We start from the raw sequence: 57671 nt of genomic DNA, 5'->3' as shown, positions 1-57671 counted from the left end.
TTCTTATAAAGTAAATACGTTGAAGTTCACCACCAGATAAGTGATTCATCTTCTTATGAATAATTGATGTTTCTAAATTCATTTTCTCTAACCAAGAAATCATTAATGCCTTATCTTCTTTAGAGATCACTAGTTTTTGATTTTCAAAGCCAGTGTATAAGAATTCAGATACTGCTAGTGGGAAATGTCTTTTAATTTCTTGGCGTTGTGGTACATAGCCAAGTCTTAGACAATTCTTAGTAATTTTTCCACTATCAACTGATAGTTCACCAATTAAACTTTTAATTAAGGTTGTCTTACCTGCGCCATTTGGACCAACAATATTTAAGAAGTCACCTCTTCTTACATCAAATGATAAATGTTTAATGACTTCATGGGTTCCATAGAGTATAGAGACATCTTCATAGCTAATAATTATATCATTCATATTTATGTACCTCTTTAAGGTTTTCTATGTTTCTTAATAGTAAATCAATATATGTAATACCTTCATTAAATTCATCAAGCGATACTTTATGATAGCCATGAAGTTCTAAAAATTTAATCGATGGTATAGCTTCTTTAATGAAGTTTACATAACTTTCATTAACAAACTCTTCAGTAAAGACAATTTTTACATTCTTATCTTTTAATAGTTTAATGAATATATTGACATCTTCACTGGTTGGATCACTATGTGGATTAATTGAATTTTCAAGTGGTGTGATTCTAATATTGAAAAACTCACTAAATCCTTGTAAGGCATTGTGTCCTACAAAGTATATTTCATCAATTGGGTTATCTCTTAAGTACAATTGAAATGAAACATTTGTATCAGTAAGTAATGTTGTATAACTATCCCAGTTTAATTCAAATGAATCTGATAGTTCTGGAAACATTTCACTTAAATAAAAGTAAACCTCATCAATGATATGCAAGTAAGTCTTTGGATTCGTCCAGAAGTGTTCACCATGATGATGATCGTGATCTTCATCTTCATGTTCTTCATGCACTTCTTCTATAAATGATGATAGATTGATATATGCTGCATCTTGATTTATAAAGTTTTCTAAACCTTCTTCATTGTTTAACCAAGTCTCATATTCAAAACCTAAGATAACAAGTAATTTAGTTTGTTTAATTTTAAGTAAGTCTTTAGATGTTGGTTCATAATCATGGTAGTCTTGATTAACCGCGGTTAACACACCAACCTTTAATTCATCTCCAACAACTGACTTTACAACATCATAGGTAATAAAGTTTGTTGTTAAAATATCGTATGATTCTACCTCTTGACATGCTGTGAATATGAAGATTGATAGTAAAATAAATATAGATGTTACAATTTTTTTCATAGTGAAACCTCATTTGCGAATCATTTGCAAATAGATTATATCACTTCAAATTACTTTTGCAAATGATTTGCAGAAAATATGTTAGGGGAAATACATAATGATAAATAAACATATCAACTGGGATGAGGAGATTAATTGGCGTTATCTATTCTTCTTTGAATATAAAGAATGGAAGTTTACGATTGAGGCTAATGATCAAGGTATTACAAGCCTTTATGAAAGCTCATATATTATTGATTACCATGGAACCTTTAGAGAAGATAAAGCAGTAGAAAAACGTTATAAGGGTTACTTAAAACGTTTCTTTGAAGGTAAAGATGTCTCTAGTGTTCCACTTAGTTTAGTAGGTACACCTTTTGAAGTAAAGGTGTGGGAAGAACTAAGAAAGGTTAAACCAGGAGAAACTGCAAGTTATAAAGATATTGCAGAACGCATTGGAAACCCTAAAGCTTATCAAGCAGTTGGAAATGCAGTAGGTAAGAATCCCGTAATGTTATTTGTTCCATGTCATAGAATCATAAAATCAGATGGTTCTATTGGAGGATTCTCATCTGATCCAAAACTAAAAGCATATTTATTAGAAAATAAACTATAAAGGAAAACTTAAAACATGACGCACACACTAAATACACTCTATACGTTTTATAAAGAAAATATAAAAGAAACACGATATGTTTTACAGGATAAAAACAATTTTGAAAGAATGATTTCAAATCAACGCTATCAAACCACACATGATGGTAATTCAATTACTGGTTTAATCATTTATAGCGATGATTCTGAAAAAGGAATATATATTCAAATGGTTTTAGGACCAATTGAAAATAAAAAGATTTTATTAGAAAGATTAATCAAAGAAACAAATAAAACTATTTGGGTACACTTCTTCCATAAATTTGGTGTGCCTTGGTATGTAGATCATAAGCATATCCATCCAAATTACCAAGGTGAATTAATTGGTAGTGAACTACATAATCTCTATCAAGCATTAGGTTTTATTGAACACTCTATTGAAGATACTTACTTTATGGACCTAAGTGAGTTTAAATTAAAGGATTCAGTAGTTAGTAATTTAGAAGTTGTTAAGAACGAAGGATATGAAGTAACTCTATATAATAAAGATGTGCATTATGGATTAAAAGAATTTGCTGAAGGTTTAGGTTCGAGAAGTTTTAGTGAAGCGATTTTAAATAACCTAAACCGTGAAAACCCTTATCCAATTGTAACAGCTTTATACAACAAAAAAGAAATCGGTTTTGCCGGACCTATGCATATTGCAGAAGATAAACGTGGTATCTTTTATGGTATTGAATTAAATGAAGACCATAGAGGTAAAGGTCTTGGAAAAGCACTCTTTCAAATGTTAGTGTATAATTTACAACAAATGGGTGCAGAATATATGACACTATTTACCGGACGAACAAACCCAGCAAGAAATATTTATATGGATGCAGGATTTAAGATTATGCATTCATTTTCGACGCTAAAACTTGTGAGGTAATCTTATAGATGTTTGATAAAGTTGAAAATAAGAACTTACTCCATGTTATTATTTACTCGATATTTATCACACTAGCAATATTTAGTTTATTAATTTTAGAACTTAGAACTTTTTGGACACCACTTGTTCTACTTCTTTTGTATCTTGCAGCAAACTTTTATATCATAACAAAATATGATATAGATGCAAAAGAATATAGAAACAGATATCATCAATTACACTTTGGAATATTACTCTTTACTATATTCTTATCCTTGTTATTTACTTATTGGTATATCTTTTTAATTGGATTTAACTTAGTGAGTTTAATAACTAGTAACGATTTAGAATTTAAAACCGAGTTTAAAAACATCTTACTTAACATAACAGTATTTGTTATCTTAGGTTCGTTTTTAATCTCGGTTTATTTTTTAATTGGTGGTTTATTCATTATTGGATTAATTACTGAATATCATGAATCAAATATAGAAGATCATGATTATAAATTCTTTGATGTTTATATTCTAGGTATACTTCTATTTAGCCTAGTAGCATCTTTAGTAAATGGTAATTTCTTATTTCTTCTATTAATTCCATTAAGTTTCTTTAAATTTGATTATTACAGGAAGTTTAAGTTCATAAAGACAATTCTTTTTAATAAATCAAATATTTTATATACAGTGATTACTTATTCTATAGTCTTGCTTATGGTATTACTTCTATCTATTGAATTAAGAGTCGTAACAGCAAACGAAAAAGGGATACCTCATAATACTTATGAAGTATCCCAAGTAAGAGCTATTCATGGAACGTATGTATTATATGGATATTCTACTTCACTAATACCTAATACTGAACATGTTTATGCTAGAAGCTGGGCAATAGTTGATAATCAAGAATTACCATTTGTGAATGATCTTCATAATCTATATGCTGCAGATCCTGTTATTAATACTCAAAGAGGTAACATGATGTTTGGATATGAAGAAGGTATGTATGAACCTGAGGATAGATGGAAAGGCAATATAGCAAGAGTTCTTCTCTATATGTATGTTACTTATCCTGAGGTGAGAAATTCTGGTAAGATTGATGTTTCACTGATGAAAGAGTGGAGTAAATTAGATCCTGTTGATGAAGGTGAAAGAAATAGAAACAGAATTATTGAATCAATAGGTAATAACCCTAGCAATATATTTATTGATAGTCCTTGGTTAGTGAATTTTGTAGTGTAAAAGAAAAACACCTAGTGATAATCTAGGTGAAAAAACTTTTGTTTTTAATTATCCATTATCTTGATTTTGCATATGAAAACAATAGTAATCCAGCAACTAGTGTTGCATATGATAATGCATGATAATTTATAAAAGTCAAAAATGGCATTTTAAATAATACTAAATCTACAATATGTGGAATCGAGAATAAAACAGCTATAGATCCACATACAATGAGAATAATACCTATAATTGCTAATTTGTCATTTGAATTTTTCATACTTTCTCTCTTTCTTGATTCCAATAATGAATCAAAAATATTTCATGATTGAAACATCATACTTGCTTCTTACAGGTTTAAAGAAAATATGTGTTTCCTTTGAAAAGAGAAATTGATGTGGTATAATTGCTTACGAGTTAGGCCCACATCAATTTGGGCAGTTAGTAGATTTTATACAGCAATATAAAGTCTACTTTTTTTTATTTGATGACTTTGTTTGAGATAATGCACTACAAGCTATTGACTTAGCTTTTGAACTATATCTGTCGTCTCTTAGAACAGTTGAAGCTTTTGAAGCTACTACTTTAGAAGTTTGCTTTTTGTTCATTAGTCTTTTCTCCTTCTATTTAATGTAATGTTTGAATCATATTCCTGATTCAAATTCAAATCATAATGTTTTAGGAAAACATCATAACCGATATAATATTTAATCGATTATATTTTGAAAGTTGCAGCTTGATTTTATTTAAATAAACCAAGCTGCAACATCAATCAATAATTAATCGAATTTGATTGTTTCTTCAGCTTTTTCATAAATGTCAATGCGGCTTTCAACATTGATTCTATTAACTATCCAACCGTTTAAACTAAACATTTGAATAAAGTCTTCAACTCTATTGACACCATTTATTTCTTTTAAAGTTACTACTACTCCAAATCGAATACCGGTATCAGCTTTTGTACCTAATCGATCCTTCGTAACAACCTTCATACCCCACAATTTGGAATTATATACTTGTTTCCCTTTGGGATTCAGTGTATTTTTATCGCGCAAATGCTTAATGTTGTCCCACTTTCCAAATTCTTTTCTACTTGTTTCTTCGGTAACTGGACCCTCATCTAGACTTTGCTTATTCTTATTGATTGAAGCAATTTTTAATTTATCGTTTATTCTTCCAAAATAGATGTCTAATTCATTATTAGTGTAGTCAACACCTTGATTTCTAGAGCATTTTGGAAAATAACATAAAGTTGCTCTTGCTATAAAAGGGTATGTTTCTTTATGAAATGGTATTGGGAAACGATAACTGTATGTATCAAACATTTCAGCAACTTCTGATAATACAAATCTTATCTCATCATCTTTTGTTTTAACAATGTCTTCTATGTGTACCGGTATGATCCCATGACCAACAATGTGGTTAGGATTATTATGCCATCCAATTGCTGAGTCAACGAGTAAGGCTTTTGCAATTTCTCTATTAAAACCTAAAATCTCAATTAAATAGCATAATTTTCTTGCAATCCAAGGTGCAGAATATGACGTACCATAAACATTTACAATTCCACTGGAATCAACTGCTTTTAGTGGTTCAATATTTGTACCACCGTAATAACTAATGTCTGGCTTTGTAAAGTAATCAAGGACAGGACCTGTTCTTGAGTAATCAGTATAATTACCTCTAAAATCTATCGAATTTACAACAATAGAATTAATTGAATCTGCTGGTGATCCGATTTTTTTCATAGTTAAATCCGGGTCATTTGTTCCTGCAATAACAAATATCACATCATTTTCGTATTGAATACGATCTAATGTCTCAGCTTCTATCGATATAAAGTTTCTATGAATCTCTGTATTTGATCCAAGTGATAAATTCCATACTTTAATATTTGGGTTATTTGTAACAATTTTTTTTATGTTTCTCATAATCAAAGTAGAACTAAATCTCCCGGCAAGAGCTACACCAAAATGTTTAACTCTAAATCTACCACAACCATCATCTAAACTAGGATTTAGCGAGGGTCCATCAACAATAATTGAAGTCACTCTGGTACCGTGTTTTTTATCAATTTCTCGTACTTCTATGTCATCACTTATCATTTTTTCATATTCTACCCATTTACTAAAATAAACGCTGGTATCAAATTGTGTATCAATAACACCAATAATAGGTTCATTATTAGGATCTGGTATATACATTGTTTGATTAAATGGTTTTTCTTTGAAGTCACTTGGTGAATATTCAGATATATCTTCAACTGCCATTGAAATCAAATGAGGAATCGTGTCGATTAAAATTTGTATTTGGTCTTTAGATAATACAACAGTTGTCGAGTTTAATATTTTTGCTTGATCAATATTAAGATTAATTTTTTCTAATATTTCTTTTGATGTTAATTCTGTTCTATAAAATGTTATTACACTATCTCTATCTGTTGTAAATTCTGCATTTTCTATTCCAAATTTTTCAATGTATGATACATCGACAATTAAATTTTGAAATGTACTTTTAGATATCTTCTTATTATCAAAGATTATCCTATTAAATTTTTCTGGTTTGTTGAATTCCAAGTATGTTACAGGATCATTGAAATGTTTTCTCACTATCTCAACAGCATACTCAATTTGTTGAATCCCTTTATAGATTGATTCAATTGGAACATAATGAGTAATTATATGATTTCCATTTTCTCCATACTTTGCACCGACAATTGTATCATTAGATGATTGACCAGTTTTTTTAAAAAAAGCACTTGTTCTATTACTTTTTGCAGCAACCTTGTTGTAATATACACTCACCATTACATCTTTTACAATTTTGTTTTGCATGTAAGCAAAAGTACTTGCAATGTGAGATAAATCATTTTGCAATTTCAACAATCGTTCAATAGAAACTACGTTCTTTCTAGCAAGTGTTGGTGCACCAGGCTTACTTGGATTACTTCTATGTTCAAATGGTCCCTTTATATGCAATAAATCATTCATTTTGAGTCACCTTCAACTCTCTTGAAACTTGGCTTCTTGATATCCCTGTTAATGCTTCAACTTCTCTTACAGTAAAATCCATTTCATAGAGTTCTTTCAATGAGTAATTATTTATATCACCTTTTATATGACTAAATAATCTAATTAAATAATCATATTCGATTGTTGGATTACTAAATCCTAATGAAGTTTTAATTATATTTTTAAGATCACCAGGATACGGAATTGTTTCATAAAGATTAATGATTTTTCTAAATAATCTTACATCCTTTTTAACTTTATCAAATTTATTAATAAAACTATTTAATATAGTCTCTGCTATATCAATTAGATCTTTTCTCGAATATCTATTGAAATTAAGAACAGAGTCAAATCTTCTGAGTAATGCTTTATCAAATTGTTCATATAAATTAGTTGTTGCAATTAAAACTACACCTTCATTTAATTTATCTAACTCCTTTAAAATAGTCGATGTTGCTCGCCCCATTTCTCTCAAATCATTAGAATTTATTCGATCTAAAGCAATCGTATCAATCTCATCAAATAAAACTATAAAATTCGTTGGATATGGCACCCTATTAATTTCATTAAAAACTGTTACTATATTCTTAGCAGTTTGTCCTAATCGGCTATCAATAAGTTCTGAGGTATCAACTATTAATAATCTTCGATTTAATAATCTAGCAATTTGCTTAACAGATTCGGTTTTTCCTGTCCCTGGTGCACCTTCAAATAGAAACTTGTGCATTCCTATCTTATGATTGATAGCATTAATAATTCCTTTAATATCATCTAGTATTAATGACGGCAAAGGTAATTGATCATTGTTGCTTTCTATTTGTCTTAAAAATCTAGAATTAATTTCTAAATTTTGAGGTATAAACACATTAGCATCAGAAACTAATGACATGATATATTCAGCAATGTCATTATCTCCTACCGAATCAAAATAACGCGCTATTTCAAACGCTTCATTTTTGAATTGAATGTCGTTTTTTTCTGCATGGTATTTAATTAAGTTTATTACATTCTTTTTCTTCATATTTTTCACCTACTCAAATTATATATTATTTTTGGGACAAAGTAAATATGTTTTGAGACAAATATTTAAAATTAAAAAGACCTGTGAATACCTCACAAGTCTTATTTGAATCTAAACCGCGATTCAATCTTTAATTATGATTCTAGCTACTTTATAATAAACAACTTCTTTTACTTCAGTAAAGTCGAAGTCTACTTCAACTTCTTCGCCATCTTCATTGTATACTTCAAATTCTAATGTATCTTCTTCTAATTCGTTTTCAATTAATTCGGTTATTGTCATATAACTTTACTCCTAACATGCATATAAATTATCTATGTTTTATATATAAAAGTAAAGATTTAACTTAAACTATGATAATTATTGTTGATTTCCAAGAAATTGATTGATATGATCTATAATCAATTTACTTGGTATTGAAAATGAATAATAAGGTTCAGTATCTGTTGCTGCAAAATTAATACCAACAATTTGTAAATCAAAATCAATTAACATACCACCAGATGAACCTGGTCCTATTTTAGCTGTATGAATGATTGCTCTAAAGATACTTAGTTGATTTTCTCCTTTGTTATCTTCTACAAGTGTATAGTTATATTCATCAATGTATCCATTACTAATTACATTTCTTTTACCATTTGGATTACCAATAGCAATTACTTTGGTAATTACTGGAACATTTCCATCAACTAATTTTAATACACCTAACTCTGTGTTATCTTCTTTTTTTTCAAACACGATAACAGCAATATCTAGATCTTCATCAACAGAACCCGGATAGATTGCTGCATCATATGTTTGATTATAGTAATCAATAACTGTGATTTTTTGGTTAGGATATTCATCTTCAGTATCAATAACATGTTGATTAGTTAAGGCATAATAAAATTCAGTAGTTTCATAAAAGATTACACCACTACCAGTATATGAAGGTGCTATCAACATATCTCCTAATCCACCTACATTATATAATTCATTATCAATCTTAATATTGGCAGTTAAAGCATAATCTAAATCATCTTCACTGACATCTTCATACTTTGTAATCAATGATTTTTTATATTGATCAAATGATAGAGCATTAGGCAGTTTAAAATCTTCATAAAGTGGAGGATTTGAATTATAGTATCCAAAACTAAAATCAGCACAAGCTGTTAGTGTGAGTGATAATAAAAGTATAAAGATTATAGTAAATACTTTTTTCATGTATCCTCCAAGTAGACTATAAATAAAAAAGATGTCACCTTCATTATAACAGTGACATCTTTTAATTTCTAATAATGTTATTATTCGGTTTTAAACTGTTTAATAATAGTTGGTAATGCTACTGAACCAATAATAGTTAGTAATGCAGTTAGAACAACAGTTCCACCTACTGTTAATGCATTATAGAACGAATATAAAATTGGAATTAACATAAATAAAATGAACGCATATGATAATCCAAATAAAACTTGTTTAGCATATTTATTAGGAATGTAATCTACAAAGTATGCAACTAGTCCAAATAACGCAGTAAAGCCAAATAAGAATGATGCACCTTCTAAGGTAAAGGTTGTAAGTAATGTTAATAAGACATTAATCATTATACCAATATAAAGTGTTTCATTACTTGTATTCTTAAATCTTTTTACCATGAATAATGCTAATGCAATTAAGAGTAATAAGGTTGGTATTTCAGTTAATGAAACTCTAGTATATGTGATACTAAATGGAACTTTACCTAAGAACGCTACAACATATCCATAAAGAATACCAACGACTGACATTACGACAAACAGTAGTAAGCCTTTAGGAAGTGTTTTAGTAAATAATTCTTTAGTTAAAGTCTTATCTTTAACTTTCAAGAACGTAACTAATCCAAATAAAACAAGTATTAATACTGCAAGTATGACTGCAAATACATAACTATAGTTAATCATCACACCTGCAAAAATTGTAAAGAATACTTGGTTACTACTTGCATCAAAGTAACCATCTTCAATATACTTAGCATCACTGATAAATTCTCTTACAACTGGTTCTACTTGTGAACCCATATGTTGAACAGATGTAATATCAATATCTTCATATCGATCAAGTGGTGTATGGTAATGATCAAGTCCTGCAAGTACTGCAAAGTTTAAACCAGGTAATCCGGTTTCCATCAATGGTGTAAAGTCTGTATAGTTAGGCATTAGTTCATAAACTGCAGTTGCCATAGAATATGTAACTGGGAAATTTGCTTTTCTATAAAGATCAATAACTTTATGGTTATTAGCTGATGTTTCAAACATATATGCAGGACCTGTTGAACCACGAGATTCTAGATTAATGACAAATCTGATATTTGCCATTAATGAAGTATCAGCAGTTGCCATAATGGCACCATATAATCCAACTTCTTCTGCATCTGTGAATAAGAAGTATACACTATTAGTTGGATTTGTATCTTTTAATAAATAAGCAAGTTCTAACATGGTGGATACGCCGTATCCATCATCCATTGCACCATAACTTCTTCCTTGTTCACCAGTTCTTCCAACATGTCCTCTTGAGTCATAGTGAGAAACTAACATAATACCTTCAGGGTTAACACCAGGTAGGATACCAACTACGTTTTCAATTGGGTAGATGACACCATCTGCACCAGAACCTGCATAATTAGCGTTTAATTCTGCTTTAACTTCATTTATGGTGTAGTTGTACTCTAACACATTTGAAGCGCCTAAATAGTCTGTTAAAGTTGTTAGTAAATATTGTCTAACATCTTCATGTGCTTCTCTTTCATAATATGAATGTGGTTCTCTTGAAATCTCTTTAATATGTTCTTGAGCACGCACTGCAGAGAAATTATTTTGATTATTAGAAGGGGTAGCTCCTGGGGTATATAAAACAAATAAAGATAAAACTAAAACAACCAATAGAATTAAAATTGGTAGTTTCTTTGTTTGTAGAATTTGTAAGTTTTTCATAAAAACTCTCCTTTTGATGTTCAAACTAAATTTTACCCCAAGATAGTTTGAGAATCAAAGGAATTGAACTAAAACTTAATTAAACTTGAAAAATAATGATAATCAATGTTTAAAAAATCAAACTTATTAACATCAATGAAATTAAAGTTAGGTAATTTTCGAAAATTATTATAAAGATAAATAATATTTTTATTATTTGTTTTGTATAAATAAAAAATATGCTTTATATTTTTATCTTTTACTAAATTAATCATGAATTCTTCAATTAAAAAAGGTGTTAATATAAACCCACTGGTTCCTTTAGGAATAATATCACCACCGAAACCGGAGTTTTCGATAACATAGCCAAATTCTATTTTGTGATTATTAATATTTTTAGATTGAGATAAAAAATTCTGTATATATGTCTCATATTTTTTATGATGGTCATAAAATATATTCATTAGATTTAACTTAAAATTTTTAGACGATCTACCAGACTTTATCGGAACAGATTTGAATACATTATCTTTGACTTTAATTTCTCTTTCTATTTCAGATTCTATCATGGCTAGTTTTCTCTTTTGTGTACTTCCCTTAGTATTCGTTATGCTAGAATCAAACGAAAAATACTCAAGAAGAATAATTCTATTATCAAGTTTTATAATTATATCTGGACTATCAAATTGAATCATTTTATGTACAAACTTTTCATTATATAATTTAATTAATTCTTGATGCGATTTTTTATTTTGAGCACAAATATTATTATCGTTATATGCTGTATAGAAAAATTCTTGGAATTTCAACACTTCATCCAAACTAATCCCCCCCCATATATTGAAATTTTACCATACAAAAAAGAGACCTAACATAGGCCTCTCTATAATCTTAATAAGCATCCATCATTGGAGCTGGTGCTTGTTTCTCTTTAACTTCAATAACAGCTGCTTCACTTGTTATTAATAAGGATGCAATACTTGATGCATTTAATATTGCATTTCTTGTTACTCTTGTTGGGTCAATAATACCTGCTTCAATTAAGTTTACCCATTTACCTTCTTTAGCATCAAAGCCAAAGTTTTTTTCTTGTTTCTTTTGTAAATCAACTATTGATTGTCCATCGAATCCAGCATTTTCTGCAATTTGAAAAATTGGAACAACAAGTGAATCAATGACTGCTCTTATATCTTTATAGATATCTTGATTTTCATGTTTTAAGGTATCTTTTAAGTCTTCATAGACTTCAACTAGAATTGCACCTCCACCTACAACAATACCTTCTGCAATAGCAGCTTTTGTTGCATTTAGAGCATCTTCAATTCTTAGTTTCTTTTCTTTTAATTCTGATTCAGTAGCAGCCCCTACTTTAATGATTGCAACCCCACCTGTAAGTTTAGCTAAGCGTTCTTGAATTTGTTTCTTATCATATTCAGATGTAGCTGTTTCAACTTGATGCATTAATTCATCAATTCTTGCATCAATTGACGCTTTAGAACCTTTTCCACCAACAAGTGTTGTTGTATCCTTCTTAATAATAGCTTTAGAGACTGAACCTAGGTTTTCTAGTTTAGCATCCTTAACTTTCATTGATAAGTCTTTAGTAAAGAAGGTTGCATTTGTGACAATTGAAATGTCTGATAGCATTTCTTTTTGTTTATCACCAAAACCTGGCGCTTTAACTGGTAAGACATTTAAAGTTCCTCTTAGTTTGTTAACAACTAAGGTTGAAATTACTTCATTTTCAAAGTCTTCCGCAATCATTAATAATGGTTTGTTGGTTTTAACCACTTCTTCTAAAACTGGTAAGATTTCTTGAATAGTTGAAATCTTTTGGTCAGTAACTAGAATATATGGTTCTTCAAATTCCACTGACATGGTATCACGATTTGAAACAAAGTATGGTGATACATAACCTTTATCAAATTGTAAGCCTTCAACGACTTCTAACTCAGTTTCAAATCCCTTAGATTCATCAACTGTGATAACACCATTTTTAGTAACTTTATCCATTGCATCGGCAATGATATGACCAATTTCACGGTCGTTTGCTGAAACTGATGCGACATTTTCAATATCTGCTTTAGTTTCAATGTGTCTTGTTTTTTCTAGAATCTTTTTAGCAACTTCTTTTCCAGCAAGTAGAATACCTTCTCTAACTAATACTGGGTTAGCACCATATTCTACTGCTTTAAATCCTTTTTGGATCATTGATTGAGCAAGGACGGTAGCTGTAGTTGTACCATCACCTGCTTCATCGTTAGTTTTGTTTGCTACTTCATAGACTAATTTAGCCCCCATATTTTCATATGGGTCTGAAAGTTCTATTTCTTTAGCAATTGAGACACCATCATTAGTAATTAAAGGTGAACCATATGATTTTTCTAAGATGACATTACGACCTTTAGGTCCTAATGTTATTTTTACTGTATCAGCAAGTTTATTTACTCCTGATAAAATCTTTTCTTTCGCAAATGAGCCATATCTAATTTCTTTACTCATCAGAATCACTCCTTACATAATATATATTTACTTATTCGTATATGGCTAAGATGTTTTCTTGTTTGATTAGTAAGTATTCCTTACCATCAACTTTTGTTTTTGTACCTGAATAGGTTTGATATATGACTTTATCATTTGATTTTAAGGTTTCCACTTTAGGCCCAACAGCAACCACTAATCCAAAGGATTGATTGTTCTTTTCCTCTGTGGATAGAATGATACCAGATTTGGTCTTTTCTTCTTCTTTCTCAAATGATAAAACCACATAATCATTCAATGGCTTCAACATTCTTTCATACCTCCTTCTGGCACTCTCTATGTATGAGTGCTATTTTCAATTATTATTATATTCAAGAAAAATTTGTTGTCAACACCTATATATTTATTTTTAAAAAAAAGATTAAGGTTTCCCTTAATCAATTTAAGTTTCCAAAATTATCAATGATATAATCTAAGCTTTTCATACCTTAGCAATTTTATTTATTCTTTATATTTAATTGGGAAAATACCAGATACCGGTAAGGTGAACATGAAGCCAGCACCGTTTTTGTGTGCCTCACCAATTAGGTTTCTAATTTCTTCAACAACAACTTTCACTTTTTCTTCTTCCGGAATAACAGTAAAGATTGTTTTTGAACTACCTTGAGTAACTGAAGATTTTGCGAATGGTCCACCAAGTAATGCACCAAATAAACCTTCGTTTTTCATAATTGCTTGAGCCATACCTTCAGAATCTAAGATAGTTGCACCACGAAGTTTTAATTCAACAAACTTTTCTAGAACTTTATCTAGATATGATAAATCATTTAATACTAAGAATAATACTTGCATAATTTTATTCTCCTTCGATGCCTTCTAGGCTTGAGATTTCTTCTAAACGATCTAAACCATTGATTTCACCAGCTTTTTCAATAGCAAACTTAGCAAATAATGGTCCTAATGTTTCATAAACTAGAATAGATAACATGATGATTGTTGAGATTTCTTTATACATGTGAGGCATTTGAGTAAAGACAATAGCTAGTAAGCCAATTGAAACCCCACCTTGAGGAAGTAAGGCAATACCTAAGTACTTTTTAACAGTTGGTTCAGCATTAACCATATTCGCACCAACTGCAATACCACTCCATTTACCAAATCCACGAGCTAGGATGAATGCACCAGCTAGTAAAAGAATTAATGGGTCTGAACCTAAAATAGCTAAGTCTAGTGAAGCACCAGCTAATGTAAAGAAGATTACATAGAATGGTGTTGCAAAGTCATTAATTGCACCAAATGTCTTTTCAGGTTTTTTAGCAAGGTTGGCAATTGCTGTACCAATCATGATGTTTGCTAAAAGTGGTGAGAATGAGATACCCCATTCTTCTGTAATACCATTTAATAAAGTTAATCCACCAACTGATAAGAATACTGCAACGAGTGATAACACTTGTAAATCATCTCTTAATTTATCAAACTTATTAACAATAAATGATAATACCCAACCAGCTACTAAACCAATTAAGATTGAACCAAATACTTCAATAAATGGTTTAGCAATAGATAACCAAACTGGTGGAATATCTCCAGCAGGTACTAAAGATTGAGCAATTGAGATAAAGAATCCAAAGACAACAATTCCATAGATATCATCTAGTGCAGTAATTGGAAGTACTGCTTTAGTTACTGGACCATATGCTCTATATTGTCTCATAACCATTAGTGTTGCAGCAGGTGCTGTAGCAGCTGCCATAGCACTTAAGATTAAACCAAAGGCAATATTTTGATTTGTAAATGGATTATAGCCGTTTGGCATAATGGATTCTGGTTTTGGTAAGAAGAATAATACAGCAAGAACAACTAAGACTGCACCGATAACTTCGGTTGTTGTCATAACAAGTACTGCTTTACCAACTTTTTTAATTGCTTTAATGCTGAATTCTGCACCAATTGAGAATGCAATAAATGCTAATGCGATTTGAGAAATGAAATTTAATGATTCATTCTCTTCAATTGTAATTAACCCTTCAAAACCAGGGAAGATAAGACCTAATGAAGGTCCTAATAATAAGCCTAAAACTAAATAACCAGAAACATTTGGTAATTTAAGTTTTCTGGCAATGATCGCACCAATAAAACCGACAGCTAAAACGATACCGATTTTAAAGATGAGTAAATAGATTTGATCCATCTTCTGCCACCTCTTCAGAAATATATTATAGTTATCCCTTAATGACTCCTATGAGGTTAGCTGACGGGTTCAGAACAGTAAGGTGTCCTTACATAATAGATTATGATTCACCCCAGAAAATTGGGTCCCCCACTCGATGGATTCGGAGTTCGACATATCTAGTATATATAAATATATATAAAAGTCAATTGATGTCATTTTCTTTATGTTTGAAATGTGTTTACAATTTATTTTACTTAATAATGTCAACAACATTATTGTTATTTTCAATCAAATCTTCAACTGAACTATTATCTATTTGTCTCATCAATTCTCTTTTCTTTTTTATAAACTTTTCAATTACTTTACGAAAGTTCTCTAATATTGATATACTTTTCGGATCTGTAACATTATTATCTATTGAAAACATTTCAATGGTTATATCCTTTAATGGATCAGTTATAAAGATTACAAAAGTTTTATAGTCCTCTGGTTGATTTATCTTCATAAATGTTCCATTATATTCGAAAACGATATTTTCGTCTTTATATGTTATCATTTATTTCTCCAATCTTCAAAATTAAAATTATATTTATTTAATCTCATCTTTAGATTTTTTTCTCCGCCATCCAATGTTTCAACAATATACTTCTTCATATGGGAGTCAATTATTCTACCTTGAATATAATTAATTATATTGTTTTCTTCATACGCATATATAATGTGTTCGGCATCACCATTAATAATGACAGAAGCCGAGTGACTTATAACGAAAATTTGCTTATTTCTTTTTAATTCTCGTATTTTATGAATTAAGTTTTGTGAAATTGTTTTTGTATCCAAATTATCTTCAGGTTGATCTAATAGAATCATTACTATGTCATCTTCATCATTATTGATTTTTTCATTTTCCAAGAATATATCTAATAAAATCTCTGATTTTTTTCCCGGTGATAATTCTTCTAAATCACGATCATTGTAAAAGATTTTAGGTTGTATATTATGCGTAGTATCTATAAAATTTTTTATGTTTCGATATAGCGTATCCAAATACTGTTTAACATTCTGAAATTTTTCACTTCTATATTTAGTCCCGTTAAACAGTTTACCCAGTAATTTATAATCATTACTATTAAAGTAAATCCTTAGGAATTTTTCATCTAAGGTGTCTAAACTTATACCTGTTATTTCACTTGATAACATAGTAAAGTAATCTTTAATCACGTCAATAGAAGTTGAAATTCTAATATTATAATCATTAATTGCTATTGGATCACTCTCTGCTTCACTTTTAATGTCTTTTAATATGTTGTCTATATATGAATGAATTTTTCTATTAAGAATTCTAAATTTAGTAAAGTTTAACATTTGTTTTATATACTGGTTTTCAAGTTCTAAATAATCTTGAGATGTCGAGTTTATCTGCGCATTTGAATCCTTTACAATTAATATAAATTCTTTTATAGATTTATCTCTAATATTTATATACGTTTCATCAAATTCATTTAAATCTGTTTTGATTTGAATAAGTTCAGTCTTCATAATACTCAAACTTTGTTCGATTTTTTGTTTGAAATTCATCTTCAATTTATTAAAACTGTCCAATTCACTGTAAATTTTATCGGATTCTATAATGCCTGAAGTGATTTTATTTATTACAGACAATTGCTCATCCAGGGCTTTTAAATTATTTTTGAATTTGTCAATTTCATTTTTTCCGTTTACATAATCGTTGTGACTAGTTAATGGGATTAGATATTCTAATTCAACGGATTTTTTTATGAATTCCACATCAAAAATCGCGGATTGATATTCAGTAATCATTGCATACAAATAATCATTTTCAATTTGAAGAAGTTTAGATGCAGTCAAAGTATCTATTTCAATTTTTTTAAGTTTTTTACTTTTGACTTTTTCAAATGACCTGTTAATGAAATCAATTTTGCTAATATTCCCATTTTTATATATATTTAACAATGTAGATTGTTGTAAATATCTCTTTTTCGGAGCAGATGAAAAATAATCTTTTCCAAACATCTTGTACTCTATGTTAGATATTGTATTATATCCATCATACACAGTCAGATCTTCATTTGCTAATATATTTCCAAGCATAGTTTTACCTGAACCCCTAGATCCGATTATTCCATTATAAGCTGGGGAAAACTCCAATTCACGAACTACATTATCTCCTGTTTTAGCGTTTTTCAAAGTGAAACGTATTTTTTCCAAGTAATCTTTGTTATTGAGTTGGGGATTCACAAAAAGTTCTTCGGAAGTAAAAATTCTAACTTCCGGATCAGACAGAGGTAAAACTAATGATTTAAATGATCCATCAAAATTAATCCATGTGAATTTTTCACCGATATCTTTCAATTCTTGTACATCTGAAAAATACACTCTAGCAACAAGCGTTTCCAAATTTTCTTTAAAATAATCAAAAACTCTTTGCGACTTTTCTTTGTTACCTTCCATTACATATTTTTGATTATAATAAAATAATTTTTGTTTAAATAATTGATTCTCTTTAGATTTATTATCTAAATAATCGGATAAATTTCTATCAGACTTGCCTTCGTGAAAAGACAAAATATATTCGTAATCTTTTAGTTTATTTTGCAAAATTTCAAAATCAATAGATATACCTTCTGTCTGTCTAGAAATTTCTTTTACACTAGTTTTTTTTACATCAATTTTCAGATCTATTAATATACTTTTTAAAATACTCCATATTTGATCTATATCCTCATAATCAAACAAAACGATTGCATGAAAGTAGTTTATTTTCGGTTTAAGTTGATACTTAGCTATTATTTCATCACTCAATCTTAAGTTTAGTTCAACTCCACCAATTAACTTAATATGCTTAAGTTTTAATTTTATGTTTCTATATAATTCAACATCAATAACATTATGGTCGGTAATTGATATCACTTCTAAATCTGATTGTTTGAGTTTATTTAAAAAATCAATTTCGCTATAATTTCTACTATAACAAGAACTAGAATGTACATGTAAATCGCATTTATAGAATTTATCCATTTTATACCTCTATTTTGAATTTATTAATTGATTATTATTTTGTTATTCGTTTATAAAATTCAACAACATCTCTATTAGTTCTTATCTCTCTACCATTTAGTGGATTTAATAAATGCAGTCCTTCTAATGAACTACAGCGAGATAATGCAACATAACTTTGTCCATTTTCAAATGTTTCACTTAAGTCACAAGCTAGTGATTGATATGTCATACCTTGAGATTTATGAATTGTAATTGCATATGCTAATACGATAGGATATTGAATCACTTGAATAAGTGGTTGATAATAGATTGAGCCAGATTTATACTTTGCTTCACTAAGTTCAAATTTTTCGGGTTGAAGTTCATACTCTGTTCCATCTATAGTCACTTTAATCATTTCTTCAGATATTCCTGAAACAATACCTAGAGTGCCATTTACCCATCTCTTTATAGGGTCATTCTTGACCATCATAACTAAAGCACCTAATTTTAATTTTAATGTTTGGGTTACTGGAAATGAATTTTCAAAATTGTTTTTAAAACTACCATTAGTATATTCAATAACATCAGCTTCAAATACATATTCTTTAACTGGAATTTGAGATAATTCATAATCATTTATGATTTCAACTTGATCTTTCTTAGGTAATAATTTGATAACTCTTCTTAGATTGTGTTCTTTACTATATCTAGTATTTAAAGTTTGAATTATGCTTGGTGTTATCTCACCTTCACGTAAATTATTTAATATCTCAAAGTACTTTAAGTCACTATTTTGTCGATGATTTTGAGACAGTTCTATAAATCTAAATTTCCCACTGCGATAAGCATCTGAATAAAAGAAAAAAATCCCATTATATCTTTCATTTAAATACTTTGTTTCTTCTCTGTTAGCAATTGGGGGTAATTGGAACATGTCACCAAAAACAATAACCTGTTTCCCTCCAAATACTTCATTATTCTCATTTACGCGTCTTAAAATCTTGTCCATTTGATCCATGACATCAGCTCTAACCATTGATATTTCATCAATAATAATGACATCCACATTTTTTAATACCATCTTCTTATCTGAAGAAAGTCTTAAAACCGATAAATCATTGTCCACTCTTAAATTATCATAACCAAATGCCGAATGAATTGTTACACCACCAACATTTAAAGATGCAATACCTGTTGGAGCGATGATAATATGTTTTTTCTTTGTAGCTCTTGTAAAAAGTCTTAATAAGAAACTTTTCCCAGTGCCTGCCTTACCAGTGATAAAAAGATTATCATTTGTTTCTTCCATCAACTGATATGCGTATCTTTGTTCCTCATCTAAAATTTCAAGACCTGATTTAACAATTGGTATTTGTGTTTCATCAGCCACTATATCCAATTCAATTTTATTAACTGGTTGAATATCATTTTCTATTAATACATTTTCTTTAGTAATCTTTTCAGTTTCATTAATTTTCTGAAGATTTTCATTTAAAACGACATTATTTGAAACAGAATTCATATTCTTTAGAATTTCATCAATTAATTGATTTTCTTTATTGATATCCACAGAATCATTTAATCTTGTAGAATCGTCCTTGATTTCAGTGAAATACTCAAGTTTTTTTCTTAAATCATCGTTTTGTTCTCGCAATTCTTTTAGGTTAGCAAAAACATATTCACTTAATTTTTGTAAGGTTTGAGCATTTTTAGTGAATTCTGTTTCAATTTTGTGATTTAAGCTAATATTTTTATCATCTATAGCTTTAATTTCGGCATTGATCTTCTCTTTAGTCTCTATATCTGAATTTGAGAAATCTTTAAATTTATCTTCGATTGCAACTGTTTTAGTATAAAGTTCAACTAACGCAGTTTTGATTTTAATCATCTCATTAACAGTTTTAGTATCAATTTTAGTTATATCTTCAATTAAATCTTGTTTAAGTTTATTTATAGAATTATTTAATTTAGTAGTTTCATCACTAACTAATTGATTCATTTTGATTTTTAAATCTTTAATCATCAAGTCACGTGATTCTCTATCCCTGTTTTGCTTCTTTGTAAGATTTATTATCGACATGATTGTAATAAAACTGACAATGCTTATTACTTCAATAATTACCTTTATCAAATCATCATTCATATTAACCTCTTTCAATTATTTCAAGATATCAAAAAGTATATCTTTTATATACATATACCTTCTCGAATAATCATTATGTATTCTTTCTAATCTGATTTTATTATCTCGACAAATATCTTCTTTTAACTTGTCTCTTGTCATGACTTTTTTATCTTGCTTATGTTCATCACCATCAAGTTCAATGACTAGAACCGGTATTTCATCTTTACCTATCTTCTTAAATATAACTAAATCAAATTCTGCTTTTAATCCATAGTCATATTTTTTAGGTGTCGTAAACTTATCTAAGATTGATGCAACTCTTACTTTTTCTCTAACTACAAATTTTGAACCAATACTTAATATTTGATTGATCGTTTCAAAGAACTCTTCTTCTTTTTTAGTGTTATAGTTCTTAAAGTTTGATCCATTGATAAACTGAGTAGTCTCTGATTCAGTAAGTTTTACTTGTTTACCTTGATTTTTTACATATTGTACTAATTCATATAAATCATTACTTATTTCTGAACGTTTTTTAATTTCATACATATCAGAAACTAATACCAGTTTTTTCTTCGCTCTAGTAGTTGCTACATTAAGTAGTTCTTGATTGTTTTTAACCCAATCAAATGTTTTATCTGTTGTGTTTTTAGTAATTGCAGTTGAAAGATAAATAACATCTTTCTCATCACCTTGAAAGGTATGAATGGTGCCTGAATGTATATCATTTAAACCATTTTCCTCTAAATACTCTTTTAGATATTCTGCTTGATTTCTAAATGGTGTAATAATACCAATATTTGTTTCTTTAGAGTTTTTAATGTGTGATACTATTGCTTCTATTTCTTTTAAAGATACATTTTTAGTTTTTAACTTATCGTAAGAAGAATCTACTGAAATATATTCTAGTGCATCAGGTAATTGTGCATTTTCCGGTGTTTCTATTTTAAGTTGACCCTTATAGTATTTTCTATTACTAAATTCAATAATGTCTTTTCTTGAACGATAATGATAACTTAATAAGATAAATTTTGAAATGGTATCTTGTTTCTGCATAGAAAGTAAGATTGAATTATTAAGGTAATCATATGCAGATGATACTCCATACTTGTTAACTAAAACTCTATTGGTTTCTGGGGCAATCGTAACAACTGGTTTCAATTGATTTTGATCGCCTACTAACATCAGTCTTTGACCTCTAGCAATTGAAAATAAAGAAGGACCAATTGCACATTGACCAGCCTCATCCAAAATAACCAAGTCAAAAGAAGGTGTTTGTTCACCTAGTCTATGAGCTGATTGATTTGTTGTTAAAATAATCGGACAAATTCTTAAAAGATTTTTAAAGTTCTCTTGTTCTTGTAGGTAACTATTAAATTCATTAATTCTAGTCTCATCCTCAGCATCACTTAAAATAATTTTAAGTAATTCTTCGTTTTTAGGCTCAAATGCTCGTTTTAAATATTTAACTGATGTAAAAAATAACCATGTATAAAGTGCATTATCTGCTTTTCTAATATAGTCTTTTACATCCTCATCTTTAATTACTTTTAAAGATTTTAATTTACTTTCTTTATCATTTAAAATGGCATCAACAGATATACTTCTTAGAGAATCATTTAAATTATTTGATACAGATTTTAATGTATCAATTTCTTCAATTAATTCTAATCTTTCTTCATAAACATCTATTAATGCATTTAATTCTTGCATCTTATCTTTTCTATTTTTAGCGTGGATATCTAACTTTCCCTCATCAACATCAAAATTTTTGATTTGAGGTAATAATTCTTTTAAATAATTTAGACTCTTTAATACAGATTCTCTATTACCTAATCTTAAGAATGGTAGAGGTAACTTAGTCTTTTTATATGAACTTTCCAGATTTTGAAGTTTTTCATAAATATCATTAATCGGTTTATTGTTGTTTGAAGCAATTAATACCTTTTGACCATTAAAAAATGCTGATATTAAGGTATTAATAATAGTTGCAGTTTTACCTGTACCTGGAGGCCCTTGAACATATGTTATTGGTTGTGCAAGTGCATTATAAATAACTCTTAGTTGATCAATATTTGATCTATCATCAATTAAAACAACATCAAAACTTCTTTTTCTTGAAAGTTTAGATTTATCCATATTGCCAAAAAAAGCTTCAAGTGGTGTGGATAAAGCTTCTTTTGATTTTGATAGTTTAATTTGAGTGAGTTCTTTTTCAATATGTGCATAGTGAGATCGTTTTAATTCAAAGATATAAGGTCTAGTATCAAGTGATTCTTTTGGATGTAATTCTTTTTGAAGTAATTCTTTAGCCTCGTATGGGTTTTCTAAAAACAGTGTTGTAAATTCATCTGTTTCAATATCTAAATAATGTCTTAGGTTGTGATCAAAATCTTTAGAGTCACTAGCAAAATCATAATTAAAAAATGTTTCTGGTTTTAGAATCAACGATTTCTCTTTTGGATTAAACTGTAGTTCTTTATATGCAACAACAAATAAACCCTTTTTAGTATTAATCGATAAAAGATTTAATGCGAGTGTTACAATTTCATAGTTTTTTTGATTATCTCTTTTTGATAAGGATTCTAGATTGCTAACTAATTGACTAATCTGTTCTAATGTTAATGGGTATTTATTGTTGATTGGAACTTTTTCTAGTTCAGCTTGATCAATACCTTTAAGCATTGTAACTTCTGTTTGATAGGCAATATTTTCTAGCTTCATGCATTCATAAATGTAATCAAGAATTTGATTGTTATATGAATCGTATCCTAACCATTCTAATTGATTAATATTACTATGTATTTTTTCAATAAGTTCTTCTGGTTGTTGGTATGTTGTATTATCAATAACATGCGCACTTAAAATTCTATCAAAAAGTATATTAATAGAAATTAATCCGTTTGAGTCTTTAGACATTTTAGCAGCATTAAAAGCATCAACAAGAAAAGACTTTTTCTTTATGTTGATGTCCTTTATAGCAATCCAATATTTAGTAACTTCTTCATTGGAATTATTATATTCAATAGCGAGCCACATAGCTGACTTGATTGCTTGGGAGATTGATTTTTCGATCATTAATTACTTATCCTTGCGATTAGTTTAATCTGTGTAATTCATTTATAAAACACACTTATTAAATGTATTTTAATTTTCAAATTTATTAATTTCACCAATAACATCTTCACCTAAAAAATATTTTTCTATGAGATTCCAACGGTCAATATCGTTATTTAATTTATTGAAAAAGTATTCCATAATTTGAATTGAGTTACGATGAGAATATCCAATTTGTCTTATGGTAGGTGATTCATAAAAATCAGTTGACATCTTTTCCAGTGCTGACAAATCATTAATACGAATGAAAAATTCTGGTCTATCGCCAGCTTTAATTTTATAACTTGATAAGTTTAGTAATTCAAAAATTTGAGCAATTACTATCATCTTATCGCTTCTCATTTTATCGCCTCTGTTTGAATTATTTTGAATAAAGGAGTGTTTTTCTTCATGCAAATAATTTTTAAATTCCTTTATGCAATAATACAACAAATCATCTTTCTTCTTCATATAACCAGTATTGACAATTGTTAATTTTCCAGAATTGGAATTAAATCTTAAGAAATTTTGAGAGTTTGTTTGATTTCCACTCTGTAATTCATTTAATAAATTTAAAGTCACACTTGAAATCAATACATTTTGAGTAGGGTTCGAGAATTTAAATTGACCTTTCATTTTTAATCTCGATGCAAAATCCTCATAAGTAAAATGAATACCTTCACTCTTAATGTCATTAAGAATATCACATATTATTTCTAAAAAATCTTTAAATTTAGAAATTATATCTCCAAATGATTTATTATTTCTAGTTTCTAAGTGCAACCATACTTTACTTATTAATTTGTTTGTCAGCTGAATATTAGGTAGTGTATCTTCATGAAGAGATTTTTTAAATTGACCAAATGATAATTCTCTGTATCTATCTTGCCATAATTCTTTAAAATCAATTTCATATATATTTCCCATATATTTATAAACTGTGCCATTTTTTTCTTTCTGCAGCTCATTCTTATCTCTGAATAATTTTAGATACTTAGACCAACCTTTAAGTTTAAAATAATCTAAATCTCCATCTTTAATTAAATATAATCCAACAGTAAACATGCTACGAGGTTTAAATATTATTGAATACGGATTTAATCTAGAGGCATCCAAGTCTTTTTTGATTATTAATAAAACAGATTTTAATCTGTTGTCAATTTCTTCATCAATATTTGAACCTAATGAAGTGACAAAAATATGAGCAAATTCCTCTGGTGAAACCATCATATTTCTTTTATTATGATTTTTATATAATTCAATTATCTTTGACAATACGGCTTTAACTTCATATGGCTTAATACTAGACAGTCCATATAATTGTTTAATGTATCTAAAATCTTGTTTATAATAATCAGTTATTGCATAACCCATCATTCCTGGTTTTCTTGCAGCACGTCCAATTTCTTGTACATAATCAGCAAGATTACCGGTTGGCGCAAAATGATATACATTTTTGATATCATCTATATCGATTCCCATACCAAATGCCTTAGTTGCAAGCATTACATTTATACTTCCGTCTCTAAAGCCACTAAGCGCATCATCTTTATCAAGTTTATGCAACTTACCTGAAAACCTAGCAACATTACTTCTTTTAGACACTAAGATTTTTGAGTAAACTTCATCCATATGCTTAACATATGGAAAATAAAACAGAGATTTTTCTTTTGATTTTATAAAATCATCAATCCTTTTGATTGTTACATTTCTTTTTTCTGTTTCATAATCATAATCAGATTCAACAATGTTAATTTTAAATGATATATCATCTCTTATTACTCTTCCAATATAAGGTTTTTTTATTTTCAAACTTAAACTATCAACAATATCATAATACATATCATCATCTCCCCCATAAGTTGCAGTTGCAGTAAAAGCTACTATTGGAAAAGTGAATTCTTTATTGTATTTTTTTAAGGTGCGCAAATAGTCACCAAGATACCAATAATCCGGTCTAAAACTCTTACCCCATGTCGAAACTGTATGAGCTTCATCAATAATCATCAATCCTATTTTTCGATTTCCGATTAATGTTTTTATGTCACCATGTGATAAAAGTGTTTCAGGAGAGATATATAATATGGATTTTTCACCGTTGTTGATTTTATTTTTAATTTCTTCTTTTTCAGAAGGTGTATATTCAGAATTTATTGTAGCAGCTAAATCAGTCATTTTTTGAATGTTTTTTACTTGGTCATTCATCAATCCTATTAAAGGAGTGATTACAAGTGTAAGTAAATTGAATTCTTCAGCTAATTTAATAGCAGGTATTTGAAACATTACAGATTTTCCTGCACCAGTTGGTGCAGTTACAAAAGTATCAAAGTAATTTTGATTGTTCATAGCTTTTATTGAATTTGAATATATTTCATCAATTATAATTTCTTGTGAAATTTCAATTAAATCATTCGCTTTCAATTCTGGATATTTATAAACTTGCAAATTCCTAAACTCATAATTTTTATTGATTCTTTTTAGAATCTCGTTATATTTATTTTCCTTGTTCACAATATGAACAGGTGGCTGTGGTGGAATAGAAATAGCATTAATTTGCATTGCATTTAGACCAGTTAAAACATAATCAAATATAGGTTTTGACTTTTTAGGATCGAAAACAAAAAGAAAATCTTTATTATTTTCAATTGAATTAAGTGCCTGAAGAATGATATCTAGTTCATTAGCACTTGACAATATATGATTTTCATTAGATAAATTTCCTTGAATAATATTTTTATTAATCTCTTTTATCCAATATATTTTTTCAAATTCTCTAAATTCTGAAGTATTATAATTAATAATATAATAACCTTCTTGGAAATGCATTGAACTGTAAACTGTTTGCCAGAAATCGTCATTATCAGAGTTAATTATTTCTTCAATTTTTTTACATCTATCATTTATTTTACTTACAACAAACTCATCAAACAAGTTAAAATCGATTACTTTAAATTTATAACCAAATGCTGTAAAAATTCCTTGAATTCCATTTTTTTTGAGAAATAAATATTCTGGTACACTAATAACAATTGATTTATTAGTCTCAATAATTTTATTCATTATATTTATAGCATTATCAATTGTTAAAGCATTATCCCATAAAAAATTATCTAGCACTCTTAGACTATTTTGATCATCAAATATATCTGAAAACTCAAGACCTTTAGCAATAAATACATGTTTATCAAACTTATTATTAATATTGTCATTAATAAATTCATTAAAATAATGACTTAACATATTAAATTTCCCCCTATTAATTCATCTAAATCAATATATGTGAATTCATCTTTTAAATTACTCATTTTAAGTTCTCCACTAAATTGATTGTAGTTAACTCCAAACAATCTTCCATATTTTTTTGAGTCATAAATAATATTTCTATATTCTATTTCAATTATTCTGGAGACAAATCTATATCTTTTGGGTGATTGCTTATTTAATGTTATGTATTGTGGAGGTGACTCAAATAATGCGATTGCATCTTTTATTTCTTTATCCAAATCTTTAACTGAAAATCTGTAATCTTTAAGTGTTATATCATTTAAATAATAATCACCAATTTTACAGGAGTTCAAAGTTAATCTTTTATGATTATTATTGTGATAAAACATTCCTATTCTTATATAATTACAATGAATTAAAGCGGTTGTTAATTTGCATGATTGATCAAAATCTGTTTTCACTAATGGATTTTCTAATGATGACAGCCCCTTCAAAATTATTAATTGATAATTTAAATTTAACTCAACCTCTTGCCAATTGGTTGATAAATCCACTGTAATAATATCTCTATAAGGACTTTTTTTACTTGATAAGTCAATAGCTATTTTATATATTCTATTTTCTAATTTCGAATTGAAAGATATATTTTGATTCATGACAACACTATCCAATTCATCTTGTTGTAATCCTATATTAGATTTACTGCCAATTAAACGAGTAATTTGAAAAAGATTCTTTTTCAAATTGAAAAGAATCCCAATAATTATATTCACATTTTCATCACGATAAAACTGATGTTTTAAAACTAAAAAATGTGCAATCATTCAATACTTATCCCATTAATCAATGATTATATTACAATTATAACACGCCTTTATACTGACATGAATTATATAAAAACTTATAAACAATGACGTTTATAAGTTGAAAATAAATAATGTAGATTTATATGTCATTTTAATTGAGCTATTTTTTCTCCGAGTTTTTGCACAATTCCTATCACAAGTGCGTTCCCCATCATAAAATATCTTCTTTTCTCTGTCATTCCAGTATTGGTCCAATTATCTGGGAAGCCATTAATTCTTTCTGCTTCAATAGGAGTAATCAAACGTTTACGACCGGTTTTTAAATCCTCTACTACGTGTGTACTTCTATTGATTGAAGATTCTGATGTCAACATGGTTCTTGCTGGTTGATCTAAATTATCAGGATAAGACATTTGACCTTCAGTGTAATAGTACTCAAAACCTTCTGCATTAGTTCTAAGAATTCTTTTTGAACCTTTTAATTCTATAAATTTAGATTCATCATTAATATAATATTTTTCATCAACATTTTTTTCTAAAATAGCTTTTAAAGGAATGAAATCTTTAATAATTGGATTAGTTTGTTCTGTATAGATATTACCATTAACCATAATACCTGAATTAAACATAGCTGATTCAAACTTATTTGATACTTCAACTAAATCTTTATATTCATTTTTACTTATCATTACTGAATTTCTTTTTTGATATCCATTTAAAATCGGGAAAGTTTTAGCAAATAAACCTTGTATATGTAAAATAGAATCTAATTCATGAGTCAACATTTGTTTATAGTGTTCAGTAGATTGATGATATGCAAAAATGAAAACCCTTCTTCTTTTTTGTGCAAATCCATATTCAGCTGCGTTAATAACGCGCCATTCAACAGCATAACCTAAATCATTGAAACATCGAAGCATTACACCAAAATCTCTACCTCTTTGTTTAGCTGGTGATTTTAGCAATCTGTCTACGTTCTCTAATAATACAAAAGGTGGCCTTTTAGTCTCAAGAATTTCATTAATTTGCCACCATAGGACACCTTTTTTACCTTCAATACCTTTTTCATTAGCTTTAGTTCTAGCCACTGAATAATCTTGACATGGAAATCCACCGACTAATAATTCATGGTCAGGGATAGTATTCTTATCAATTGTTGTAATGTCTTCATTAACATGTGATTTTGATTCACCAAATCTTTTCACATAACATGAAAAAGCATCTTGTGTTTTTGTAGATGGTTCCCATTGATTAGCCCAAACAAAATCAAAATTTGACTTTTCTATTGTTTTTTCATCTTTTCCAAGTGAAGCTTCGTTTAGACCAACTCTAAACCCACCCACACCTGCAAAAAGTTCTACGACTCTCTTCTTCATATCATGACCATTCTTTCTAAAGGTTGTTATTTAAGTACTTATAGTGCTAAAATGATTATAACAAATATTTCATCATAGATCAAGAATTATGGTGTTAATTCGTTAGGGGATTTTATGAAAGTAAATAAAAGGCAAGGTAAAGATTTATCTCTTCAAGAAATCATCAAGATAGGTGGAAATTTAACTAATAAAACCTTTCGAGAAATCAATAATGATGACCAAATAATTCATAAAGGTGGGTTTGGTCATTTTATAGAAAAAAATGTTTTTAATATTGAACCTAATTCCAATCCTGAACCGGATTTTATTAGAGCAGCAACTGAACTAAAAGTAACACCTGTAAAAAAACTTAGAAATGGCAAATATTCTGCAAAAGAACGTTTAGTCTTAAATATAATTGATTACCTTGATGAAGCTAATAAAGATTTTTACAGTAGTTCTTTTTGGAAAAAGAACGCAATTTTATACATACTTTTTTATCTTTATGAAGAAAATAAAAATAAGCTTGATTATATTATTTTAAAAGATTTATTAGTAGATTTTAAAGATAAAAATATGCAATACGATTTAGCAATAATCATGAATGATTGGGAAATAATTCATAATAAAATTATTAGTGGTAGAGCACATGAAATATCTGAAGCAGATACAATGTATCTTTCAGCATGCACTAAAGGTGCAAGTTCTGATTCTTTAAGAAATCAACCTTTTTCTGAAATTCCTGCTAAACAAAGGGCTTTCAGTTTGAAAAACTCATATATGACTGAACTTTTCAATCGTGAACCATTGCCAAAACTTATGGATAAACTGGTTGATGCTATCGAATTAGAGAAAAAGGGATTCGAGAAAGTCATTGAAGAAAAGATATTTCAATATATAGGAAAAACACAAAATGAACTAATGGAATTATTCAATATAACATCTACATCTAAGAATCTTAACGAGATGTTGGTTGCTGCTATGTTAGGATTGAAAAATACAAAAGTTTCGAAAACCGAGGAATTCAAAAAAGCAAATATTGTTCCTAAAACCATAAGAGTTGAAGAAGATGGAAAAATCAAAGAGCACATGTCATTTGAGACATTTGAATTTACTAAAATTATCGAGGAAAATTGGGAAAATTCTAGATTAAGAGAGTATTTTTCAACAACCAGATTTATGTTTGTAGTATTTAAAAAGCAGAAAAATGATTATTATTTTAAAGGGATTAAATTTTGGAATATGACTGAAACTGAACTTGATACAGAGTTGAAATCAGTTTGGAATAAAACTGTTTCTACAATTAAAAATGGTTCAATCATACGACAAATAAGCCCTAGAATTATCACAAATTTCCCCAAGTCAACCGAAAACAGAATAGCACATGTGAGACCTCATGCAAAAGATTCAAATGACACCTATGATTTACCTTTTCCCGATAAATACATCGGAAGCAAATATACAAAACAATCTTTTTGGTTAAATAGCTCTTATATTAAAGAAAAAATATCCAGTCTCTTATAACTGGATATTTTTATTATTGCTAAATTTAAATGGGATTTTTACAAAGAGAAAAATCAATATACATAATTTATACTTTCTAACCAATTTTGAATATTATTCTTATCAATTAAATTTCGAGATAGTATATATGCAATATCCGAACTTGTAATTACTAAAATTGGGTGTCCATCTTCAATCACTTCTTTATAAGCTTGAGTATCGACATAACTAGTTGTAACTAAGATTCCGAATTGACGATACTTTATCCTGGATATTAATCTAGACATTTGTTTTACACCTACACCATTTGTTTCACTATAACACTTTGCTTCTAAAGCGCAATCAATTTTCAATGGATAATTAGCTTTATTTCCAGTACTTATTTTGTAGTGACCTATTGCATCACGTCCTCCATCTCTCCAAGGACGTGTAAGTTCAAATTCACTAAAATTGTTATCCATCATTTCAACTAATTTAACTGCACAAGCTTCAAATCCTGATGGATTATCTTTATAATAGCCTCTTATTTTATTTATACAGGTTTTTCCATCTTCACTACATTGCAGCTGGGTATATTTATCTGGAACACTAGAAACTTTTGGTGCCTTTAATGCTTTAATCCCATTTCTACCATTGTTTATAAAATTTTTCCAAGCTTGTGGAGCTAAATCGATTGATTGTTCATGATTATACAATAAAGCCTCTAACCACTCATATTTAATAGATTCTTCTTTAGTATCTAAAATTGTAAAATATGCTTCGTAATTTTGAAATCTATTATTATTTATCGTTCTCCAAAAAGCAACTAAATCTTTATCTGGTGAAATTGACGGATTCCCCGGAGCAGCTAGCCCAAGAAATTGAACATCTCTTCCGTCACCGGCTTTTTTGAAAACGAAAAATGGAGGTATATCTTTTAAATCTCCATCAGAATTTAACATAGTAAAAACTTCTTCTAATAATTTGTTTCCGCCTTGTTTTGTATTCGTAATATGATTTCCAGCTTTTCTATTATCGCCATAGTATCTAAAAACACCTGTCTCAACATCAAGAAAATCAGGCCATTCAATTTCAGACATTGAAGTGTATAAAACAACATAAGCTAATTTGGTAGGATCATCTTCTCTACTTTTTTTTCTAAATCCACTCATATTTCCTAATTTGGGAAATAGTTTTGATAGAGGATCATCAGCTGAATTACCTTTTTTTCCACCCTTATATATACAATCTATAATCAGATTAGAGCGCTTTAATTTTTCAAATTCTACTATCATCATTTCACCTCGTCAGTTAATTTGTAATGATTTAATAACTTATTTATTTAGCATGAAAAAATGAAAAAAGCTAACTTACATTGCCTTTAATCTACGATCTTTTAACTTTTGTTCTGTTTTTGGTAAGTTTTTTAATCGATTCTTTTCGGTTCTCTTTAGTTAACTCAACCATACATATCCCCTGTATAGATATCTTACTTAATTCTATTATAACTAAAAACAAATAAAAAACCTTAGAATAACCATTCTAAGGCCTTTTAGTCTTATTTTTATTAACTTTTTGCTTCCACTGGCACTGCTTCTGTTTTTGATTCTTCACCATGATGTGCTTCTTCTAGGTCAATTGCTGCTTCTAGAAAAGCTTGTTCATTTTGAAGTGTTGTTCCAAGTGGGTTTGTAAGTGGTGCTGATGGAACTTGTTCAGGAACAATAGTTTCTCTACCATATGATTTAGATAAATATAATGATAACTTAGCACAAGCTGGTCCAATTAATTCATAAAGGACAGATGATGCTAGAATAATTGTTTCTAGCGCTAAACCTTGTTCACCACCTAAGACTCTGGCACCAAGTGCTGCTAGACCAATTGCTACCCCTGCTTGAGGGATCAAACCTAAACCTAAGTAGTTTTTAACTTCTTTAGGTTTACCAGCAATCGCTGAACCAATATATGCACCAGCATATTTACCTATAATACGTACAATAAAGTAAACTATACCAATAACAACAAGTGGAACTGCACCAGCAAATGTTGATGTGTTAACTAAAGCACTTAAGTCAAAGTTAACACCACTTCTTACGAAGAATAGTAAGAGAATTGGAGGTGCAAAGTAATTCATTTGTTTAAATAGTTTATCATCATTAGTTACATTAATATAAACTGTACCCATTGCCATACAACCTAGTAATGGTGAGATGTCAAATAATGCTGCAATACCACAGAAGATAAAGATGAATGCTAAGGTAATAATTAATTTATTATCTTTACTTCTCTTGTCAGTTAATAAGAACTTTAAGACATAACCAAATGCTCCACCAATAACTACCATAAGTAGGTTTTGAAGGATTGGCATACCAATTTGACCAATTGAGATAGCACCACCAGATTGGCTAGCTACTGCAACTGAGATTGCGATACTATAGGCAACAAGTCCTACAACATCATCAAGGGCAACAACTTGAATTAAAGTGTCAACGAAATCCCCTTTAGCACCAGTTTGACGAATCGTCATAACTGTTGATGCTGGAGCTGTTGCTGCTGCAAGTGCTGCAAGTACGATTGAGAATGCTAAGTTCATCTTTAAAACGAAGAATGTTACAACAAATATTAAGATACTTGCTAGTAATGCTTCAAATAATGTAATGATCACAACCTTCATACCATTCTTCTTTAAAACTGAGAATTTGAAGAATTCACCAGTTGAGAAAGCAATGAAGGCAAGTGCAATATCTGCAAGAAAATCCATACCAGTAACAACTTCTCTTGGAATTAAGTTTAAGACATAAGGTCCAATTAAGATACCTGTTACGATATATGCAGTGACGTTTGGAAGTTTTAACTTTTTAGTTATTCTGGTCATTAAGAAACCTAAGAATAACATAAGTCCGATTGAAATAATTGTTATAGCGACTGAGGAAGTAACGCCTAGTCTTTCATAAATGTTCATCATGTGAGTTCACCCTTTATAAGTTGTTAATAATTTAGTTTAAGTTTAAATACTTCCACATCTTCAAAATTCGTTTGAATGAGATCGAATAATCTTGCTGCATACATGACTTCGTATACTTTAACAATTTCTTCATTCTTGATATAGGTTGCATTTAAGTATTTTTTTAATACTTCATTCATTCTGTGTTCATATAATAGATCTTCAGGTTGATGTTGAAGATACTGATATATCTTTTTAATACTAAATTTAGCAGTAACTTCTTTTGCTCTTTCAAATAACCCTATAATACCTTTATGTTTTTTAGTTTTATAAGTAACTTCTTCAATAGCATGGTCATACATGTATTGAGCTAGTATTTTGTGTAACATTAAATCTTTTGATTTTTCTGTGATATCTATGTTTAGATCATCACCATCTGATTCATAAATTAATTCGTATGTACTTAACATCCATTCCCCTTGGATTGATTCATTTACTAAAAAACTTACGTTTTCTAATAAAAAAAGAAAATCAGGATATGAAGTTAGGTCGATTGAATTATGTCCTTTAATTGTAATGTGTTTCATAATCATTCTATCCTTCCTATCAAGTCCAAAATTTGTGTAAAATATGGGGTCGTCACCTCTAATTTACATATTAATAAGTCTTGATTACCCCATTATTGTAAACCTGTTTTATAATAAAGTAAAATAATGTTTTATTACTGGTACATAAGTTTTTCTTATAATAGGAGGAATAGATTATGGATATAAAATTAAAGACTTTAATTGCAGTTTGTGAGGAGGGTAGTTTTACGAAGGCTGCTGACATTTTAGCACTGACACAACCTGCTGTTAGTCAGCAAATCAAATCCCTTGAACAAGACTTTAGAGTAACTATTTTTGATAAACGAAAAAAGAAGTTAGATCTAACGCCTGATGGTGAACGTATATTAAGATATGCAAGACGTATTGAACAACTTACAATTAACTTAGAGAATGCATTAGATCAATTAAGAAAGAATCAAAATCCTCTACAAACTTTAACTGTAGGCGTGACTCATACATTAGAATCTAATATTATTGCTAAAGCTATTGCACAATATACAGCCGAAAACAACGCCTTTCACGTGCGTTTAATTTCAGACTCAGTTAAGAATCTTTATCAAAAAATGAAGACTTATGAAGTCGATTTAATCATTATTACAGGTAACATTAATGATAAAGACTATTCATTTATTACACTTGATAATGATTCGCTTGCTGTAGCGGTTTCTAATGATAATCCTAATGCGAATAATGAATCCATTTCTCTTTCTAAACTAACTAAAGAAAAACTTATTTTAAGATCTAAAACTTCTGATACAAGATTACTCTTTGAATCCCATTTAAATACTAAGTTTATGAGTATTTCAGATTTCAACGTTATTCTAGAACTTGATAACGTTGAAGTTATTAAAGACCTAGTTAGAGATAACTTTGGTACCTCAATACTTGCAAGAAAATCATGTATAAGAGAAATTAAAAAGAATAGATTCAAACTACTTAATATTGAAGGTGTTGATATGACAAGACAAATCAATATCTACTTTCATAAGGATTTTGAATATGTTAATGAGTTAAAGAGAATCATCACTATTTATAATAAGTTGATTACAGAATAATTTTTTTATGTGATTAATTAAGTAATTGTTTTATGAATGCTTTTAATTTCCATTTTTATACCCATGCTATCTAATCGTCGTTTAGCATTTTTAATAGATATTCTACTGAAAAAAGGAATATTCGGTCTCCCAATATCTTCTGAAATTATAGCATATATAATCTTGTAGTCATGGTCTTTATTAAGTAAAAATTCTTCGTCATTAATTATTTTTTTAATTTTATCATTCGACAAAATAATAAAATCTTCAGCTGATTTAATAAGTTCCACACTATTGACACCCTGGTTAAATAAATGACTTAATGCAGCAGAACCTGAGTAGTGTTTGATATGAATTAATTGGTGCTCTTTTGTTAATATATCACAAATTTCAATTCGACTTTTTCCCCCACCATAAACTACAGGTTTTTGATCTAGAATTAATAAGTTTGATTTTTCATTGCAAATTTTTATAATATAATCCTCTTCTTTTTTTACATCACAGTCTTCAAATTCAAAATCCGATATTGGTAATTCATTATAAAAATGATTAATAGAATTGGAATAATCCTTTTCAATTTCATACCACTTACCTGCATTGATACAATAATGTTTATTATTATATCCAATTTCACCATATAAACATTTAAACAATGACCATGAGAATAATTCTAGTTGGTTAACATCAATAACCTTAACTTTTTTTCTTTCAATTGTTTGAATAGTATCAAACTGGCGATAATTATCTAAAATCAGATTCAAATGAATGTCATCATATATATCTCTGCCTAAGTATTTAAATCCTTGAATCTGCTCCCACTCAAGAACCTCAGGTACTGCAGCCCAAAACTTATCTTGTTTTAAATTAATTGATTCTAGCATCAAAGAATTCAAATGATTGATTAAATTTTTATTTTTAATTGGTTGAATCCTATCAATCCAATCAAAACCTTCCTTGTAATCTTCCTTTAAATATATTTCATATATATTCTTTAAAAAATCTTCAACTTCACTAACATTGAGTTTGTGATATATAGATAAGGAATCTTTACCCGTAATATTGCCTTGAATGAAATCTACATTTGATGTGCCTGTTATACCAGTAATTAAATCCATTTCAATATCAAATCCAAATTCAGTAATATTTGAACGTTTAGGCATTTGTTCATTTGAATTTTTCTGAGTACCACCAATATTAGTTTTACTTATCTTTTTAATATTATTAATACCAATTATATTAACAGCTGTGCGTATACCAAATCTTTCATCTATTACTTCAGGTTTTAACAAACTCGCACCATATCCGAATGTTATAGCGAAGTTGATAATATCTTCTCCTTTATGTACATCCACTAATAGTACCCCTTTAGCAAAACTGGTTTTTAACTTTGCTTTTTTTTCAGCAGGTAAGAATTCACTAAAAAAAATGTCTAACCAAGGAGGCATCTTTTCTCTAGACTCTTTAAAATGAAAAGATACTCGCGAATTAAAATTATGACTTTCTAATCCTTCTGTTATCTTCAATGGTGTAGTGCCTCTTTTCAATAGATAAATATTTAAATTTGCTTTATAATTCATACTATCCCCCAATAATCATGAATTTTATTTATTTCAAAAATGTATACTACAATTTAACCTATTATGATGAAAAGACGCTATCACGCGTCTTTTTTCATTCTTGGTGTAGTTTCATCTATTATTGATTCCATTCTAAATATGAACAGTTTTGCGATAATTAAACCATTCATAATCGTTCCAACAACTGAAACATACCTAATCCCCCATAAAAGTATTGACATACTCGTAATTAACTGAACCATACAAAGGATTCTAATAACTAATAATAACTTCTTCTTATCAGTTATTAACCAAATAATTGTAAGGGTTAGAATTGCTATGGTGATTAACCCTGTTACAAACGGCATAAATACACCGTAATTAAACTGATTTAAATCAAAATAGAATGTCGTTAAATTAACAAATTCATTTGGATTTGGTGCAGGAGTATACTTTAAAACAACTCCTGTTGGAAGAAGTTCTAATATGATAACGATTAACTGCGGTATAAAGACAATAAGTCTTTTTAATTTCAAATATTTATCCCCTTTTGATACAAACTAACTTTAAAATATAGTTTTATGATATATTATTTTCTTTAAATAGCAGAGAAAGTTGCTTTTGGTAGTATTCAAAGATTGGTATGAACTCACCATCAAGAACTCTTTCTTCAACAAATCCTTCATGGACTCTTTCAATACGGATATAGTATGTAAAAATTGAATTAACTTCTTCCACCTTAAAACGGTTAATCACTTTTAAATAAGCTGGAAATTTAACTTTAATAGCATTAAAATTAATGACATAGTTAAAATCCATTAACCCAGTTAAGTAAGCTGTTCTAATAATGGTTTCTGCAATTTCTTTAGTTTTATACTTATCTTTAATCTTATTAACTCTCTTAGAATCTATCTCCTCTAATTTAGAATAGGCATTATAGATTACCTTAAGATCAGGTAAGAGATTAATTAAATTATAGGTTGCCTGAAGTTCCTTCTTTTTAAACTTTAGTTCTGACATAGATATTCCCCCAGTAACAACAAGCATAAAATAAAAAACACCTGTTGAAAATGATTTATCTATCTTTATTATATCTAATATTAAATTTTTATTTCATAATTTTCTTAATTAAATTTTCTTTTTTAGGATCACTTGGTAAGTATTTAGCTTTAATATCAAACAACTTACTTTTCTTTAAGACTGGTTTATAGTGTGTAAAAGTATCAAACGAATGCTTTCCATGATAACTACCCATACCACTATAACCAACACCACCAAAACCTAAGTGATGATTACTAAAATGCATCAAGGTATCGTTAATTGTGATTCCACCTGTGGAAATATTGTCTACCACAAACGATTCTGTTTTTTTATCTAACGTAAATAAATAAGTTGCTAGTGGTTTTTCTTTTACATACCCAATAACTTCTTCAATATGGTTGATTGGTATAATTGGAAGAATTGGACCAAAGATTTCTTCTTCCATCACTTTGGAATCTTTAGAAGGTAATAAAACCGTTGGTTCTATTTTTTCTTCACTAAACTTACCACCAAGTAGTATTTCATTTCCTTCCATTAACTTAATTAATCTGTCATGATGTTTTTTACTTATGATCTTAGGATAATCGTCTGATTCAAGTGGATTTTGATAGAATTCAATAACTGCTTGATTATAATATTTAATAAATGAAGATAATTCTTTTTCTTCAATTAAAACATAATCTGGTGCAATACAAGTCTGACCAGCATTTACTAATTTCCCAAACGCTATTTTTCTTGCTGCATGTTTAAGATCTTTTGTTTCAAAAACAATGGCAGGTGATTTACCACCTAATTCTAAGGTTACTGGTGTTAAATGATGGCTTGCCTTCTGCATCACAATTTTTCCAACATTTGTACTACCAGTAAAGAAGATATAATCAAATCTTTGATTTAAGAGGTTTTGAGTTTCTTCAATCCCTCCAGTAACAACCTCTACAATCTCTTTAGGGAAAACTTCTTTAACGATTTTAACGATTATTTTCTCTGTATGGGTTGCATATTCACTTGGCTTTAAAACGGCTTTGTTACCTGCTCCTATTGCCCCAACTAAAGGATTAAGAATGAGTTGAAATGGATAGTTCCAAGGACCAATAATTAACACTTTGCCAAATGGTTCAGGCACTAACAAACTTTTAGCAGGAAAAACAGTTAAAGTGTTTTTAACTTTTCTTTTTTTCATCCACTTTTTTAAGTTTTTGATAAAGTATGAAATCTCACTTAAAACAATACCAATTTCAGTGATATATGATTCTTGTCCAGATTTACCTAAGTCTTTATATAAAGCTTCTTTAATATCTAATTCATATTTTAGAATGAAATCTTTTAAATTCTTTAAATATGTAAGTCTTTCTTGATAAGTCATCTCATCACCTTTATCTAAATCATTTACTTAATCATACCATATCTTAGAAAGATGAACAAAGTTTGAAAACTATTATATACACTTTCATTATTTCATCATCACTTAATTTATTTTAGACACATATATCTGTTTGATTTATTTTAAGTTACCGTTATTATGGGCCTATAGAAACATTCTTTACGGGGTATATCATGTATGTAGGCAAAATCATTTTAGAAAAAAGAGTTGAGATGAAACTTACTCAACTTCAACTTGCAGAAAAACTAGGGGTTTCTCTAAAAACGATATCTAGATGGGAAAAAGGATTAACTAACCCAGATATCTATTCACTTAAAAAACTATCTCTTCTTTTTAATATACCAATGGATAGTTTTTATAATGAGTTATCACTTGAACCAATCATTGATAAAACACTACATCAGAAAATAACAAATACCTTTACTATATTTTCAATTACCTCAATGTCATTATTACTTATTGGTTATCTTACTTTATTGGTATCACTTGGTTATCCATCAGGTGTCATGCTTGTATCTGAAAGCCATATACTATCAAAACAATCTCATAAAGATATAGACAAGGTAAAATCCAAAAGGCTTTTCTTATCTACCATTACCCTAAATGGACGAACGGATGGTAGGGAGGGTACCTACACTCATACAGATCATCTTGGTAATAACTATGTCATGAAAAACAAATCAATGTTTATTTATTACGGTTACTTGATTGCAAAAATTAATCAACCTATACTGAAACCTGATTTTTTAAATCGGAATTCTTTCAAATCAAATTCACTATTTGGTACTACACTTGGATTTCCTATGGAGTCTGCATGCATTGTTACAACCAGAATCTTAGTTTTGTCATCATATTGAACTTCATATCTATATAGTCCGCTCACTTGACTTGAATATCCATCTTCTTCTAAAAGCTCAATTTCAAAGTAAATGACTTCATCAATATTTTTTACTTTATACGTAAGATATCTATGTTCCGCCTCTTTATTTTTAATACTCCACCCACTTTCAAATCCATTCTTTATCATGCTTCCGCTCTCATCCAACATAAAATATGTACCATGAGGTATACCTTCAGTAGTTTTATTTGATAATACGATAAAACTAATAACTAACAAAAGTATTGCTGTAATTATTGTGATACTGTAAACTTTTTTCATGAGTGGTATCTCCTAATATATCTAATGATAATGGTATTTTTAATGACTACAAGTTAAATTATTTTTAGCACAATATTCCAACTTAATCCAATGATTCTATAATAATAAATATAAATAAATATAGTTACTTTATGTTTTCTATTTTACAAAAATTTATAGTTGCGGTATAGGGGGTGCAGTTATAATTTTTTTAGACAAGAAAAAAGACCAACATTTCTGTCAGTCTTTAAAGTTTTGGTGGTCTTCAAATTTCAAGTTTTCAAAAAAATTGCCCCACGTATTTTGGATGTGGGGCGTTCGGTGGTGGCTTTGATAAATAAAAAGGTAGACTGGGGGGACACACTTGTCTAATTTTTGACACACTTTACGGTTTCAATTAAGAAAAATGAAAGTTATAATAAAGTTGTCGGATATATAAAATACAAGGAGGAATTTAAATGAGTATTAATACAGTTATACTTGAAAAGCGAAAGGAACTTGGACTGACGCAGCAAGAACTAGCTCACAAGTTAGGTGTTACTGATAGATCTGTTTCTAGATGGGAAAAAGGAACTTCTACTCCAGACATACATTCATTGAAAAGATTATCAGAAATACTAAATGTGTCAATGAATACATTTTACGATAATATAACGGTTGAACCTATTTCTAATGAGTTGGTTGATACTCCAATCATTAACAAATTTACTACCTTATCAATATTATCAATAGGACTTCTATTTATTAGTTTTATATCATTTTTATTTGCATACTATTTAGACCATGGCAGTAAATTGTCTGTTGCCTTTCAAATGATATGTTTCACAATTATTATTATTTCTGTAACTATATTTATAATTTCTTGTGTTTCTTTTTCATTACGTTATCATACCAAGAAACTTCAAAATCATTACAAAAGAATAATGATTAAGCATCTTATTGCTTTTGTTGTTTTGTTTATAATCCTAATCATTTTAATAATAACAATAGGCGGAATTTAAAATGAAAAAAGTTTATAATATTGTTTTACTGTTGAGTGTTTTGTTATCAAGTTTTTTCTTATTTGGTTTTACAATAGCTAAAGAAGAAAATTTTGAGATTGTAGAATCACATGATTATTACTTTGAAAACAATCAACTAATAGTGCTTGGGAATAGATCTAATATTTCAACTCAAGAAGTAAAGTCTCATTTAGAAACTGGAAAAACATTATTTGTATATGACTATTATCTTGATGACAATATTTTTGACAATAACGCCTCTACTTCTTCTGCTGTTCTCTATGTTTCAAAAAACGTTGATATACTAGACGAACATTTTGAAAATTTTGCAGACTTTAGGTTAAGTGTTTCTATTTTCTTTGAAGAAAAGTTCAGTATCCAAAGCACTAATCTGACCATCCTTAGCACATCAATATTTTCTCCATTGTATACAGGTTCATTCCGTTATGTACAAAAACCCTATGGATATATTGATGTTAGTTTCACTGTTGAAAAATATAGAAGTAACGATGTCAGCAGTTTATACTTAGTAACAACCCAGTCTTCCTTTAGTCCAGGTTCTGTTGCTTACACAAATGGTGACACTACTTATGATGCAAAATGGCAAAACTATGCTGGTTATCTTCATGTTGGTTCTTATCGTTCATTTCTTGAGTTTTACCCAGGTGAAGGAAGAAAAGGAGGAACGCCTGTATATAAAGATGCTTTCCCTATAAATCAACCTGGTGTAGTCACAATAGGATCCACTTATACAGTTGGTATTAATCTGGGTTATTCTTTTACAAATGGTTTTAGTTTGACAGATATTTCAACTGAATACGGTGGTAATATCGGTGTTAACATTGAGCGTTCATACTCTAAATCATTTACATATCCTGAACCTGCGTTTTCTGCTCAATTAAGTTCCGTAGATACAAATATCTTCCAATGGAATTATCAATATGTGAATAGACGCAATGAAACGAATCACTTAACTACAGGATATTTGTTTGAAATGAATAACTATAACCATGATTTGCTTGAAGGTGATGTCGGTATTAGTTTTTCTACTCAAATGACTTTAAGAGCTCCCGATAGTTTCTGGTGGTGGCAAAATCCAATAACACATACAATGTCTACTGACAGATGGTTTAGTTATTATTAAGATAAGTCAAATTTCTAAAAGCACGTAAACTCGTGCTTTTAATTTTTTATAAGATTTCCACATTCATCAAACATATAATCGTTCTTTTTACCATGTGTTTCCTTATTATGACATTTTCTACAAACACTTTCTAAGTTATCTAAATACATAGATATTTCAAGGTTTGAGATGTTTTCTTCTGTGAGTTTGATTTTATGGTGAACATCAACTGCCACACCGCCACATCTCGCACAACGATAATTGTCCATTTGAAGACGGTATTTACGTTGTTTTTTCCATGCCGGGCTTCCGTAAAACTCTTTAATTGTCATTTTAGTCGCTCCTTTATTTTTTCTACCTTATCTAAACGATCCCATGGCAGAGTATCTGTATGTACCCCCACTTGCCCATAGGTTGACAACTCATAGAAGCTGACCACACCGATTTGCTCTTTAATAAATCTAGGCTTTAGGTCGAAGGTGCTATGAATCACTTGTTTGATAATGTCTAATTCAATTGTTTCAGTATCGAATGTATTAATTGATATACCTACTGGTTCTTCAATCCCAATTGCGTATGCAATCCCTATTTCACACTTTGTTGCAAGTCCAGATGCAACAATATTCTTTGCCATATATCTTGCATAGTAACTCGCACTTCTGTCACCTTTAGAAAAGTCCTTACCACTCCAAGCACCACCACCATGTAGTGCAAGTCCACCATAACTATCACATTGTAGCTTACGACCAGTTAGTCCTGAGTCTGCGTATGATCCACCCTTAACAAATTCTCCAGTAGGATTAATCAATATTTTAGTTTCACTATTAATTAGTTCACTTGCAATAGTTTCTTTGATTACTTTTAAAATAAGTACTTCATAGATTTCTCTTATGATTCCTGGCTTAGTTTGTAGAGATACAACAACAGCTGTTACTGCTACCGGTATACTCTTATCATACTTAACTGATACTCTACATTTACCGTCTTTGAAAAAGAGTGTTGTTTCTTTCATATATCAAATCTTAGTCAATTTAAGGAAATCCGATATAAATATGCCTTCTGTCATTAACCAAATCATAGACTTTAGTATCCAAAGCATTAACAATTTAACTGGTGAATCCGAAGACAATCTGTCACTGATTTCAAAGAGATTAATATATACCAATCAAAGAAAGCATTACCAAATTTTATTAAAAGGATTAAATCAATACAAAACCTTGAAGACATTGAGAAGATACGAAATATTATAGACTATGTTAATATTGACAGTGATTATCATTTTCACATTAAACTTTCATTGCTCAAAAATGGACAACTTAACATGAATCTCATTTCTTCGTCCATCAGTTTAAAGATAGGAAACATACATAAGAATGTCAATTATACACTTTATGTATAGGGTTCAATCACTTGTAATGGACTAATTTATGAATCATCTATTCAATCACACAACCTATCATGAGAGATACAAATCTTATGATAGGTTTTTTTTATACAAAAAAATGCCCTATAAGGGCATAAATTTGTGTAATTAGTCCGTTTTATCGAACCAATTCAAGATTATTTTGGAGGTCCCGATCAGATTTGAACTGACGCGTAAAGGTTTTGCAGACCTCTGCCTTACCACTTGGCTACGGGACCATTAACGCTATTATATTATAGCGTTTAGCCCCCAAATTGTCAACGAGAATTAGACACCTTTGGTCCATTTATTAAACCAGTTTTCAAGCTCATTATTTAATAACTTAAATGTTTCCTCAAATTTACCGGTTAAGTAAGGATCTGGAACATCTTTTTTGCCACGATAAAGATAAACTTTATCTTTATAATAACCTTCTTCAAATTCAATTAAGAACTTGTAGTTATATTTATCCATAGCAATGATATAGTCATAATCAATGAAATCTGTTTCTTTGATTTTTTGACTAAATTTTGGTGTCATTAGGATTTGATACTTCTTTAAAATGTCTTTAGTTCCTGGATGAACCGGATTTCCTTGTTCCCAAGAAGCTGTTGCGCGTGATTCAAAATGAAACTCATTAGAAAGTCCATTTTTTGCTGCATAATCTTTAAAAACAAATTCAGCCATAGGAGAACGGCATATGTTCCCTAGACATACGAATAAGATACGCTTCACTATACTTATCTCCCTTAAGTCAATGTTGTATCTACATTCTACTACAATTGTTGTTTTAATTCTAGATTTCGAATCTTAGCATCTTCCATAGTATAACCATGAGCAATTACCCAACGGTTTCTAGGATGTGTTCTACATTCATCACAACATGAACCCATGTATTTCATTTCAGAATTTTCACTCATTAAAATTTGTTTATTACATTCTGGGTTACCGCAATTTACATAGCGTTCACAAGGTTCACCTGTAAAGTAATCACGACCAACCACTTGTTTATCAACTTGGTTGATTTCAACTGCAATACGTTCGTCAAAAACATACATTTGACCATCCCACATCTTACCCTTAACTTCTTCGTCACGGCCATATGTGTGGATACCACCATGTAATTGACCTACATCTTGGAAACCTTCTTTAACTAACCAGCCTGAGAATTTTTCACAACGAACACCACCAGTACAGTAAGTAATGATTCTTTTACCTGCTAGCATTTCTTTGTTTTTCTTTACCCAACCAGGTAATTCTCTAAATGCACGAATATCTGGTTTAATAGCGCCTCTAAAGTGACCTAAATCATATTCATAGTCGTTTCTAGCGTCTAGTACAACAGTATTTGGATCTTGTAGAGCTTCCATCCATTCTTTTGGTGTTAAGTATTTACCTGTAATTTGATTTGGATCTAAATCATCTTCACCTAATGAAAGGTTAACAAGTTCTGGTTTAACTCTAACATGCATCTTATGGAATGCATGACCTTCTGCTGGGTCGATTTTAAAGAAAAGATCAGAAAATCTTGGGTCACTATGCATGTAATCCATGTAAGCTTTTGTTTGTTCAATTGTACCTGAAACAGTACCATTGATACCTTCTTTAGCAATTAAAATACGTCCAAGTAAACCTAATTCTTTACAGAATTTTAAGTGTGCTTGTTGGTATTCTTCTGGATTTTCGATATTCACATATTTGTAATAAAGTAAAACTTGATATTGCGGATTATTCATAAACTCATTCCTTCTATTGAAAATGTCTGCACTATATTATATATGATTCTCATATATTTTCCACTAAGTTGCTTCTGTGTAAAAATGTCTAAAAACATAATCTACGAATATTAGCACTCTTTACTTGACAGTGCCAATTGCTTCGTTTTATAATAGATTGTGTACAGAAAAGAGGTGTCTTAATATGCAATTTAACATGATGGAAGATTATTCAAAAGATCCAGAATTACTTAATAAATTTGGTAGAAACATTGTTGAAGCTGTGAAACTTGGAAAAATCGATCCTGTGATTGGTCGTGATGAAGAAATTAGACGCATCATTAAAATTCTTTCACGTAAAACTAAAAACAACCCAGTGTTAATCGGTGAACCAGGTGTAGGTAAAACTGCAATTGTTGAAGGCTTAGCTAGAAGAATTGTTAAAAAAGACGTACCTTTAAGCCTTCAAGATAAAATCGTCTACGAACTTGATTTAGCAGCGCTTGTTGCTGGTGCTAAATTTAGAGGTGAATTCGAAGAAAGATTAAAAGCAGTTTTAAATAAAGTTAAAGAAGCTGATGGTAACATCATTCTATTTATTGATGAATTACATACAATTGTTGGTGCTGGTAGAGCAGATGGGGCAATGGATGCATCTAATATGTTAAAACCAATGCTAGCTCGTGGTGAATTACATTGTATCGGTGCGACTACTTTAAATGAATATAGAAACTATATTGAAAAGGATTCAGCACTTGAACGTCGTTTCCAAAAGATCTTAGTAACTGAACCTACAGTTGAAGACTCTATTTCAATTTTAAGAGGCTTAAAAGACCGTTTTGAAGCACACCATGGTGTCCAAATCCAAGATAACGCAATTGTTGCAGCAGCAACCCTTTCTTCAAGATATATTACAGATCGATTCTTGCCAGATAAAGCAATCGACTTAATCGATGAAGCTTGTGCTTCTGTTCGTATGGAAATCGATTCAATGCCCGTTGAGCTTGATGATCTTCAAAGAAAAATCTTACAACTTGAAATTGAAAAATCAGCTTTAAAGAAAGAAACAGATACAATCTCAAAAGAACGTTTAACTAAACTTGAAAAAGATTTAGATGATTTAAAACGTGAAGAAAAAGTATTAAAAGAAAAATGGCTAAAAGAAAAAGAACAACTTGTAGTCATTAAAAACAAGAAAGAACAATTAGAAAAATTAAAGAATGAACTTCAAACTGCTTATAACAAAGGTGATTATTCAAAAGCTGCCGAACTTCAATATTCTAAAATTCCTTCATTAGAAAAAGAAATTAATACTTTATCTAGTGAAGAATCAAAAGATAAGTTATTAACAGAAATTGTTACAGCAGATTCAATTGCTGAAATTGTTGCCAAATGGACCCATATCCCTGTTACAAAACTGTTATCAGGTGATAGAGAAAAATTACGTCATATGGAGTCTTACTTAGGTAAACGTGTACTTGGTCAAGATCACGCATTAAAACTCATTAGTGATGCGATTATCCGCCAGAGAGCGGGTATTAAAGATGAAAGAAAACCAATTGGTTCATTCTTATTCTTAGGACCTACAGGTGTTGGTAAAACCGAGGTAGCAAAATCTTTAGCAGACATACTATTTGATTCCGAAAATCATATGGTTAGATTTGATATGTCTGAATATATGGAATCCCATAGTGTCTCTCGTTTAATTGGTGCACCTCCAGGATATATTGGATATGATCAAGGTGGTCAATTGACTGAGGCAATTCGTAGAATGCCATACTCAATTGTCTTATTTGATGAAATAGAAAAAGCCCATCCTGAAATCTTTAACGTACTTCTACAAGTACTTGATGATGGTATCTTAACAGATGGTCAAGGTCGTACTGTAGACTTTAAAAATACAATTATCATTATGACTTCTAACATCGGTTCAGAGTATTTATTATCGGATGAAGCTGATGCTAAAGCAAAAGTTGATAGTTTAGTTAAACAATCATTTAAACCTGAATTCTTAAACAGAATTGATGAAATCATCACATTTAATGCCTTAGGCTTTAAAGTTCAAGTTCAAATAGCAAGAAAGATGTTAGATGAATTATCTAGTCGTCTGCTGCTTCAAAATATTCATATTACTTTTGATGATGAAGTTTTAAAATATGTCATTAAAAATGGATATGATGAAAAATATGGTGCACGTCCATTAAAGAGATTTATTCAACGTCATATCGAAACATTTATCGCTCAAGCAATTATCAATGAAAGAATTGAACCACATTTAGATTATGTTGTAACAATTAAAGATGAAAAACTTGAGATTGATAGAAAAGTAAATTAATTAGGCTTCTAGTTTAAACACTACCTTGTTGTTGGCGCAATCAAGGTAGTGTTTTTTTAATATTAAAAAAGCTTAAGAAATCTTTAGTGAACCTCAAAAAGTAGACTTTTTAATTGTCTACTTTTTCTTTTGTTCTTGTTTGACTAAAAAGTCCTGGTTTTTTTTTAGTATTTCAAATCGTTATCTATAATCAATTATTGATTTATTCATCGGTCTACCATTTGTTGCTAAACCATGTTTCTTGAATATTTCATTCCATGTTTTATGATTCTTTTTGGAACACCGTACTTTTTTTAATAAATAACTAGCACGCTCACCAAATTTATAGGCTTGTAATATCTTATTTAAAAAATCTAAATTATCCTTATGCTTTCTTTCTAAATTGTGTTAATGCATAACCTTCTCTAATACCATTTTTACCTACGTATAAACGTTCAGCATCAAAGTATTCAAATAAGGTTTCTAGAATCGCTAAACCTGGCATAATTGTATGGAATCTTTCAGGTGCTAATCTAATTAAGTTAATGTAGGTACTCTTTTTTGTTGGGTCAATCTTTTTCATGATGTATTGGATATTCTCTTTAGTTAAATAATCCACATGTTTATTCATCATACCTTCATATAGACCTTTGGCAGTTTTTAATGTGCCACCAATTCCATATAATACACTCATCTTAAGTCTTGGTACTTCATTGTCATCAAGCGCATGTAAAACACCTTTTTTGATTTGATCTATTTCACTTTTAGTTGGTAACATTTCTTTAACATAAGTTAAATAACTATTTAATGAACCCACCGGTAAAGAGGTAGCAAGATCCAACTTCTTCTTAATGATTAAAGATACCTCAGTTGATCCGCCACCAATATCAATAACGACACCTTCGCTAAACTCAAATTCATCTTTAATACCTGCAACCCCAACAAATGCTTCTTCTTCACCAGAAAGCAAGGTCACCTTAACACCAGTTGCTGCGTGTATTCTGTTAATGACTTCATTTTGATTTCTTGCATTTCTAATGGTTGCAGTAGCTATTAAGAAGAGTTTATCTGCTTCATAGATTTCACTATCTGCTACAAATTCTTTGACTGTTAGGATTGCTCGTTCAATCCCAACATCAGATAAAAATCCTTCCGGAAGTAAATATGAGGCTAATCCTAAGACTTCCTTTCTAGAATAAACCTTACGTAATTTATTGTTAATATAATCATATACGACTAATCTTACTGTATTTGAACCTAAATCAATCACACTATATCGCATAATATCAATCCCCCTTATACTTCCATCATACCAAATAATATTTTTTAAATTCTAGTTTAATGCCTAACGATAACTTTAATTGTAAAAATTGGAGTTTGTTGATAAAATTATCATTAAAGGGGGCTACGATATGAGAAAAAATTATAATTTAACACTTCTATCTTTAGCTATAGCGTTTTTAGTTGCTCAAGTAGCAAATTATGTCTTACAAGAATATTTTGGGTCAGCCAGATTATCGATTGGTACTTTTTTTGAAACCATTATATTAATCGGGGTTGCATTCATCTTCTTAATTCAATTTGTGAATTATCGAAAGGTCATTTCGATTATTACAATTGTTTATGGTGGATTTAATGTGTTATACGCAATTTTAAGCCGTACAACAGTAAATGATATTGTTATTAACACTGAAGTTGAAGTCTTAACCGTTTTAGGTTTACTGATTGGTCATATTTTATTTGAGGTTGCAGCACTATTCAATTTAGTTCAAAATACAAAGGCTAGATTTGAAAACAAGTTTGCGTCTAAATTAATTCTTGTGACATTAACCATTTCACTCGTTCTACTTGCTGCAGTTTCTCCGTTCTTAACTGAAAATACATTTGGTTCAGTTTTAAAACAAGTCATTGCAGTTGGTTCAATCGGATTATTCTATGCGATGTTATACATTTCTGCTAAAGATACACCAGAACCTGAGGCAACTCCAATCAAGCAACCTCAATCGAATAAAGAACAATTAATATTAGAACTGCATGATTTATACCTACGTGGTATGATTACCTCCGAAGAATACGAAACAAGAAAACAAAGAATTTTACAACAGTAACAAAAAAGGACCTAATTTTCAAGGTCCTTTATTTTAAGATATATAAAATATTTGGAGGTAAATGATACCCAATCAAATATTTGGAGGTAGACCTCCATATTTTTGATAGATGATTTGTTTGGAGAAAAAAATAAAAGATCTCGCTTATAATTGAAAGTGACTGTAACAATCAAAGATAAGGAGACCCTATGTATGATAATATTATACATCTTTTATACTTAGACACAATTAAAAATAGAATTGAACAATTAGAAGTGGAAAGAATCAATCAAGTTTTAAGAATTGAAATAAAACTCAAAAAGGAAAGTTTAAATTGTCCTGTCTGCCAAGCACAAACTAAGTTTCACAGCTACCGCTTAAAACAAATCAAGTACAGTTTACATGGTCAAGAATCATATCAAGTTATTTATCATTCAAGAAGATATAAATGTCCATTGTGTAAGAAATATATCAGTGAAAGAAATCCATTTACAAACAAACATAAGAACCTTTCAAACTTGACTAAAAGATCCATTCTAGAAGTATTAAAGGAACCAGAAAGAACCTTTAAAGATATCGCATTGCAACATCATGTATCCAGTCAAACGGTGATAAATATATTTGATCAAACAATTGATGCCAAGCGATTACCCTTAGGGAAAACAATCTGTATGGATGAGGTTTTTATCAGTAAGAGAAAAGGTTCACCATATGCCTGTGTACTGTATGATTTTGATAGGCGTAAAATCATTGATGTCATTTCAACCAGACATAAACATTATTTGAATCAATACTTCTTACGCATACCCATCGAGGAAAAAGATCAAGTGGAGGTCTTTATCATTGATATGTGGGAAAGTTATAAAGACGTTATTCAAGCAAATTTCCCAAAAGCATTAATAGCTGTAGATTCATTTCACGTGATAGCAAATCTAAATCGAGCAATGGATCGAATCAGAATTGATACCATGAATCGATTTAGATTAAATAAAACCAAACTAATCAATAATGATATGTATTATTACATGTTAAAGAAATTTCATTTTTTCTTCAAAATTGACCTCGATCGCTTAAGAGATTTCAAACCCGTATATATTCAAAAACTGGATACACACTGGGATAAAACAACCATTTTAGATTATCTATTAAGCATTGATGAAACTTTGACTAGATGTTTCAAATTAAAAGAACGCTATCGATATTTTAACTTAACAGCTGAATATGAAACCTGTGATCAAGAACTGGATGAACTCATTAATGAATTTATATCAAATCCGGTGAGTGAATTTAGAGAGTTTGGTAGAATGCTTAAAAACTGGCGTAAAGAGATTAAAAACTCATTCCTAACTTCATGTGGAAGACGCATATCTAACGGTCCTATAGAAGCAACTAATTCAAGAATTAAAACAATCATTAAAACATCAAATGGCATTCAAAACTTTTATCGATTGAGAAATAAAATTATGTATTCAATTAATAAATATGTACCATTCAAAAACTAATTATTGACTGTTACAGCAACAAAAAAGGAGGTACCTCCACATTTTTTACAGGTGAATGATACCTCCATATTTTTTATAGCCTAATTTGGATTAACCTCCAAATTTTTTATAGGGCCTTATTTTATAGTGATCAATAATTTTGCTACCAGTCATTGGTCTTGCATAGTAGAATCCTTGTACATAATCGATATTAAATGATTCTAAGATTTCTTCTTGAGAAGATTTTTCTACGCCTTCTAAGACCACTTTTTTATTAAGTAAATGTGCTAAATCAACAACAAATTTTAAGAAATGTCTTTCATTTTCATGTTCATGGATATTACTAATATAGCTCTTATCTATTTTTAAAACATCAATTGGTAAATGTTTTAAATAATTTAATGATGAATATCCTGAACCAAAATCATCCAGAGCAATAATATAACCTTCACTCTTTAATCTTTGTAAGACACATAAGGATACTTCCATGTTATCTAGTAATACGGATTCGGTTACTTCAATCACAATTAAAGATTTATCTATTTGATACTTATCTGATAATTGATTTAATTTATCCACTAAATTTGGATACATTAACACTTTACCTGAAATGTTAATAGATGCTCTTGTTTCTATACCTAATTGTTTCCATTCATCAAGGGCTGAAAATACTTTTTCAGTCACAATATCAGTTAAATCAACAATGGAACCTGATATTTCGGCTAAGTAAATGAAATCATTTGGTGGAATATTACCCAGTTCTGGATGTTGCCATCGAAGCAGTGCTTCAACACATACAAGTTTTTTTGTTTTAAAATCAAAGATTGGTTGATAGACTACATAAAAGTGATCTTTTATAATTGAATGAAGAATTTGGTTTGTAATAAATACTTCACGTTCTTTTAAGATTTGCATCTCTTCTGAATAGAACATAATTCGGTCTTTACCACGTCTTTTAGCTTCACCTAAGGCTAATGTTGCATAACGTAATAAATCTTGGAATTGGTCTGATTGTGATGGGTATAATGAGATACCACCAGATGCTGTATAGAAGTATGCCTCACTTTGTTTCTTAAGCAGAATCTTGATATCTTCTAGAATCTTTTGTGCGCGTAATTCAATTTCATTTTTATCTGAGATGTTTTCAAATACAACAACAAATCCATCGTCAGAAATTCTTGCAACTAAGTTCCCTTTTGAGTTCTTCTTTAATTCTTGTGCGATTTCAAATAATGCATTATCACCCCAAGCATAACCCTTAATTTGATTGATTACACCAAAGTTATCAATATCAATATAAAAGATTGCAAAAGGAATGCGTTGATTGATTAATTTTTGAGTTTTTTGTTCAAGTTTGTTTTTATTAATTAAACCAGTTAAACTATCATAATATGCTAACTGATAGTGGTTTGACTCAAGTTCAGTCAATTTTTCGTTCTTATCTTTTAGTTCTGAAAAAACATGATTTAAGTTCATGCTTGATTCAATATGCGTCTTAATTTGTTTATAGATTATGTAGTAAAATGAAAACCCAATCAGAGACAAAATGATACCAGATGTATATCTTTGAATCATAGAGAGTAAAACAGGATCACTATTGTAATTATTTAAGATCCAATCTGAGATGAATAAGTAAATGAAACTTGCGATGAAATACCAAATCATAATAGCGAATGTCTCACGATGCGCTGATTGAGTTTTGTATGACCCTAGTTGTTTATAATCGTTCTGCATGTTCTACCGTCTTTTTCATTTTTTCAACTAATTCTTATTGTACACGATAATCGCAACATAATGCAACCAATTGATAAAAAAACAGCCACTTTTGAAAAGTGACTGTAAGCGTTTGTATTATTGAACTGATTCAATGATTTTTGCACGGCGTACTTCATATTCTTCTTTAGTAATAAAGCCGGCATGATACTGTTCTTCTAATACTTTGATGCGTTCTTCTAGACTAGGTCCAGAAGTTACTCGGTTCATCGGTTTGAAATCTTTTAAGCAAACCCCTAGTGTTGCAAAGACCCCAGTAATGATCTGTCCACCAATGTATAAGTAAATTGCCCAGACTAATGCTTCTGCCTTAGTTGCATTACCTTTTCTTGCTTCTAATAATCTAAAGCCAGCAATAAGATCAAGAGCAGCTAAAACTAACATGACAATACCGAATACTTTAAACATTTCCATAAGCGATATTAAGATCTCGTACTCATCTGGTGTAAGCCCCGCTTGAGTGGTACTAATGACTGATTCAAGTGAGACAAAAATGATGCCTCCTAAGACTAATGATGCAGCATATACGAATGATAAGATTGCACCAACTAATAAAAATGGTTTATTCATTTATTTATATCCTTTCTAATATATTTTTTCTTCTTATTTCATATTCCTCTTTGGTAATCATACCCTTATGTAATAAATCATCAATTTCTTTTAAGCGTGTTTCGACATTAGAAATACTCATAGGTTTTGACTTGTTATCTTGGTTTGCTGCAATGATTGTTAGAATACCAGAAATGATTGTTGTAAAGATTAAATAGATTCCCCAACCAACAACAACTCTTTTTGATACTTCGCCTTTTTTACCGTATTCTAAGATTACAATTGAAATCACATTGAAAGCACTGATTGCAAATCCTATGATGAAGAAATCTTCAAAAATAAATGGCATGATGATTGCTGATATGATAGCAAACACTTGTGAAGTTGTTAATAATCCTTTATGCATTAATTAATATCCTCTATTACTTTCTTTCTTCTAAACTCATATTCTTTTTGGTTAATTAAGCCCTGTGCATAAAGTCGTTCTAAAGCTTTTATTTGTTCTGCTAAACTATTTACAACAACTTTAGGTTTTTCAATTTTATCCTCATATACAACTTTTGATTTAGAAGCTAGTATGCCAAAGATACCACCAGCAATTATGCCTCCAAATAATAAGTAGATTCCCCAGACTAAAACCTCAGTACGCATGCGTTCATTCTTCTTAGCACTTCCTAATCTAACCATTGCTATTATATTAGCAACAATCATTAAAAGTAAAATGACAGTGATAAGTCCATAAATCAAGGTCCAATTCTCTTCTTCTTGATATGTCATGGTTACTTGGAATAATAAAGATGCGATGATCAAAAAAGGTGCTAGAATGGCTAAGCCCATTGCTGAGAAAACTATACTTAAATCTAAGTGTGTTCTATTCATATACTTAACCTCTTTGTATATCTATCTTCATTATACTTCAAACTTTCTATATAATCAAAGAATATCATCAAAATATTATTATAAATTATTTTCGATTATTTTTGATTATTAAAATAGTGGTTATATCATCTATATAAAACTAGATTTCTTAAGTGGTATTGATCGTTAACGATAAAAATTAAAGGTGCTTAACTAAAGCACCATTTTAATTAATGTATCTTATGAATAGATAAAATAAAAAAAGCCGTTAGGCTTTTGTTAACATCAGTATTGGAGCGGGTGAGCGGAATCGAACCGCCGTCTTCAGCTTGGAAGGCTGGGGTAATAACCATTATACGACACCCGCAAAAATGGTCGGGAAGACAGGATTTGAACCTGCGGCCCCCTGGTCCCAAACCAGGTGCTCCACCAAGCTGAGCTACTTCCCGTTACTCACATGCTCATTTATTGTATCAAATGAATGTGATGTTGTCAACATGTTTTGTTAACTAAATTTTTATTTTTGCGGAATCAAATCGGTTAAGATTTTGACCACTCTTATTCTACTACAATAATAAATTAAATCAAGTTTTTTCGATTAAAAAACATAATAATTTTTTTAGCTTAAAAAATAAAAAAAGAACTACCAAGTTCTTAGAATTTTCCCATGTGAGTTTAAATGGCGCACCCAAGAGGATTTGAACCCCTAACCTTTTGATCCGTAGTCAAACGCTCTATCCAATTGAGCTATGGGTGCAAAACAAATGGTGACCCGTATGGGATTTGAACCCATGAATGCATGCGTGAAAGGCATGTGAGTTAACCGTTTCTCCAACGGGCCACTTGATGCGCATGTATAATTATATCAACTTATTTTTATTTGTCAACAAAGTTTTCAAATTTTTTTAAGATAAAATTTTACACATAAATTTAAGCTTATATCTACGATATAAAGTCGACTTTCTCTCATAAACACTTCTTAAATCCTTAAGTATTATATCACATTAAATTTAAAAATCTAGATACAATTTAAGTAAATTTAAGAGGGAGTATATGAGAGCAGTTATAAGTGCTTATAATCAAGCAATAGATCCATTTAAAAATAAGGTTGATGAACTATTTACTTTACTAGAAAGTTGTTCAAAAGAGTTAACTTATAAGATTTGGCATAACACAGTTGTATTTTTTGATGATGGCAATCCACTTTATGGATATTCACTTAAAAAAGCTGGTTTAGAATTGATGTTTTGGAGTGGTCAAAATTTTATGTCTAATACATTAAGACAGGTAGGCTCATTTAAAGCCGCTGTAATCAATTTTAAAGCTGATGAGAAACTACGAGTGGAGTTAATCGAAAAGCTTGTAGAAACGGTTAAAATGACGCAATATGACTACTATAAGAACATTGTAAAGAACAAAGGTGTCTTAAATCGATTAAAATAAAGCGTATTAAGTATTTAATAAGATGCTTAATATATAAAAAAGAACATCAATAGACGATGTTCTCTAAAAGTTGTTTAGCTGCAGCTTCATCTTTAATTTTAGTAATTAGTGCATATACAAATTCAATGACTGCACCGGCTGATCTTGCTGTAATGATCTGATCTGTTGTAACAGACTTTTGATTGCCTAAGTATTTGCCCTTTGGTGCATCTTTCTCACTTCCAGGGAAAGCTGTAAATTCTAAATTATCTAAGATACCTAAACGCCCTAAGAATCTTGGTGCTGCACAAATCGCACCAATTAATTTTTTCGCATCATAAAATTTCTTAATTGTTTCTTTGATGATGACGTCTTGATCAATTATTCTTGCCACATATGGGCCACCAGGAATGAGTAGGAAATCATATTTTGATAAATCGATATCTGCTAACAAAAAATCAGCAGTTATGACTTGTTTATAGCTTGTTATAACTGTTTTTTCTTTTTCCGTAGATGCTGAATCCACTTCTATCTTTGCACGGCGTAGTAAAGCCATCGTTGATAATGCTTCATTATCTTCCATACCAGATGAATATAAGAATAATCCTCTCAATTTAGTGCCTCCATTAAATGAATTAATGTCTCTAAAATTAATCCAGCAAGGTTAATCTCTGACTCTTTATATTGATCCATTTGATGCTTTTCACCAATTAAATCTGATACAACTTTAAGAGATAAAACAGGTAATTCAAAAATTTCACCAACTTGGAAAATACCAACTGATTCCATGTCAACTAGATGCGGTTGTTCAACAATTGGTTTTGTTCCAAAATAATCACCAGAGTAAATATCCGCCTTATGAAAATGAGTCAATTTTTCATCAAATTCTTTATTTAATTTAAACCATTTTGGCATCTTAGGTACTTGGCCAAATTCATATTTAAATACTGTTAAATCAAAATCACTGTAGGTTGCACGATTAACGATGTATGGGTGATGCGTTAATACTTGATAACCACCTGCAATACCCACATTTATGATGAGATTAATCAAAGGTTGATATTTCATAATAGCATATGTCGTTGCACTTGCAGCATTAACTCTTCCAATTCCAGTGATGACTAAAACTACATCTTGACTGTTTATTTTACCTTCATAAGTGTGAAATGGATGTTCTTCGACTAAATTGAGCGAAGGCACAATTTCTTTCACTTCATCCATCATTGCTGCTACTAGTAAGATCATATACTTATCTCCTAAATTTCCTTTTAAAAGTTTACTACTTTATTATATAAGATAATAATTTAATATACAATGAAAGAATTTATGCAATAAAAAACCCCAACTTTTAAGCTGAGGTTTGAATATCATAATGGCGCCCACTGCCTGACTCGAACAGGCGACCCCCTGATTAACAGTCAGGTGCTCTAACCGACTGAGCTAAGTAGGCAATTCAGTTAATAGGTAAGGGTACCTTTATGTTACTTATTAATATTATATCAAATAAAGAG

Annotated in this window: 51 protein-coding genes, 6 tRNA genes, 1 pseudogene and 1 riboswitch (1 of these 59 running past the window's edge); of the genes and pseudogenes, 12 read left to right on the top strand and 46 right to left on the bottom strand. The window is 29.7% G+C overall.

Annotation, left to right across the window (positions count from 1 at the left end):
- Both PG914_RS03540 and PG914_RS03535 read right to left on the bottom strand, forming a co-directional pair.
- Nucleotides 1-427 carry the 5' portion of a metal ABC transporter ATP-binding protein gene (locus tag PG914_RS03540; RefSeq protein WP_488822331.1) on the bottom strand. 257 nt of this gene lie to the left of the window's left edge, so the window shows 427 of its 684 coding nt (coding positions 1-427); it begins with the start codon at nt 425-427; its stop codon lies beyond the left edge, outside the window.
- The gene (locus tag PG914_RS03535; RefSeq protein ID WP_488822330.1) at nt 420-1334 is read right to left on the bottom strand and encodes a metal ABC transporter substrate-binding protein; all 915 of its coding nucleotides are present in this window, start codon (nt 1332-1334) and stop codon (nt 420-422) included. Before PG914_RS03535 ends, PG914_RS03540 begins: the two co-directional genes overlap by 8 nt.
- Before the next feature lie 97 nt (nt 1335-1431).
- Here PG914_RS03535 and PG914_RS03530 point away from each other — a divergent pair, with 97 nt between their 5' ends.
- The 3 genes from PG914_RS03530 to PG914_RS03520 are packed head-to-tail and all read left to right on the top strand — an operon-like array spanning nt 1432 to nt 4046.
- Nucleotides 1432-1929: a methylated-DNA--[protein]-cysteine S-methyltransferase gene (locus tag PG914_RS03530; protein ID WP_488822329.1), complete on the top strand. Its 498-nt coding sequence runs from the start codon at nt 1432-1434 to the stop codon at nt 1927-1929.
- 15 nt (nt 1930-1944) lie between these two features.
- The gene (locus PG914_RS03525; RefSeq protein WP_488822328.1) at nt 1945-2835 is read left to right on the top strand and encodes a GNAT family N-acetyltransferase; all 891 of its coding nucleotides are present in this window, start codon (nt 1945-1947) and stop codon (nt 2833-2835) included.
- Between the two features lie 8 nt (nt 2836-2843).
- Nucleotides 2844-4046, top strand: a complete 1203-nt coding sequence (locus PG914_RS03520) for an endonuclease (RefSeq protein ID WP_488822327.1) — start codon at nt 2844-2846, stop codon at nt 4044-4046.
- A gap of 55 nt (nt 4047-4101) precedes the next feature.
- Here PG914_RS03520 and PG914_RS03515 read toward each other — a convergent pair whose 3' ends face one another.
- From PG914_RS03515 to dcm, 19 genes are all read right to left on the bottom strand, one after another.
- Entirely contained in the window at nt 4102-4305 is a 204-nt protein-coding gene (locus PG914_RS03515) for a hypothetical protein (protein WP_488822326.1), read from the bottom strand.
- A 190-nt stretch (nt 4306-4495) separates the two neighbouring features.
- Nucleotides 4496-4633, bottom strand: coding sequence for a hypothetical protein (locus tag PG914_RS03510; RefSeq protein ID WP_488822325.1), 138 nt, complete (start codon nt 4631-4633; stop codon nt 4496-4498).
- 171 nt (nt 4634-4804) lie between these two features.
- Nucleotides 4805-7015: a S8 family peptidase gene (locus PG914_RS03505; RefSeq protein ID WP_488822324.1), complete on the bottom strand. Its 2211-nt coding sequence runs from the start codon at nt 7013-7015 to the stop codon at nt 4805-4807.
- Nucleotides 7008-8057, bottom strand: a complete 1050-nt coding sequence (locus tag PG914_RS03500; protein WP_488822323.1) for an AAA family ATPase — start codon at nt 8055-8057, stop codon at nt 7008-7010. The genes PG914_RS03505 and PG914_RS03500 overlap by 8 nt, the downstream gene beginning before the upstream one ends.
- Nucleotides 8058-8180: 123 nt before the next feature.
- The gene (locus PG914_RS03495) at nt 8181-8339 is read right to left on the bottom strand and encodes a hypothetical protein (protein ID WP_488822322.1); all 159 of its coding nucleotides are present in this window, start codon (nt 8337-8339) and stop codon (nt 8181-8183) included.
- A 78-nt stretch (nt 8340-8417) separates the two neighbouring features.
- Entirely contained in the window at nt 8418-9263 is an 846-nt protein-coding gene (locus PG914_RS03490; RefSeq protein WP_488822321.1) for a trypsin-like peptidase domain-containing protein, read from the bottom strand.
- 80 nt (nt 9264-9343) lie between these two features.
- Nucleotides 9344-11011 (bottom strand): M28 family peptidase, encoded by a 1668-nt coding sequence (locus PG914_RS03485; protein ID WP_488822320.1) that lies wholly within the window; start codon nt 11009-11011, stop codon nt 9344-9346.
- Between the two features lie 68 nt (nt 11012-11079).
- Nucleotides 11080-11811, bottom strand: a complete 732-nt coding sequence (locus PG914_RS03480) for a hypothetical protein (protein ID WP_488822319.1) — start codon at nt 11809-11811, stop codon at nt 11080-11082.
- A 70-nt stretch (nt 11812-11881) separates the two neighbouring features.
- Complete coding sequence (gene groL, locus PG914_RS03475) at nt 11882-13492, bottom strand: chaperonin GroEL (RefSeq protein ID WP_488822318.1); 1611 nt, start codon at nt 13490-13492, stop codon at nt 11882-11884.
- A 31-nt stretch (nt 13493-13523) separates the two neighbouring features.
- Entirely contained in the window at nt 13524-13781 is a 258-nt protein-coding gene (locus tag PG914_RS03470; RefSeq protein ID WP_488822317.1) for a co-chaperone GroES, read from the bottom strand.
- 191 nt (nt 13782-13972) lie between these two features.
- The gene (locus tag PG914_RS03465; protein WP_488822316.1) at nt 13973-14323 is read right to left on the bottom strand and encodes a hypothetical protein; all 351 of its coding nucleotides are present in this window, start codon (nt 14321-14323) and stop codon (nt 13973-13975) included.
- A 4-nt stretch (nt 14324-14327) separates the two neighbouring features.
- Complete coding sequence (locus PG914_RS03460) at nt 14328-15662, bottom strand: cation:proton antiporter (RefSeq protein ID WP_488822315.1); 1335 nt, start codon at nt 15660-15662, stop codon at nt 14328-14330.
- A gap of 30 nt (nt 15663-15692) precedes the next feature.
- Nucleotides 15693-15820, bottom strand: a riboswitch (cyclic di-AMP (ydaO/yuaA leader).
- Nucleotides 15821-15894: 74 nt separating this feature from the next.
- Nucleotides 15895-16200, bottom strand: coding sequence for a hypothetical protein (locus tag PG914_RS03455; RefSeq protein ID WP_488822314.1), 306 nt, complete (start codon nt 16198-16200; stop codon nt 15895-15897).
- Nucleotides 16197-18683: a PHP domain-containing protein gene (locus tag PG914_RS03450; protein WP_488822313.1), complete on the bottom strand. Its 2487-nt coding sequence runs from the start codon at nt 18681-18683 to the stop codon at nt 16197-16199. Before PG914_RS03450 ends, PG914_RS03455 begins: the two co-directional genes overlap by 4 nt.
- A gap of 34 nt (nt 18684-18717) precedes the next feature.
- The gene (locus PG914_RS03445; protein ID WP_488822312.1) at nt 18718-20790 is read right to left on the bottom strand and encodes an ATP-dependent DNA helicase; all 2073 of its coding nucleotides are present in this window, start codon (nt 20788-20790) and stop codon (nt 18718-18720) included.
- A 15-nt stretch (nt 20791-20805) separates the two neighbouring features.
- Entirely contained in the window at nt 20806-23847 is a 3042-nt protein-coding gene (locus PG914_RS03440; RefSeq protein ID WP_488822311.1) for an AAA domain-containing protein, read from the bottom strand.
- Nucleotides 23848-23916: 69 nt separating this feature from the next.
- A complete protein-coding gene (locus tag PG914_RS03435) occupies nt 23917-27105 on the bottom strand; it encodes a DEAD/DEAH box helicase (protein ID WP_488822310.1) in 3189 nt (1062 codons plus the stop codon).
- Nucleotides 27099-27914 carry a hypothetical protein gene (locus PG914_RS03430; RefSeq protein WP_488822309.1) on the bottom strand — a complete coding sequence of 272 codons (816 nt, stop codon included), beginning with the start codon at nt 27912-27914 and terminating at the stop codon, nt 27099-27101. Before PG914_RS03430 ends, PG914_RS03435 begins: the two co-directional genes overlap by 7 nt.
- A 128-nt stretch (nt 27915-28042) precedes the next feature.
- Nucleotides 28043-29272, bottom strand: coding sequence for a DNA (cytosine-5-)-methyltransferase (dcm, locus tag PG914_RS03425; RefSeq protein WP_488822308.1), 1230 nt, complete (start codon nt 29270-29272; stop codon nt 28043-28045).
- Nucleotides 29273-29386: 114 nt separating this feature from the next.
- Here dcm and PG914_RS03420 point away from each other — a divergent pair, with 114 nt between their 5' ends.
- A complete protein-coding gene (locus tag PG914_RS03420; RefSeq protein WP_488822307.1) occupies nt 29387-30775 on the top strand; it encodes a Sau3AI family type II restriction endonuclease in 1389 nt (462 codons plus the stop codon).
- A 53-nt stretch (nt 30776-30828) separates the two neighbouring features.
- Here the strand turns inward: PG914_RS03420 and PG914_RS03415 are convergent, their stop codons facing one another.
- The 3 genes from PG914_RS03415 to PG914_RS03405 all read right to left on the bottom strand — a co-directional run bounded on the left by PG914_RS03415 (nt 30829) and on the right by PG914_RS03405 (nt 34270).
- Complete coding sequence (locus tag PG914_RS03415; protein WP_488822306.1) at nt 30829-32031, bottom strand: restriction endonuclease; 1203 nt, start codon at nt 32029-32031, stop codon at nt 30829-30831.
- Between the two features lie 269 nt (nt 32032-32300).
- A complete protein-coding gene (locus tag PG914_RS03410) occupies nt 32301-33698 on the bottom strand; it encodes a cation:proton antiporter (protein WP_488822305.1) in 1398 nt (465 codons plus the stop codon).
- A 23-nt stretch (nt 33699-33721) separates the two neighbouring features.
- Nucleotides 33722-34270: a hypothetical protein gene (locus tag PG914_RS03405; protein WP_488822304.1), complete on the bottom strand. Its 549-nt coding sequence runs from the start codon at nt 34268-34270 to the stop codon at nt 33722-33724.
- A 170-nt stretch (nt 34271-34440) separates the two neighbouring features.
- Between PG914_RS03405 and PG914_RS03400 the strand changes: the two genes are divergently transcribed.
- Nucleotides 34441-35340 (top strand): LysR family transcriptional regulator, encoded by a 900-nt coding sequence (locus tag PG914_RS03400; RefSeq protein ID WP_488822303.1) that lies wholly within the window; start codon nt 34441-34443, stop codon nt 35338-35340.
- A gap of 17 nt (nt 35341-35357) precedes the next feature.
- Here PG914_RS03400 and PG914_RS03395 read toward each other — a convergent pair whose 3' ends face one another.
- From PG914_RS03395 to PG914_RS03380, 4 genes are all read right to left on the bottom strand, one after another.
- On the bottom strand, nt 35358-36896 hold the full coding sequence (locus PG914_RS03395; protein WP_488822302.1) for a DUF6119 family protein: 1539 nt from the start codon (nt 36894-36896) through the stop codon (nt 35358-35360).
- Between the two features lie 80 nt (nt 36897-36976).
- Nucleotides 36977-37411: a hypothetical protein gene (locus PG914_RS03390; protein ID WP_488822301.1), complete on the bottom strand. Its 435-nt coding sequence runs from the start codon at nt 37409-37411 to the stop codon at nt 36977-36979.
- Between the two features lie 43 nt (nt 37412-37454).
- Nucleotides 37455-37895 (bottom strand): DUF6508 domain-containing protein, encoded by a 441-nt coding sequence (locus PG914_RS03385; protein ID WP_488822300.1) that lies wholly within the window; start codon nt 37893-37895, stop codon nt 37455-37457.
- Nucleotides 37896-37983: 88 nt separating this feature from the next.
- Nucleotides 37984-39279, bottom strand: a complete 1296-nt coding sequence (locus PG914_RS03380; RefSeq protein WP_488822299.1) for an aldehyde dehydrogenase family protein — start codon at nt 39277-39279, stop codon at nt 37984-37986.
- 191 nt (nt 39280-39470) lie between these two features.
- Here PG914_RS03380 and PG914_RS03375 point away from each other — a divergent pair.
- Nucleotides 39471-39638 (top strand): annotated as a pseudogene (locus PG914_RS03375) (helix-turn-helix domain-containing protein); the annotation flags it as partial.
- Between the two features lie 380 nt (nt 39639-40018).
- On the opposite strand, the gene PG914_RS03370 reads toward PG914_RS03375, so the two are convergent.
- Nucleotides 40019-40456, bottom strand: a complete 438-nt coding sequence (locus PG914_RS03370; RefSeq protein ID WP_488822356.1) for a hypothetical protein — start codon at nt 40454-40456, stop codon at nt 40019-40021.
- A 437-nt stretch (nt 40457-40893) separates the two neighbouring features.
- On the opposite strand from PG914_RS03370, the gene PG914_RS03365 reads away from it, so the two are divergent.
- Nucleotides 40894-41436, top strand: coding sequence for a helix-turn-helix domain-containing protein (locus PG914_RS03365; protein WP_488822298.1), 543 nt, complete (start codon nt 40894-40896; stop codon nt 41434-41436).
- 31 nt (nt 41437-41467) lie between these two features.
- Nucleotides 41468-42580: a hypothetical protein gene (locus PG914_RS03360; RefSeq protein ID WP_488822297.1), complete on the top strand. Its 1113-nt coding sequence runs from the start codon at nt 41468-41470 to the stop codon at nt 42578-42580.
- A gap of 38 nt (nt 42581-42618) precedes the next feature.
- Here the strand turns inward: PG914_RS03360 and PG914_RS03355 are convergent, their stop codons facing one another.
- The 5 genes from PG914_RS03355 to trhO all read right to left on the bottom strand — a co-directional run bounded on the left by PG914_RS03355 (nt 42619) and on the right by trhO (nt 45697).
- Nucleotides 42619-42891, bottom strand: a complete 273-nt coding sequence (locus PG914_RS03355) for an HNH endonuclease (RefSeq protein ID WP_488822296.1) — start codon at nt 42889-42891, stop codon at nt 42619-42621.
- Nucleotides 42888-43571, bottom strand: coding sequence for a methionine adenosyltransferase domain-containing protein (locus PG914_RS03350; RefSeq protein WP_488822295.1), 684 nt, complete (start codon nt 43569-43571; stop codon nt 42888-42890). Before PG914_RS03350 ends, PG914_RS03355 begins: the two co-directional genes overlap by 4 nt.
- A gap of 554 nt (nt 43572-44125) precedes the next feature.
- Nucleotides 44126-44200: transfer RNA gene (locus PG914_RS03345), tRNA-Cys, on the bottom strand.
- 49 nt (nt 44201-44249) lie between these two features.
- Nucleotides 44250-44696 (bottom strand): low molecular weight protein-tyrosine-phosphatase, encoded by a 447-nt coding sequence (locus PG914_RS03340; protein WP_488822294.1) that lies wholly within the window; start codon nt 44694-44696, stop codon nt 44250-44252.
- A 41-nt stretch (nt 44697-44737) separates the two neighbouring features.
- Nucleotides 44738-45697 carry an oxygen-dependent tRNA uridine(34) hydroxylase TrhO gene (gene trhO / locus PG914_RS03335; protein ID WP_488822293.1) on the bottom strand — a complete coding sequence of 320 codons (960 nt, stop codon included), beginning with the start codon at nt 45695-45697 and terminating at the stop codon, nt 44738-44740.
- 184 nt (nt 45698-45881) lie between these two features.
- Between trhO and PG914_RS03330 the strand changes: the two genes are divergently transcribed.
- Entirely contained in the window at nt 45882-48011 is a 2130-nt protein-coding gene (locus tag PG914_RS03330; RefSeq protein WP_488822292.1) for an ATP-dependent Clp protease ATP-binding subunit, read from the top strand.
- A 364-nt stretch (nt 48012-48375) separates the two neighbouring features.
- Here the strand turns inward: PG914_RS03330 and PG914_RS03325 are convergent, their stop codons facing one another.
- Entirely contained in the window at nt 48376-49272 is an 897-nt protein-coding gene (locus PG914_RS03325; protein ID WP_488822291.1) for a Ppx/GppA phosphatase family protein, read from the bottom strand.
- A 130-nt stretch (nt 49273-49402) separates the two neighbouring features.
- Here PG914_RS03325 and PG914_RS03320 point away from each other — a divergent pair, with 130 nt between their 5' ends.
- On the top strand, nt 49403-50098 hold the full coding sequence (locus PG914_RS03320) for an SHOCT domain-containing protein (RefSeq protein ID WP_488822290.1): 696 nt from the start codon (nt 49403-49405) through the stop codon (nt 50096-50098).
- A 188-nt stretch (nt 50099-50286) separates the two neighbouring features.
- Nucleotides 50287-51579 carry an ISL3 family transposase gene (locus tag PG914_RS03315; protein WP_488822289.1) on the top strand — a complete coding sequence of 431 codons (1293 nt, stop codon included), beginning with the start codon at nt 50287-50289 and terminating at the stop codon, nt 51577-51579.
- A gap of 90 nt (nt 51580-51669) precedes the next feature.
- On the opposite strand, the gene PG914_RS03310 is transcribed toward PG914_RS03315, so the two are convergent.
- The 8 genes from PG914_RS03310 to PG914_RS03275 form a co-directional block, all read right to left on the bottom strand.
- Nucleotides 51670-53292, bottom strand: a complete 1623-nt coding sequence (locus tag PG914_RS03310) for a putative bifunctional diguanylate cyclase/phosphodiesterase (protein ID WP_488822288.1) — start codon at nt 53290-53292, stop codon at nt 51670-51672.
- A gap of 117 nt (nt 53293-53409) precedes the next feature.
- The gene (locus PG914_RS03305) at nt 53410-53901 is read right to left on the bottom strand and encodes an SHOCT domain-containing protein (protein ID WP_488822287.1); all 492 of its coding nucleotides are present in this window, start codon (nt 53899-53901) and stop codon (nt 53410-53412) included.
- A 4-nt stretch (nt 53902-53905) separates the two neighbouring features.
- Nucleotides 53906-54286, bottom strand: a complete 381-nt coding sequence (locus tag PG914_RS03300; RefSeq protein ID WP_488822286.1) for an SHOCT domain-containing protein — start codon at nt 54284-54286, stop codon at nt 53906-53908.
- Nucleotides 54286-54759 carry an SHOCT domain-containing protein gene (locus tag PG914_RS03295; RefSeq protein ID WP_488822285.1) on the bottom strand — a complete coding sequence of 158 codons (474 nt, stop codon included), beginning with the start codon at nt 54757-54759 and terminating at the stop codon, nt 54286-54288. The genes PG914_RS03300 and PG914_RS03295 overlap by 1 nt, the downstream gene beginning before the upstream one ends.
- A gap of 271 nt (nt 54760-55030) precedes the next feature.
- A tRNA-Gly gene (locus tag PG914_RS03290) sits at nt 55031-55105 on the bottom strand.
- A gap of 5 nt (nt 55106-55110) precedes the next feature.
- A tRNA-Pro gene (locus tag PG914_RS03285) sits at nt 55111-55187 on the bottom strand.
- Between the two features lie 231 nt (nt 55188-55418).
- A tRNA-Arg gene (locus tag PG914_RS03280) sits at nt 55419-55495 on the bottom strand.
- 8 nt (nt 55496-55503) lie between these two features.
- Nucleotides 55504-55579, bottom strand: a tRNA-Glu gene (locus PG914_RS03275).
- 212 nt (nt 55580-55791) lie between these two features.
- On the opposite strand from PG914_RS03275, the gene PG914_RS03270 reads away from it, so the two are divergent.
- On the top strand, nt 55792-56181 hold the full coding sequence (locus tag PG914_RS03270; protein ID WP_488822284.1) for a DUF1801 domain-containing protein: 390 nt from the start codon (nt 55792-55794) through the stop codon (nt 56179-56181).
- Nucleotides 56182-56227: 46 nt separating this feature from the next.
- Here the strand turns inward: PG914_RS03270 and PG914_RS03265 are convergent, their stop codons facing one another.
- From PG914_RS03265 to PG914_RS03255, 3 genes are all read right to left on the bottom strand, one after another.
- A complete protein-coding gene (locus PG914_RS03265; protein ID WP_488822283.1) occupies nt 56228-56773 on the bottom strand; it encodes a DJ-1/PfpI family protein in 546 nt (181 codons plus the stop codon).
- A complete protein-coding gene (locus PG914_RS03260) occupies nt 56770-57405 on the bottom strand; it encodes a 5'-methylthioadenosine/S-adenosylhomocysteine nucleosidase family protein (RefSeq protein WP_488822282.1) in 636 nt (211 codons plus the stop codon). Before PG914_RS03260 ends, PG914_RS03265 begins: the two co-directional genes overlap by 4 nt.
- 128 nt (nt 57406-57533) lie before the next feature.
- Nucleotides 57534-57610, bottom strand: a tRNA-Asn gene (locus tag PG914_RS03255).
- Between the last annotated feature and the right edge of the window lie 61 nt (nt 57611-57671).

The organism is Acholeplasma sp. ORD1043 (genome assembly GCF_057808485.1).
This window is presented reverse-complemented; position numbering and strand designations above follow the sequence as displayed.

Coding starts and splice junctions, on each gene's coding strand:
- PG914_RS03400 (WP_488822303.1), top strand. CDS start 34,441: ATGGATATAAAATTAAAGACTTTAATTGCAGTTTGTGAGGAGGGTAGT.
- PG914_RS03295 (WP_488822285.1), bottom strand. CDS start 54,759: ATGAATAGAACACACTTAGATTTAAGTATAGTTTTCTCAGCAATGGGC.
- PG914_RS03450 (WP_488822313.1), bottom strand. CDS start 18,683: ATGGATAAATTCTATAAATGCGATTTACATGTACATTCTAGTTCTTGT.
- PG914_RS03485 (WP_488822320.1), bottom strand. CDS start 11,011: ATGAAAAACTTACAAATTCTACAAACAAAGAAACTACCAATTTTAATT.
- PG914_RS03370 (WP_488822356.1), bottom strand. CDS start 40,456: ATGAAAAAAGTTTACAGTATCACAATAATTACAGCAATACTTTTGTTA.
- PG914_RS03385 (WP_488822300.1), bottom strand. CDS start 37,895: ATGTCAGAACTAAAGTTTAAAAAGAAGGAACTTCAGGCAACCTATAAT.
- PG914_RS03260 (WP_488822282.1), bottom strand. CDS start 57,405: ATGATCTTACTAGTAGCAGCAATGATGGATGAAGTGAAAGAAATTGTG.
- PG914_RS03515 (WP_488822326.1), bottom strand. CDS start 4,305: ATGAAAAATTCAAATGACAAATTAGCAATTATAGGTATTATTCTCATT.
- PG914_RS03530 (WP_488822329.1), top strand. CDS start 1,432: ATGATAAATAAACATATCAACTGGGATGAGGAGATTAATTGGCGTTAT.
- PG914_RS03440 (WP_488822311.1), bottom strand. CDS start 23,847: ATGATCGAAAAATCAATCTCCCAAGCAATCAAGTCAGCTATGTGGCTC.
- PG914_RS03350 (WP_488822295.1), bottom strand. CDS start 43,571: ATGAAAGAAACAACACTCTTTTTCAAAGACGGTAAATGTAGAGTATCA.
- PG914_RS03305 (WP_488822287.1), bottom strand. CDS start 53,901: ATGAATAAACCATTTTTATTAGTTGGTGCAATCTTATCATTCGTATAT.
- PG914_RS03310 (WP_488822288.1), bottom strand. CDS start 53,292: ATGCAGAACGATTATAAACAACTAGGGTCATACAAAACTCAATCAGCG.
- PG914_RS03500 (WP_488822323.1), bottom strand. CDS start 8,057: ATGAAGAAAAAGAATGTAATAAACTTAATTAAATACCATGCAGAAAAA.
- PG914_RS03410 (WP_488822305.1), bottom strand. CDS start 33,698: ATGATGAACATTTATGAAAGACTAGGCGTTACTTCCTCAGTCGCTATA.
- PG914_RS03315 (WP_488822289.1), top strand. CDS start 50,287: ATGTATGATAATATTATACATCTTTTATACTTAGACACAATTAAAAAT.
- PG914_RS03435 (WP_488822310.1), bottom strand. CDS start 27,105: ATGTTAAGTCATTATTTTAATGAATTTATTAATGACAATATTAATAAT.
- PG914_RS03365 (WP_488822298.1), top strand. CDS start 40,894: ATGAGTATTAATACAGTTATACTTGAAAAGCGAAAGGAACTTGGACTG.
- PG914_RS03520 (WP_488822327.1), top strand. CDS start 2,844: ATGTTTGATAAAGTTGAAAATAAGAACTTACTCCATGTTATTATTTAC.
- PG914_RS03420 (WP_488822307.1), top strand. CDS start 29,387: ATGAAAGTAAATAAAAGGCAAGGTAAAGATTTATCTCTTCAAGAAATC.
- PG914_RS03525 (WP_488822328.1), top strand. CDS start 1,945: ATGACGCACACACTAAATACACTCTATACGTTTTATAAAGAAAATATA.
- PG914_RS03505 (WP_488822324.1), bottom strand. CDS start 7,015: ATGAATGATTTATTGCATATAAAGGGACCATTTGAACATAGAAGTAAT.
- PG914_RS03355 (WP_488822296.1), bottom strand. CDS start 42,891: ATGACAATTAAAGAGTTTTACGGAAGCCCGGCATGGAAAAAACAACGT.
- PG914_RS03395 (WP_488822302.1), bottom strand. CDS start 36,896: ATGAATTATAAAGCAAATTTAAATATTTATCTATTGAAAAGAGGCACT.
- PG914_RS03445 (WP_488822312.1), bottom strand. CDS start 20,790: ATGAATGATGATTTGATAAAGGTAATTATTGAAGTAATAAGCATTGTC.
- PG914_RS03465 (WP_488822316.1), bottom strand. CDS start 14,323: ATGCAAGTATTATTCTTAGTATTAAATGATTTATCATATCTAGATAAA.
- PG914_RS03320 (WP_488822290.1), top strand. CDS start 49,403: ATGAGAAAAAATTATAATTTAACACTTCTATCTTTAGCTATAGCGTTT.
- PG914_RS03495 (WP_488822322.1), bottom strand. CDS start 8,339: ATGACAATAACCGAATTAATTGAAAACGAATTAGAAGAAGATACATTA.
- PG914_RS03510 (WP_488822325.1), bottom strand. CDS start 4,633: ATGAACAAAAAGCAAACTTCTAAAGTAGTAGCTTCAAAAGCTTCAACT.
- PG914_RS03330 (WP_488822292.1), top strand. CDS start 45,882: ATGCAATTTAACATGATGGAAGATTATTCAAAAGATCCAGAATTACTT.
- dcm (WP_488822308.1), bottom strand. CDS start 29,272: ATGAAGAAGAGAGTCGTAGAACTTTTTGCAGGTGTGGGTGGGTTTAGA.
- PG914_RS03430 (WP_488822309.1), bottom strand. CDS start 27,914: ATGATTGCACATTTTTTAGTTTTAAAACATCAGTTTTATCGTGATGAA.
- PG914_RS03270 (WP_488822284.1), top strand. CDS start 55,792: ATGAGAGCAGTTATAAGTGCTTATAATCAAGCAATAGATCCATTTAAA.
- PG914_RS03300 (WP_488822286.1), bottom strand. CDS start 54,286: ATGCATAAAGGATTATTAACAACTTCACAAGTGTTTGCTATCATATCA.
- PG914_RS03490 (WP_488822321.1), bottom strand. CDS start 9,263: ATGAAAAAAGTATTTACTATAATCTTTATACTTTTATTATCACTCACA.
- groL (WP_488822318.1), bottom strand. CDS start 13,492: ATGAGTAAAGAAATTAGATATGGCTCATTTGCGAAAGAAAAGATTTTA.
- PG914_RS03470 (WP_488822317.1), bottom strand. CDS start 13,781: ATGTTGAAGCCATTGAATGATTATGTGGTTTTATCATTTGAGAAAGAA.
- PG914_RS03380 (WP_488822299.1), bottom strand. CDS start 39,279: ATGACTTATCAAGAAAGACTTACATATTTAAAGAATTTAAAAGATTTC.
- PG914_RS03325 (WP_488822291.1), bottom strand. CDS start 49,272: ATGCGATATAGTGTGATTGATTTAGGTTCAAATACAGTAAGATTAGTC.
- PG914_RS03455 (WP_488822314.1), bottom strand. CDS start 16,200: ATGATAACATATAAAGACGAAAATATCGTTTTCGAATATAATGGAACA.
- PG914_RS03535 (WP_488822330.1), bottom strand. CDS start 1,334: ATGAAAAAAATTGTAACATCTATATTTATTTTACTATCAATCTTCATA.
- trhO (WP_488822293.1), bottom strand. CDS start 45,697: ATGAATAATCCGCAATATCAAGTTTTACTTTATTACAAATATGTGAAT.
- PG914_RS03415 (WP_488822306.1), bottom strand. CDS start 32,031: ATGATGATAGTAGAATTTGAAAAATTAAAGCGCTCTAATCTGATTATA.
- PG914_RS03405 (WP_488822304.1), bottom strand. CDS start 34,270: ATGATTATGAAACACATTACAATTAAAGGACATAATTCAATCGACCTA.
- PG914_RS03460 (WP_488822315.1), bottom strand. CDS start 15,662: ATGGATCAAATCTATTTACTCATCTTTAAAATCGGTATCGTTTTAGCT.